50 protein-coding genes (2 of these 50 running past the window's edge) are annotated in these 57,671 nt (G+C 34.6%); 29 read left to right on the top strand and 21 right to left on the bottom strand.

Annotation, left to right across the window (positions count from 1 at the left end; genetic code table 11):
• From MST30_RS06435 to MST30_RS06425, 3 genes are all read left to right on the top strand, one after another.
• A protein-coding gene (locus MST30_RS06435; protein ID WP_243473560.1) for a tetratricopeptide repeat protein crosses the window boundary here: on the top strand, window positions 1–674 show its 3' portion. It extends 901 nt beyond the left edge of the window; the window shows 674 of its 1,575 coding nt (coding positions 902–1,575); its start codon lies off the left edge, out of view; the stop codon is at window positions 672–674.
• 148 nt (window positions 675–822) lie between these two features.
• Window positions 823–3,660 (top strand): TonB-dependent receptor, encoded by a 2,838-nt coding sequence (locus MST30_RS06430; RefSeq protein ID WP_243473559.1) that lies wholly within the window; start codon window positions 823–825, stop codon window positions 3,658–3,660.
• Window positions 3,641–4,678, top strand: a complete 1,038-nt coding sequence (locus MST30_RS06425) for a phytase (RefSeq protein ID WP_243473558.1) — start codon at window positions 3,641–3,643, stop codon at window positions 4,676–4,678. Before MST30_RS06430 ends, MST30_RS06425 begins: the two co-directional genes overlap by 20 nt.
• A 166-nt stretch (window positions 4,679–4,844) precedes the next feature.
• Here MST30_RS06425 and MST30_RS06420 read toward each other — a convergent pair whose 3' ends face one another.
• The 7 genes from MST30_RS06420 to MST30_RS06390 all read right to left on the bottom strand — a co-directional run bounded on the left by MST30_RS06420 (window position 4,845) and on the right by MST30_RS06390 (window position 15,254).
• Window positions 4,845–6,617: a MutS-related protein gene (locus MST30_RS06420; RefSeq protein ID WP_243473557.1), complete on the bottom strand. Its 1,773-nt coding sequence runs from the start codon at window positions 6,615–6,617 to the stop codon at window positions 4,845–4,847.
• Window positions 6,618–6,718: 101 nt separating this feature from the next.
• Window positions 6,719–7,465 carry a succinate dehydrogenase/fumarate reductase iron-sulfur subunit gene (locus tag MST30_RS06415; protein WP_243473556.1) on the bottom strand — a complete coding sequence of 249 codons (747 nt, stop codon included), beginning with the start codon at window positions 7,463–7,465 and terminating at the stop codon, window positions 6,719–6,721.
• A gap of 10 nt (window positions 7,466–7,475) precedes the next feature.
• A complete protein-coding gene (locus MST30_RS06410; protein WP_243473555.1) occupies window positions 7,476–9,473 on the bottom strand; it encodes a fumarate reductase/succinate dehydrogenase flavoprotein subunit in 1,998 nt (665 codons plus the stop codon).
• 12 nt (window positions 9,474–9,485) lie between these two features.
• Window positions 9,486–10,160: a succinate dehydrogenase cytochrome b subunit gene (locus MST30_RS06405; RefSeq protein WP_243473554.1), complete on the bottom strand. Its 675-nt coding sequence runs from the start codon at window positions 10,158–10,160 to the stop codon at window positions 9,486–9,488.
• A gap of 110 nt (window positions 10,161–10,270) precedes the next feature.
• Window positions 10,271–11,494 carry an alpha/beta hydrolase-fold protein gene (locus MST30_RS06400; protein ID WP_243473553.1) on the bottom strand — a complete coding sequence of 408 codons (1,224 nt, stop codon included), beginning with the start codon at window positions 11,492–11,494 and terminating at the stop codon, window positions 10,271–10,273.
• A gap of 74 nt (window positions 11,495–11,568) precedes the next feature.
• Window positions 11,569–12,411, bottom strand: a complete 843-nt coding sequence (locus MST30_RS06395) for a helix-turn-helix domain-containing protein (RefSeq protein ID WP_243473552.1) — start codon at window positions 12,409–12,411, stop codon at window positions 11,569–11,571.
• Window positions 12,411–15,254: a VPS10 domain-containing protein gene (locus tag MST30_RS06390; protein ID WP_243473551.1), complete on the bottom strand. Its 2,844-nt coding sequence runs from the start codon at window positions 15,252–15,254 to the stop codon at window positions 12,411–12,413. The genes MST30_RS06395 and MST30_RS06390 overlap by 1 nt, the downstream gene beginning before the upstream one ends.
• Window positions 15,255–15,601: 347 nt before the next feature.
• Between MST30_RS06390 and MST30_RS06385 the strand changes: the two genes are divergently transcribed.
• Entirely contained in the window at window positions 15,602–16,891 is a 1,290-nt protein-coding gene (locus MST30_RS06385; RefSeq protein WP_243473550.1) for an aminopeptidase P family protein, read from the top strand.
• On the opposite strand, the gene MST30_RS06380 is transcribed toward MST30_RS06385, so the two are convergent.
• Genes MST30_RS06380 through MST30_RS06370 form a run of 3 tightly spaced genes read right to left on the bottom strand, consistent with a single transcriptional unit; the run spans window position 16,892 to window position 19,920 of the window.
• A complete protein-coding gene (locus MST30_RS06380) occupies window positions 16,892–18,256 on the bottom strand; it encodes an McrC family protein (protein ID WP_243473549.1) in 1,365 nt (454 codons plus the stop codon).
• 9 nt (window positions 18,257–18,265) lie between these two features.
• Complete coding sequence (locus MST30_RS06375) at window positions 18,266–19,654, bottom strand: McrB family protein (RefSeq protein WP_243473548.1); 1,389 nt, start codon at window positions 19,652–19,654, stop codon at window positions 18,266–18,268.
• 2 nt (window positions 19,655–19,656) lie between these two features.
• Complete coding sequence (locus MST30_RS06370; protein WP_243473547.1) at window positions 19,657–19,920, bottom strand: helix-turn-helix domain-containing protein; 264 nt, start codon at window positions 19,918–19,920, stop codon at window positions 19,657–19,659.
• Window positions 19,921–19,998: 78 nt separating this feature from the next.
• Here MST30_RS06370 and MST30_RS06365 point away from each other — a divergent pair, with 78 nt between their 5' ends.
• Window positions 19,999–20,313, top strand: coding sequence for a hypothetical protein (locus tag MST30_RS06365; protein WP_243473546.1), 315 nt, complete (start codon window positions 19,999–20,001; stop codon window positions 20,311–20,313).
• Here MST30_RS06365 and MST30_RS06360 read toward each other — a convergent pair.
• From MST30_RS06360 to MST30_RS06345, 4 genes are all read right to left on the bottom strand, one after another.
• Window positions 20,310–21,638 (bottom strand): aspartate kinase, encoded by a 1,329-nt coding sequence (locus tag MST30_RS06360; protein ID WP_243473545.1) that lies wholly within the window; start codon window positions 21,636–21,638, stop codon window positions 20,310–20,312. The two genes, MST30_RS06365 and MST30_RS06360, sit on opposite strands and share 4 nt — an antisense overlap.
• Before the next feature lie 152 nt (window positions 21,639–21,790).
• Window positions 21,791–22,486, bottom strand: a complete 696-nt coding sequence (locus MST30_RS06355) for a DNA adenine methylase (RefSeq protein ID WP_243473544.1) — start codon at window positions 22,484–22,486, stop codon at window positions 21,791–21,793.
• 10 nt (window positions 22,487–22,496) lie between these two features.
• Window positions 22,497–23,771, bottom strand: coding sequence for a branched-chain amino acid transport system II carrier protein (brnQ, locus tag MST30_RS06350; RefSeq protein ID WP_243473543.1), 1,275 nt, complete (start codon window positions 23,769–23,771; stop codon window positions 22,497–22,499).
• A complete protein-coding gene (locus MST30_RS06345) occupies window positions 23,771–25,321 on the bottom strand; it encodes a serine hydrolase (protein WP_243473542.1) in 1,551 nt (516 codons plus the stop codon). The genes brnQ and MST30_RS06345 overlap by 1 nt, the downstream gene beginning before the upstream one ends.
• A gap of 92 nt (window positions 25,322–25,413) precedes the next feature.
• Here MST30_RS06345 and MST30_RS06340 point away from each other — a divergent pair, with 92 nt between their 5' ends.
• The 3 genes from MST30_RS06340 to MST30_RS06330 all read left to right on the top strand — a co-directional run bounded on the left by MST30_RS06340 (window position 25,414) and on the right by MST30_RS06330 (window position 26,827).
• A complete protein-coding gene (locus tag MST30_RS06340; RefSeq protein ID WP_243473541.1) occupies window positions 25,414–26,190 on the top strand; it encodes an alpha/beta fold hydrolase in 777 nt (258 codons plus the stop codon).
• Between the two features lie 76 nt (window positions 26,191–26,266).
• Entirely contained in the window at window positions 26,267–26,509 is a 243-nt protein-coding gene (locus MST30_RS06335; RefSeq protein WP_243473540.1) for a DUF1660 family phage protein, read from the top strand.
• Window positions 26,510–26,596: 87 nt separating this feature from the next.
• The gene (locus tag MST30_RS06330) at window positions 26,597–26,827 is read left to right on the top strand and encodes a DUF1660 family phage protein (RefSeq protein WP_243473539.1); all 231 of its coding nucleotides are present in this window, start codon (window positions 26,597–26,599) and stop codon (window positions 26,825–26,827) included.
• Here MST30_RS06330 and thiL read toward each other — a convergent pair.
• Window positions 26,811–27,863 (bottom strand): thiamine-phosphate kinase, encoded by a 1,053-nt coding sequence (gene thiL / locus MST30_RS06325; protein ID WP_243473538.1) that lies wholly within the window; start codon window positions 27,861–27,863, stop codon window positions 26,811–26,813. The genes MST30_RS06330 and thiL overlap by 17 nt on opposite strands.
• A gap of 108 nt (window positions 27,864–27,971) precedes the next feature.
• On the opposite strand from thiL, the gene MST30_RS06320 reads away from it, so the two are divergent.
• From MST30_RS06320 to sufD, 10 genes are all read left to right on the top strand, one after another.
• Window positions 27,972–29,210, top strand: coding sequence for a choice-of-anchor B family protein (locus MST30_RS06320; RefSeq protein ID WP_243473537.1), 1,239 nt, complete (start codon window positions 27,972–27,974; stop codon window positions 29,208–29,210).
• Between the two features lie 5 nt (window positions 29,211–29,215).
• Complete coding sequence (locus tag MST30_RS06315) at window positions 29,216–30,541, top strand: hypothetical protein (RefSeq protein ID WP_243473536.1); 1,326 nt, start codon at window positions 29,216–29,218, stop codon at window positions 30,539–30,541.
• Window positions 30,542–30,554: 13 nt separating this feature from the next.
• On the top strand, window positions 30,555–31,325 hold the full coding sequence (locus MST30_RS06310) for an MbnP family protein (RefSeq protein WP_243473535.1): 771 nt from the start codon (window positions 30,555–30,557) through the stop codon (window positions 31,323–31,325).
• A 104-nt stretch (window positions 31,326–31,429) separates the two neighbouring features.
• Window positions 31,430–32,482: a cytochrome-c peroxidase gene (locus MST30_RS06305; RefSeq protein ID WP_243473534.1), complete on the top strand. Its 1,053-nt coding sequence runs from the start codon at window positions 31,430–31,432 to the stop codon at window positions 32,480–32,482.
• A 106-nt stretch (window positions 32,483–32,588) separates the two neighbouring features.
• Window positions 32,589–32,825 carry a hypothetical protein gene (locus MST30_RS06300; protein ID WP_243473533.1) on the top strand — a complete coding sequence of 79 codons (237 nt, stop codon included), beginning with the start codon at window positions 32,589–32,591 and terminating at the stop codon, window positions 32,823–32,825.
• Between the two features lie 111 nt (window positions 32,826–32,936).
• The gene (locus MST30_RS06295) at window positions 32,937–33,266 is read left to right on the top strand and encodes a HesB/IscA family protein (protein WP_243473532.1); all 330 of its coding nucleotides are present in this window, start codon (window positions 32,937–32,939) and stop codon (window positions 33,264–33,266) included.
• 9 nt (window positions 33,267–33,275) lie between these two features.
• Window positions 33,276–34,724: a Fe-S cluster assembly protein SufB gene (gene sufB, locus MST30_RS06290; protein WP_243473531.1), complete on the top strand. Its 1,449-nt coding sequence runs from the start codon at window positions 33,276–33,278 to the stop codon at window positions 34,722–34,724.
• A gap of 4 nt (window positions 34,725–34,728) precedes the next feature.
• Entirely contained in the window at window positions 34,729–35,145 is a 417-nt protein-coding gene (locus MST30_RS06285; RefSeq protein WP_243473530.1) for a hypothetical protein, read from the top strand.
• Window positions 35,146–35,149: 4 nt separating this feature from the next.
• The gene (gene sufC / locus MST30_RS06280) at window positions 35,150–35,902 is read left to right on the top strand and encodes a Fe-S cluster assembly ATPase SufC (RefSeq protein ID WP_243473529.1); all 753 of its coding nucleotides are present in this window, start codon (window positions 35,150–35,152) and stop codon (window positions 35,900–35,902) included.
• A 12-nt stretch (window positions 35,903–35,914) separates the two neighbouring features.
• A complete protein-coding gene (sufD, locus tag MST30_RS06275) occupies window positions 35,915–37,228 on the top strand; it encodes a Fe-S cluster assembly protein SufD (RefSeq protein ID WP_243473528.1) in 1,314 nt (437 codons plus the stop codon).
• Between the two features lie 27 nt (window positions 37,229–37,255).
• On the opposite strand, the gene MST30_RS06270 is transcribed toward sufD, so the two are convergent.
• Genes MST30_RS06270 through MST30_RS06255 form a run of 4 tightly spaced genes read right to left on the bottom strand, consistent with a single transcriptional unit; the run spans window position 37,256 to window position 39,854 of the window.
• A complete protein-coding gene (locus MST30_RS06270) occupies window positions 37,256–38,911 on the bottom strand; it encodes a serine hydrolase domain-containing protein (RefSeq protein WP_243473527.1) in 1,656 nt (551 codons plus the stop codon).
• A complete protein-coding gene (locus tag MST30_RS06265) occupies window positions 38,899–39,078 on the bottom strand; it encodes a hypothetical protein (RefSeq protein WP_243473526.1) in 180 nt (59 codons plus the stop codon). Before MST30_RS06265 ends, MST30_RS06270 begins: the two co-directional genes overlap by 13 nt.
• Window positions 39,079–39,089: 11 nt before the next feature.
• Entirely contained in the window at window positions 39,090–39,518 is a 429-nt protein-coding gene (locus MST30_RS06260) for a hypothetical protein (protein WP_243473525.1), read from the bottom strand.
• A 3-nt stretch (window positions 39,519–39,521) separates the two neighbouring features.
• On the bottom strand, window positions 39,522–39,854 hold the full coding sequence (locus tag MST30_RS06255) for a PadR family transcriptional regulator (protein ID WP_243473524.1): 333 nt from the start codon (window positions 39,852–39,854) through the stop codon (window positions 39,522–39,524).
• Between the two features lie 138 nt (window positions 39,855–39,992).
• Here MST30_RS06255 and MST30_RS06250 point away from each other — a divergent pair, with 138 nt between their 5' ends.
• From MST30_RS06250 to MST30_RS06220, 7 genes are all read left to right on the top strand, one after another.
• On the top strand, window positions 39,993–41,207 hold the full coding sequence (locus tag MST30_RS06250) for an aminotransferase class V-fold PLP-dependent enzyme (protein ID WP_243473523.1): 1,215 nt from the start codon (window positions 39,993–39,995) through the stop codon (window positions 41,205–41,207).
• A gap of 89 nt (window positions 41,208–41,296) precedes the next feature.
• Window positions 41,297–42,130, top strand: a complete 834-nt coding sequence (locus MST30_RS06245; RefSeq protein ID WP_243473522.1) for an META domain-containing protein — start codon at window positions 41,297–41,299, stop codon at window positions 42,128–42,130.
• Between the two features lie 34 nt (window positions 42,131–42,164).
• On the top strand, window positions 42,165–42,587 hold the full coding sequence (locus MST30_RS06240) for a SufE family protein (RefSeq protein ID WP_243473521.1): 423 nt from the start codon (window positions 42,165–42,167) through the stop codon (window positions 42,585–42,587).
• 1 nt (window position 42,588) lies between these two features.
• Window positions 42,589–42,915, top strand: a complete 327-nt coding sequence (locus MST30_RS06235; protein WP_243473520.1) for a DUF59 domain-containing protein — start codon at window positions 42,589–42,591, stop codon at window positions 42,913–42,915.
• 11 nt (window positions 42,916–42,926) lie between these two features.
• Window positions 42,927–44,366: a hydroxymethylglutaryl-CoA synthase family protein gene (locus MST30_RS06230; RefSeq protein ID WP_243473519.1), complete on the top strand. Its 1,440-nt coding sequence runs from the start codon at window positions 42,927–42,929 to the stop codon at window positions 44,364–44,366.
• A gap of 3 nt (window positions 44,367–44,369) precedes the next feature.
• Window positions 44,370–44,879: a DUF2480 family protein gene (locus tag MST30_RS06225; protein ID WP_243473518.1), complete on the top strand. Its 510-nt coding sequence runs from the start codon at window positions 44,370–44,372 to the stop codon at window positions 44,877–44,879.
• Window positions 44,880–45,008: 129 nt separating this feature from the next.
• Window positions 45,009–45,920, top strand: coding sequence for a DUF3078 domain-containing protein (locus MST30_RS06220; RefSeq protein ID WP_243473517.1), 912 nt, complete (start codon window positions 45,009–45,011; stop codon window positions 45,918–45,920).
• A 55-nt stretch (window positions 45,921–45,975) separates the two neighbouring features.
• On the opposite strand, the gene MST30_RS06215 is transcribed toward MST30_RS06220, so the two are convergent.
• Window positions 45,976–48,246, bottom strand: coding sequence for a penicillin-binding protein 1A (locus MST30_RS06215; protein WP_243473516.1), 2,271 nt, complete (start codon window positions 48,244–48,246; stop codon window positions 45,976–45,978).
• Window positions 48,247–48,258: 12 nt separating this feature from the next.
• Window positions 48,259–49,470 carry a GTPase HflX gene (gene hflX, locus MST30_RS06210; RefSeq protein ID WP_243473515.1) on the bottom strand — a complete coding sequence of 404 codons (1,212 nt, stop codon included), beginning with the start codon at window positions 49,468–49,470 and terminating at the stop codon, window positions 48,259–48,261.
• A 73-nt stretch (window positions 49,471–49,543) separates the two neighbouring features.
• Between hflX and MST30_RS06205 the strand changes: the two genes are divergently transcribed.
• From MST30_RS06205 to MST30_RS15770, 4 genes are all read left to right on the top strand, one after another.
• Entirely contained in the window at window positions 49,544–50,491 is a 948-nt protein-coding gene (locus MST30_RS06205; protein WP_243473514.1) for an endonuclease/exonuclease/phosphatase family protein, read from the top strand.
• 211 nt (window positions 50,492–50,702) lie between these two features.
• Window positions 50,703–56,120 carry an FIDD domain-containing protein gene (locus tag MST30_RS06200; RefSeq protein ID WP_243473513.1) on the top strand — a complete coding sequence of 1,806 codons (5,418 nt, stop codon included), beginning with the start codon at window positions 50,703–50,705 and terminating at the stop codon, window positions 56,118–56,120.
• A 27-nt stretch (window positions 56,121–56,147) separates the two neighbouring features.
• On the top strand, window positions 56,148–57,059 hold the full coding sequence (locus tag MST30_RS06195) for a PorP/SprF family type IX secretion system membrane protein (RefSeq protein ID WP_243473512.1): 912 nt from the start codon (window positions 56,148–56,150) through the stop codon (window positions 57,057–57,059).
• 19 nt (window positions 57,060–57,078) lie between these two features.
• Window positions 57,079–57,671: the start of an OmpA family protein gene (locus tag MST30_RS15770; protein WP_243473511.1), read on the top strand. 1,324 nt of this gene lie beyond the right edge of the window; the window shows 593 of its 1,917 coding nt (coding positions 1–593); it begins with the start codon at window positions 57,079–57,081; its stop codon lies beyond the right edge, outside the window.

The raw sequence follows: 57,671 nt of genomic DNA, 5'->3' as shown, positions 1-57,671 counted from the left end.
AAGAAAACGAAAACAAAGTACAATTACTAAACAAACAAAACGAAATAAATAAAGTACAGCAAAGCATTGCTCTCATTACTACAAGTACTATATTTTTAGCTCTATTAGCTCTTTTTCTATACTGGAAGAAAAGAAGAAAACACGAAAAGCACATACTAGAGTATAAGCAACAACTACTTCAAGCAGATTTAGATAAAAAGGCAGCTAAAGAAATTGCTTTAAATAGAGAAATAGATATTAAAGTCTCTTCTCTCACCAATTACAGCCTTCATATTGCGCATAAAAACAAAATGCTTTCAGACATTTCTAAAACCCTTTCTAAGTTAAAGAATCGCAATAGTGAGCTTGTCTCAAAAAAACTAAAAGATATTGTTAAAGATATCGAAGCAGATCTAGAAAACAATAATGAGTGGACAGAGCTCATGAGCTACTTTGGACAAATTCACCCAAACTTTTTTTCTACCCTAAAACAAATTGTAAACGATAAGCTGTCCTCATCAGAAATGCGCTTGTGCATGTTATTGAGATTAAATCTCTCTTCAAAGGAGATTGCAGACATTCTTCATATTACTCCAGATAGTGTTCGAATAGCTAGATACAGACTAAGAAAAAAATTGCCTTTAGAGTCAAAAGACGATCTTCAAGACTATTTACTAAATCTTCAACTAGATTAACCAAATTCTTTTCTCAATGTTAAGTTAACGTAAATGTTGCTTTCATTTATACCCATTTTACAAGGTTCTGTTACGTTTTGTTAACGCTCATTTTATCTACAAATGAAGTCTTCAAACTAGTTTTGAGGGAAACAAAAATCAACCTTAAATGAAACATTATTTTACCCTTTTATTTTTAACCCTCTCTTTTTTCGGATTCGCACAGTCTGGAAATTTACAAGGTGTCATTACCGATAAGGATGGTCTTACCATTCCTGGTGCAACAGTTTCTATCACATCACTTAACAAAGGAACTGTAACTGATTTTAACGGAAAATACGTTTTGGTAGATATTCCTGAAGGAAAACATACTATTACTGTAAAATATCTTGGCTACTCAGATGTGACTCAAGATATAGAGATTGTTGCTAGCCAAACTGTAACACTAAACATTATTTTAAACTCTGAAGATACTGCTTTAGAGGAAGTTACCATTAATGGTTATGGCCTTAGCGGACAAGCAAGAGCCTTAAACACGCAAAAGAACAAACAAAATATTACTAACGTTGTGTCTACAGACCAAATCGGTAAGTTTCCAGATGCTAATATTGGTGATGCTGTAAAACGTATTCCTGGAATTACTATGCAGGTAGATCAAGGTGAAGCACGTAACATTATTGTTCGTGGTCTTTCTCCTCAATTAAACTCTGTTACCTTAAACGGAAGCAGAATTCCTTCTGCTGAAGGTGATAACCGTAACGTTCAGATGGATTTAATTCCATCAGATATGATTCAAACGATTGAAGTAAACAAAGCAGTAACTCCAGATATGGATGCTGACGCTCTTGGTGGTTCTGTAAACTTAATTACGCGTACTTCGCCTCAAGGTTTCCGTTTGTCTGCAACGGTTGGTTCTGGTCTTAACTTTATCACAGACAAAAGAATCTTAAACGGATCTTTCTTAGTTGGAGACCGTAGTAAAAACGATAAATTTGGTTGGATGGTTTCTGCATCCATAAACGATAACGACTTTGGTAGTGATAATGTTGAGGCTGAATGGACAGACGAGTTTGAATTTAATGAGTTTGATGATGAAGATAACTTAACTGAATTAGATGTAAATCCTTATGCTAACGTTTTTGAAATTAGAGAATATCTAGTACAACGTGTACGTCGTAGCTTCTCAGCTAACTTAGATTATAAATTCGATGATAACAATTCCGTTTATTTCAAATCTATCTATAACTGGAGAGACGATAGAGAAAACCGTTTTAGATTAGAGCATGAAATCCTTGATGGTGAAGACATTGCTCCTGGTGATTTTTCAGTAGATGGTAATGGTAACCTTACTATGTTTCCTGTGGAAGCAAAACGCCAATCTAAAGGTGGTATTGGAAATGACAGAAATAAAAACAGACGTTTAGAAGACCAACGTATGCAAAACTACAGCCTTGGTGGTGAGCACCTTTTTGGCAATGTACAGTTTGATTGGATGGCATCTTTTGCTAAAGCTTCAGAAGAGCGTTTAAACGAGCGTTATTTAGAGTATGAGAGTGAATACATAATCGACTTTAATAACAATCAAGATAAACCTTTGTACACTCCTACAAATCCTGCTAATGCTAATTTTGCTGATTTTGAATTTGGTGAGCTTACAGAAGAAAACCAATATACAGAAGAAGAAGACATTAATTTTTTTGTGAATGCACAATTACCTTTATCTGTTATTGATGGTAATGATGGCTTTTTAAAGTTTGGTGCTAAAACAAGATTAAAAAATAAAAACAGAACAAACGGTTTTATAGAATACAGTGATGAAACTGGTGCATTAGAATTCTTAGGTATGGTTCCTACAAGAAGCTATTCTGATACAGACTTCTTAGCTGGTAGCCAATACCAAATCGGCACATTTGCTAGTCCAGAATTTTTGGGTGGCTTAAATCTTAACGACACCAACCTTTTTGAAGGTGAAGATTTACCAGAAGAATATGCTACTGCTAACTTTGACGTTAACGAAAACGTATATGCAGGTTACGCTATGCTTAACCAAAATATTACAGACAAGCTAAGTGTTTTAGCTGGTGTAAGATTAGAACATACTTCTATTGAAAGCACAGGTAACGAGCTTGTATTTAACGAAGATGGCGACGTTGATGGTAATGCTGAAGTTAAAGACGAAAACTCATACACCAACATCTTACCTGGTGTTCATTTTAAATATGATGTAACAGACAATACAGTTTTACGTTTCGCTTGGACCAACACTCTAGCAAGACCAAACTATGTAGATTTAGTACCATACAGAGAAATCAATAACGAAGATGAAGAAATCTTCTTAGGAAACTCTGAATTAGACCCGACAACGTCTATGAACTTCGACTTTATGGCAGAGCACTACTTTAAATCTGTTGGTATTGTTTCTGGTGGTTTATTTTACAAGAGCATTTCGGACTTTACTTATGTATTTCAATCAGAAGATGAAAACGGTTACGAAGTATACCAACCTCTAAATGGTGATGATGCTTCAGTATTTGGAGCAGAGGTGTCTTTTCAACGTCGTTTAGATTTCTTACCTGGTTTTGCTAAGAATTTCAGTATTTATCTTAACTATACCTACTTAACGTCTAGTGCAGATGGTATCCGCAACGAAGATGGTGAAGAGCGTACAGATTTAGATTTACCTCAAACATCCCCAAATATGTTTAACGGTTCGTTAGGCTATGCTGGTAAAAAATTCAGCTTACGTTTATCTGCTAACTACTCTGATGCTTATATCGATGAGATTGGTGGAAATGCGTTTGAAGACCGTTATTACGACGAGCAGTTCTTCTTAGACTTTAATGCCAATGTTGCACTAAACAAAAATTTAAGTCTATACTTAAATCTAAACAACATTACCAACCAACCGTTACGTTATTATCAAGGTGTAAGTAGCAGAACAATGCAAATGGAATACTACGATATGCGTTTAACATTCGGACTAAAATATGATTTATTTAAGAAGTAAGATGATGAAAAAAACCTTAATACTAGGTGTTATTTCTGCTGTAGTTTTCTCTTGTGGAAATGGATTACCAGAAATTGCGCCAACACTAAAATCTGAAAAATTACCACACGATAGTGACGATCCTGCTATTTGGATTAATCACAAAAACCCAGAACAGAGTATTGTTTTTGGTACTGATAAAGATGAAATTGATGGTGGTGTGTATGCTTTAGATTTAGACGGAAAAATCATAAAAGAGAAAAGCTTAACAGGTGTTAGCTATCCTAATAATGTGGATGTAGAATACGGTTTTAAACTGAACGACTCTACAAAAACGGATATTATGATATTTTCTGAACGTGAGAAAAATCAAATCAGAGTATACTCAGTACCTGACATGAAACCTTTAGACAATGGTGGTTTTAAAGTCTTTGAAGATGAAACTGATGTAGAAATGAAACGACCAATGGGAGTTTCTATTTACAAGAATCCATCAACTGAAGAGATTTCTGTGTTTGTGAGTAGAAAAGCTGGTCCTACAGAAGGCTATTTATACCAATACGCTTTGGTTAGCGATTCTTTGGGAGTACATTCTAATCTGTTGCGTAAAATGGGAACTTTTAGTGGTCAAAAAGAAATTGAAGCCATTGCTGTAGATGACGAATTGGGTTTTGTGTATTTCTCTGACGAAGGTGTTGGCATTAGAAAATACCACGCAGACCCTAAAAAAGGAAACAAGGAAATTGCTTTATTTGGCACAGACCATTTTAAAGATGATATTGAAGGTATTGCGATTGCAACTTACGCTAATGGTGAAGGTTTCATCATTGTATCCAATCAACAAAACCATAGCTTCAACATCTTTAAACGAAGCGATAATAGCTTTGTAAAGGAAATAAACTTAGGCACAATTGAAACTGACGGTTGCGATGTTATAACGACACCTTTAGGTAAAAAATATCCAAACGGACTGTTTGTCTCAATGAATGACGAGCAAGACTTTTTCTTTCATGCTCTTGATTCATTAAAGTTGAAATAATTTTTTTTAAGTTAATTTTTATAATTGGTTAAGAACCCTTTCCGATTTTGGAAAGGGTTTTTTATTGTCATAAATTTTTGTCATGCTGAATTTATTTCAGCATCTTATTTATTCTATTTGAAGTGAGATTCTGAAACGAGTTCAGAATGACATCTTCTTTTAATTATTAAACTATTTCCATCTTCTTCAAAAGAAAACTTGCATTCATATTTTGGCAAACGCCTTTCTTTAGTTTGTAGTCAAAAAAGAGCTCATCGTTTTTAATTTCAGCATCAAAGTAATGGTTTTTTACAGCTTCTAACTCGGTTTCTATTTCAGTAAGACTTAAATCGTGAGTTGCGATAATTCCTGTGGCTTTTTGGCCTACTAATTTTTCTACAAATTTCCTTGAGCCAATAGCTTTGTCAGTTGAGTTAGTACCTTTTAAGATTTCGTCTAAAATCACAAAATAGTTTTTGTCTTCAGCAATAGTATCTACGATAAATTTCAGTCGTGTTAACTCACTAAAAAAGTACGAACTATCATCGGTTAACGAATCTGTAGTTCGCATACTTGTAATGAGTTTAATCGGCTTGTATTTGCTTGTTTTCGCACAAATAGGCAAACCAACATTTGCCATAACAATGTGCAAGGCAACCGTTCTTAAAAACGTACTCTTACCTGCCATATTAGCACCTGTTACAATAAAGAACTGCTCTTGTAACAATTCTAAATCGCTATCAATTCGCTTTTCAGCATTTAATAAAGGATGCCCTAAATCTTTCGCCTTAATAGTGATATTTTCTGCGGTAATTTCAGGATAGGTAAAGTCTTGATGATTATAAGCATAATTACCCAAAGTATTGTAAGCATCAAAAAACGTCACTACATCAAACCAATCTTCAACCTTGTGTGCATAATTGCTAATCCATTGTTCCACATGATAGGTTTGCCTTATATCCCAAAGCAAATACCCATTTCCGAAAATGGCTGAAATGAAGTTATTTCTGTTATCTAAAGCATCTAAAGCTTTTGAGAATTTTGTAAATATCTGTGAGGCTTTTTCACCTTCGGATTGAATTTTTTGTTGCTGTTGTTGTAATAGTTCCGACTGAAATTGTTTCTGCTCAATTTCTTTCAGTAATAAGGCATATTGCCTAAATGTATCTTTCGCTTTTTCGGTATTTTGAGCAACGTTATTGATTGATTTTAAAAATCTTCCGGTAATTGCTAAACCTAAAAGCAACCAATAACCAGCATATTTTATTGGAATAATTTCAGTAAAACCTAAGACCAAAAGTGCTACTGAAGTCAAGCTAAAACCAATAGTCAGCCAATAATGCGTACTGGTTAAAAAAGGTTTGTAGTCTTTCAACCATGTAATGATTGATTTTGCAGAATGTTCAACCTTTACTCCTTGTGCTACACCAGAATAATATTGTCGCCATTTGGATTCACTAGCAAGTTCTTTTATCGCATTTTGACGGGTTTCAATATTAGTAATATCGTTTGCCAGTAAACAATTGACAAGAGATTGCGTCCCTTCATTTATAGTTGTTCTGTTGATGTATTGAAAGAAAGAGCCTCTTCCAAATAAGTCGATATCTAAACTATAGGCATGAGCAGGATTTTGAAATACTTTTCCATCTGCTCTATCATGAAAATCACCTGAGGCTATTTTAATTTCATCTTCGTTAATTATAGCCAATCGTTTATGTAACTCGCGTTTGGTTTTTAGATCAGTATACCTCGATAATAAAAACAAAAACACAGCAATACCTGCCACTGCAATAACAGTAGCAATTTGCCAATTCTGATACGTTAAATACACACCAAAACCTGCCAGTAAAAATACCGTAAGTCTAAGCACACTATATAAACCCATTTGTTTATAGGTGCTTTTAGATGCTTGTTGATGTAACTCTAACTGTGCTTTGTAAAAAGAATTAGGGTTTTTCATATTTAATTAAAAAATAAAATCCCAAGATAGAACTTTACCTTGGGATTTTTGATTTTTATAAGTTTTCAGACTTCGACAAGCTCAGTCTGAAATCTTTAGTTTTAACCTTTAAAAGCCGCTTTTAAATATTCACGGTTCATACGTGCAATGTTTTCAAGAGAAATGCCTTTTGGACATTCCACTTCACAAGCACCTGTGTTAGTACAGTTACCAAAACCTTCCTCGTCCATTTGCTTCACCATATTCAATACACGGTCAGTCGCTTCAACTTGTCCTTGCGGTAACAAAGCAAATTGAGATACTTTAGCACCAACAAATAGCATTGCAGAAGAGTTTTTACAACTTGCTACACAAGCACCACAACCAATACAAGTTGCAGCAGCAAAGGCATCATCTGCATCATGTTTGTTTATTGGAATAGTATTAGCATCTATAGTATTACCTGATGTATTTACTGAGATAAATCCACCTGCGTGTTGTATTCTATCGAATGAAGATCTGTCAACAACTAAATCTTTTATTACTGGGAATGCTGTTGCTCTAAATGGCTCTATTGTAATTGTATCACCATCCTTAAACATACGCATGTGTAATTGGCATGTTGTTACACCTCTATCTGGTCCGTGAGCTTCACCATTAATATATAGAGAACACATTCCGCAAATACCTTCTCTACAATCGTGGTCAAACGCCACAGGCTCTTCACCTTTATTTATTAATTGTTCGTTTAAAACGTCTAACATTTCAAGGAAAGACATATCAGGAGAGATATCACTTACAGGATAATCTACCATTTTTCCTTTGTCGCTTGCGTTTTTCTGACGCCAAATTTTTAACGTTAAATTCATAGCTTTCCTTTTATTTATAACTTCTTTCTTTTACTTCAATATTTTCGTAAACAAGATCTTCTTTGTGTAATACCGCATCTTTTGGTTCTCCTTTATATTCCCATGCAGAAACATATTGGAATTCCTTTCTACGCATTGCTTCACCTTCAGCAGTTTGATATTCTTCTCTAAAGTGTCCACCAGCAGATTCTTCTCTTAATAAAGCATCCTTAGCAAACAATTCACCTAATTCTAAGAAATCGGCAACTCTAAGCGCTTTCGCTAACTCTTCGTTAAACTCGTCATTAGTACCAGGAACTCTTACATCTTTCCAGAATTCAGCACGTAGTTCAGCAATTTCAGTAATAGCTGATTTTAAATCTGCCTCATTTCTTGCCATACCACACTTATTCCACATGATCTTACCTAGTTTTTTGTGGAAATGATCTACAGAATGAGAACCATTATTATTGATTAAGTGTTCAATATTTTCTCTTACACTTTTCTCTGCAGCTTCAAATTCTGGTGAATCTGTAGAGATAGGTCCTGTTCTAATATCGTGAGATAAATAATCACCAATCGTATATGGCAATACAAAATAACCATCTGCTAAACCTTGCATTAATGCCGAAGCACCCAATCTGTTAGCACCATGGTCTGAGAAGTTAGCTTCACCAATACAGTACAATCCTGGCACTGTAGTTTGAAGATTATAATCTACCCAAACACCACCCATAGTGTAATGCACAGCTGGATAAATCATCATTGGTGTTTCGTATGGATTCTGATCTACGATTTTCTCATACATCTGGAATAAGTTACCATACTTGGTTCTCACCACTTCCTGACCTAATTTTTTAACTAAAGCTTCATCGTTTTCATCTAAACCTTTAACGTGCGCTTGTTCTTTTCCGTAACGCATAAATGCTGAAGCAAAGTCTAAGTAAACCGCTTCACCAGTTGCATTTACACCATAACCAGCATCACAACGTTCCTTAGCTGCGCGCGATGCCACATCACGAGGCACCAAGTTACCAAAGGCTGGGTAACGACGCTCTAAGTAATAATCTCTATCTTCTTCAGCAATTTGAGTTGGCTTTAATTTACCTGCTCTAATCGCTTCTACATCTTCCATTTTCTTTGGTACCCAAATACGACCATCATTACGAAGTGACTCAGACATCAATGTTAATTTAGACTGATGATCTCCCGTAACTGGAATACATGTTGGGTGAATCTGTGTATAACATGGGTTTGCGAAATACGCTCCACGTTTGTGAGCTTTCCAAGCTGCAGTAACATTACTTCCCATGGCATTGGTTGATAAGAAGAATACGTTACCATAACCTCCTGTACCTAAAACAACAGCATGAGCAGAATGACGCTCAATTTCACCAGTAACTAAGTTTCTTGTGATAATTCCTCTTGCTTTTCCATCAACAATAACCACGTCTAACATTTCGTGACGGTTATACATTTTCACCTTACCACGTCCAATCTGGCGGTTAAGCGCTGAATAAGCACCAAGTAATAGTTGCTGACCTGTTTGACCTGCTGCATAGAATGTTCTAGAAACTAATACACCACCAAAAGAACGGTTGTCTAATAGTCCACCATATTCACGAGCAAAAGGCACACCTTGCGCCACACACTGGTCTATAATATTTGCTGAAACCTCAGCAAGACGATATACGTTTGCTTCACGAGAACGGTAATCTCCACCTTTTACAGTATCGTAGAATAATCTGTATGTAGAATCACCATCTCCTTGATAATTTTTTGCTGCATTTATTCCACCTTGAGCCGCAATAGAGTGCGCACGTCTTGGTGAATCTTGAAAACAAAATGCTTTTACATTATAGCCTAGTTCTGCTAAAGTTGCAGCTGCAGAACCTCCTGCTAAACCTGTACCAACAACAATAACATCTATAAGTCTTTTGTTAGCAGGATTAACAAGGTTAATATTATTTTTATGATTTGTCCACTTATCTGCAAGTGGTCCATTAGGTATTTTAGAATCTAAAGCCATATGAGAAATTTTTTAGTGGTTAAAATGATGATATAATGCAATAACAATAAATCCTAAAGGAATCACTATTGCATAAAATTTACCAAACCCTCTTAAACCTTTTGTGTACTTGTTGTTAGCACCAACAGATTGAAAAGCTGAATTAAAACCGTGAAGTAAGTGTAATGCTAAGAACACAAAACCAACACAGTAAAGTGCTACTCTCCAAATCGGTTCAAATTTATGTACTAATTCTTCGTAGTATCTAAACTCACCATTTGGCAATGTACCAGACATATCACCAACGATGTATTTGGTGTTGATTTCTGGAATCCAAAAATCTATAAAGTGAATGATTAAGAACACAAGGATAAAACCTCCACTCCAAATCATGTTTCTACTCATCCATGTAGAATTGGCACCACCATTATTTTTTGCATAACTGATTTGTCTTGCCTTATTGTTTTTGATTTCTAGCACAAATCCCATGATGAAATGGAAAATCACACCAAAAATTAAAACGGGTTGCAACAGATATTGAATAACCCAAAATGTTCCCATAAAATGAGACACTTCATTAAAAGTATCTGGGCTACATACTGAAAGACTGTTAATTGCAAAATGTTGAAGTAAAAAAATCATAAGGAAGAATGCCGAAAGTGCCATGGCAAACTTTCTTCCAATCGACGAATTTAGAATTCCGCTCATTGTAAATCTAATCTTAGTTGTTAGTCTTACAAAGATACAGCGCAAATGGTTTTTAGCCAACTGCGCTGTATTATAATTAATTATTTAGAATGAATTTAATTAGAGTAGTTCTACTTCTTGTTTTTTAGATTTTCTAAATGCTCACTAAACATCGACTTGTAATATTCATAGTTCTCAGGATCGTACTGATCTTTGGTGTTTTCTAGAACGACCATAGCCTTTTTGTAGTAGTTTTTTGCTTGTTTTAAATTATTGCTTTTTTCTAATGCTTCGGCCTTACTATCATAAAGATTAGCATCATTTGGATACAACTCTAATGCCCAATCAAAAACTTTTAAAGCTTCATCTGTTTTCTCGGCATTCAAGCAAAAGTAGCCATAGCCATTAGCTTCATCTACACCTGGCTTTACATCGTAATTCGCCCAAACAGACAACTCTGCGTAAAAATCTTTTAAATCGTCAACAAACAATTTTGATTCATCCTCTAACATCTTTTGCTTTTGGTCTTCAGATATCGTCCAGATTTTTGCAACTTCTTTAAAAGCATTACTAATCGTGTAAATTGGTGTTGTAGAATGATTTTCATCTTCAAAAATTCTAAACGTGTAATTTAAATCTTCTGGATTATGATATTCAATAATGTTATCTAATTTCTGTGCTGATTTTCGGAATCTATTTTCCATATTTCCAATAGTACCAGCTGACATATAAATTAATTTATTCAGGCTTTCTTTAGATTTAAAGTAGTCGTCAAACGCTTTTACCAACTGCTCATAATCGTAAGATAAATTGGGGCTTATTGCGATTATTGCCTGAAAAAAATCAGGTTGCGAGAACACAGTGTTGAGCACAAAAGTTCCACCTAAAGAATGACCTATAGCCAACTTAAACGGCTCTACTCTATAATTCTGTTCCACAAAAAGAAAGACCTCATCTTTTAGATGATTTTCTAAAAGTTCCGACTTACCGATTTCTACATCTTCCCAATCGGTTTTGGTTTTTTCGTTAACGTACATTGGAGTAAACTCTTTTGGTCTATGTTCGGTTTTTATGCCAACAATAATAAACTCATTGAGTTCTCCAATTTGTGCCATATAATCCATTAAACCTGCTGTCATATCAAAAAAAGCATCGAATTGCGCATCAAAAAGATAGATTGTAGGATACTTCTGCGTATCACTTTCGGTGTAAGAAAAAGGCACAAATACTCTTATTTCTCGTTCGGTATCAAAAACCGTAGATGCTATTTTATGAGATTTTGAAATTCCGCTATATTGTTGAGCAGATAGAATTAATGAAAAAAGGATTGATATTATGCTAAATGTTCGTTTCATGATATGATGATTTATTAAAAACATATCGCAAATCTATCAGCCTTGTTTTTATAAAAATTGTAGAAATGGGACAGTTAATTTTTTAAAAGTGTCCAAAACGTGTCTTCTGTACCCAAATGAGAAATCCCAGAAAAGAATTTTTTGGGATTAAAACCTGTTGCTTTTTTGAAGTGTTTTATAAAATCAGATTGGTCATAATATTTATTAGCATACGCCAATTCTGTAAAGTTGGAATTTCCTTTCTGATAAATTTCTATGGCTTTTCTAAACTTCACCAAATTTGAAAATTCTTTTGGTGAACAATTAAGGTGTTTTCTGAATAACCGAAGCACTGTTTTTCTACTCAACTGCAATTTTTCAGACAACTCTTGAATCGTTAAATCTTCTTCAAACAAATAGTTGACGGCTTTAACAATTCTAGCTTCAGCTAAAGGATTGAACTCATTTTTAAAAAAGGCATCTAGCACAGCTACTTTTTCATCCACATCATTGGTGTCGTAAACTTTTTTTAGAGCAACTTCAAAACTATTTCCAAAATAATCAAAGTCCTTAATCGGGTTTTCGGTAACAACGTCACCAAAAGGGACTTTCATGAAATTATTGATTCCCAATGGCTGAAACACAATGCCAATTTTATCAAAAGGTGCTTTTATTTCACCTGTTCGACTTTCATTATGAATGCCTGTGTAAATAATTTCAAACTCTTTGGATGCATCAGGCACCACAATAGAACCCGTTTTTGAAAAACTGATTTTTGAACGCTTGTAAACGGTAATGGCATTCCTAAAATGCGGATAAAAAATGTATCGCTTTTTATAGTCGTCTCGATTAGAAAAATTGAAATAATAATACGCAATATAGTTCTGTAAACTCTTGCTTGAAGGCTTTACAGAAATATAGTGTTCCTGTTCATCCATTACTTTATTTCGAGCGTTGTAGAGCTATCACCTATTTTTACTGTGTAAGTTCCTTTTGGAAGGTAATCTTTCTTATTGCCTGTTTCTTTAAACTCAATATTTTTATCTTCTTTTTTAAGCATTTTTTTTCCTTTTTCCGTCAATGTTAAGTCATAATCCACATAGTTTAATCCTTTAACAACATCAACAGACATGCTGTTTAATTCTGCTCCGTTTTCTGACAAGATTTTTAAGGTTTTTGTATCTGAAGCATTGCTGTAAAACTGAATGGTTGTTTTAGGCTCAAAAGCATCATACCATCTTCCCCAAGAACTTCCCCAACGACCTGAATGACGTACAGACTCCATATCGAAAAACGTTATAGCTTTTGCATCCATTTCTGAATTTACATTCTGTAAGGCCGAAATATTAGTCTTGTAAATACTTCGTCCGTGCGTTCCTAATAATAAATCATTAGCTTCTGCCTGAATTACAATATCATGAACAGCAACATTTGGTAATCCTTCCGAAAATATGTTCCAAGAATTACCCATATTGAAAGACACATAGGCTCCATTATCGGTTCCTAAGTACAAGATATTTTCGTTTTTAGGATCTTCTTTAATCACATTTACTGGAGATACTGGTATGTTTCCGCTGATGTCTTTCCAAGTTTGTCCGTAATCATCACTCATGTAAGCATAGACTTTAAAATCGTCCCAACGGTAACCATTCAAAGTCACATAAACACGTTCTTTTTTATGTTGCGACGCAATCACACGACTTACCCATAAATCTTTTGGAAACGTATTTGAAATGTTTGTCCAACTGCCACCTGCATTTTTAGAAACATAAACCAAACCATCATCACTACCAGTGTAAAGTAAGCCAAACTGAAACGGACTTTCTGAAATAGACGTCAATGTGCCATAAGCCACATTTCCTTTTTTGCCTCCATTGGTTAAATCGTCACTAATGGCTTCCCAATCGTTACCTTGATTCATAGAACGCATTAATTTGTTGCCTCCTAAATACAAAATATCTTGATTATGAGGCGACAATAAAATTGGAGTTTGCCAATTGAAACGGTACGGATTTTCACCTAAAGTATGCTTAGGTTGAATGTATTTCTGATCTTCAGTTTCAAGATTCAATCTGTAATAATTCCCAAATTGATAGCCTGTATAAACGATGTCAGAATTTCTGCTGTCAATTTGAATTTGCATACCATCACCTCCCATTATGGATTTCCATGGGTACTGTCCTTCTTGATGCCAAGCCTTATCTTCACGTGCATTATTAGCTCCTACCCAAACACCATTATCTTGCAAACCTCCATAGACATTGTATGGTTTTTCGTTATCTACATTGATAGCGTAAAATTGTCCTACCGAAGGTGAGTTATTTTTAATCCAGCTTTTGCCATCATCGTAAGAAATATTAATACCTCCATCATTACCATCGATTAAATGATTTGGATTTTTTGGGTTAATCCAAAGCGCATGATGATCGGCATGCACATTTTCTGCACTGATGGATGTCCATGTTTTTCCTCCATCTTTAGATTTTACAATCGGCACACCATAGATGTAAATGTCATTTTCGTTTACTGGTGACACGTGGATATGTCCAAAATAATAGCCGTAACTATAGTAGATATCATCTAAATAATCCTCATGTGTTTTCTTCCAGATTTTGCCACCATCAGTACTTTTGTAAACCTCAGCACCAACTACAGGAGTATCGAACAACATAGAATTGGCATCTTCTAAATACTTTGCTAAATCAATAGGTTTTACATTACCTGAGCGCACCATTTGTTTTACATTTTCTGCTCTGTATTTTTCCTGAAAGCCGTTGGTTCTCAAAAATGCGTTCAGTTTTTTATCCTCCAAAGCCAAAAAATCAGCTGTTGACATGGTTTTGAAATCTTCTTTTGTCAAGTCCGTATTGTCTTCCTTTTTCTTTTCTTCTGGTCGTCTAAACTGACTATCATGAACAGCATATACCACATTATCATTAAACACAGCGATACCAATTCTTCCTACTCCTTCACCTGTTGGAAAACCACTTTTTTCGGTAGACACTTTTGTCCAAGTTTCACCAGCATCTGTACTTTTATAGATAGCTGAATTGTTTCCATTTCCTGTAAAATTCCATGCTTTACGATCTTTAGTCCAAGACGTTGCAAACATCACATTATAATTTTTTGGACTATGTTGCAAATCAATAATACCACTTTCATCATCTACAAAAAGGGTTTGTTTCCAAGTTTTTCCACCATCAGTGGTTTTGTAAACACCACGCTCTTTGTTTGGTGAATATAAATGTCCTGTAGCACCAACGGTTACCACATCTGGATTATCTGGATGAATTAAAATCGGCGCAAAATGATGCGCATCCATCAAACCCAAATTTTCCCATGTCTTTCCATTGTCTGTAGATTTTAACAAACCAACACCAGCATACGACGAACGCGAGGCATTATTTTCACCTGTACCAACATATATCGTTCGGGTTGGCCAATGCACAGCAATATCACCAACGTTTTGAGTTGTCGAATTATCCATAATCGGTGTAAAGGTGGTACCGTTATTTGTGGTATGCCACACACCACCAGACGCATAACCAACATAAAATTCAGATGGCATTTCCGGATTCACATCTACATCTACCACACGACCACTCATTATGGTTGGTCCAATGTTTTTAAAAGGCACATTTTTTACCAAAGAAGTTTCGGTCATCTTTTGCTTTTGAGCCAAGGCTGCTTTCACAGTTTCAGCAGACGTTGCTGGTTGTTGTGCCAAGGCCATTAAAGAACTTACGGCAAATGCAAACGATAGGAATTTAGTTTTAGACATGTTGGTTGGTTTTTAAGATTGCTGAATTTAACCATTAATCCATATATCCTCAAAATTTGATTATAAAGTTTAACAGATTATCACAACTTGCTTGGGCTTGCGTTTTAGTTTGTTTATTTTTGAAAGCCCATAATGGGCACTTGGCAAACAATTACAATCAGCTTCATTATAATTTAACCCTAGTTTGTTAATTTTTAAGCGGAAAAATGACATTGTTTGTCACACTGAGCGCAATCGAAGTGTTTTTTTTGATAGCTCGATTTAGCTTTCGACTGCACTCAAGCAGACACTTAACTAATATTAATTAAGATTCCTGCCTTCGCAGGAATGACAATACATAATAACAAATGAAATACCATCCTATAGACCGTAACCTATTCATAAAAAACCGTAAAAACTTTGCTTCTCAAATGAAGCCAAACAGTTTAGCTGTTTTTAATTCTAACGATATTTATCCTGTAAGTGCAGACAGCACCTTGCCTTTTGCTCAGCATCGCGATATTTTTTACCTCAGTGGTGTAGATCAGGAAGAAAGTATTTTGGTTATTTTTCCAGATTGTCCAAAAGAAAAACATCGTGAAATCTTATTCTTAAAAGAAACCAACGATCATATTGCCGTTTGGGAAGGCGAAAAACTCACTAAGGAAAAAGCCTTTGAAACCTCTGGTGTAAAAACCGTGTATTGGTTACAAGACCTAGAAAAAATAATGTTTGAACTGATGACGCAATGCGACACGGTTTACATTAACACTAACGAACATTACAGAGCCAATGTTGAGACCGAAACACGTGAAGATCGTTTCACTAAATGGTTAAAGAATCTTTATCCTGCACATACTGTGGCAAAAAGCAATCCTATTTTACAGCGTTTACGCTCGGTAAAAGATCCTATAGAAATCGACTTAATGCAAAAGGCTTGTAATATTACTGAAAAATCCTTTCGTAGAGTTTTAGGTTTTGTAAAACCTGGTGTTTGGGAATTTGAAATTGAAGCCGAAATGATGCACGAATTCTTAAGAAATCGTTCTAAAGGTTTTGCTTATACTCCGATTATTGCCTCAGGAAACAATGCCAACGTATTACATTATATTGAAAACAACCAACAGTGTAAAGATGGAGATTTAATTCTGTTTGATACAGCTGCTGAATACGCCAACTACTCTAGTGATTTAAGCCGCACCATTCCTGTAAACGGTAAGTTTTCTGAACGCCAAAAAGCGGTTTACAATGCTGTGTTACGTGTAAAAAATGAAGCGACCAAAATGTTGGTTCCTGGTACACTTTGGGAACAATATCATGTGGAAGTTGGTAAATTGATGACGTCTGAATTATTAGGTCTTGGTTTATTGGATAAAGCTGATGTACAAAACGAAAACCCAGATTGGCCAGCGTATAAAAAGTACTTTATGCATGGTACAAGTCACCATATTGGTTTAGACACGCACGATTATGGTTTACTACACGAGCCAATGCAAGCCAACATGGTCTTTACTGTAGAGCCTGGTATATATATTCCAGATGAAGGTTTTGGTATCCGTTTAGAGGATGATGTTGTGGTACAAGAACAAGGTGAACCATTTAACTTAATGGCCAATATTCCTATTGAAGCTGAAGAGATTGAGGAGTTGATGAATTAGTTAGAATTGATTAAGGTGTAATTTTTCAATTTTATTAATTTCCTTCATCAAAAGAGTTTTAGTTGAATTAATACTTTCTTTTTTTAATGGGATCCCAATGATAATTATTGAATTAGTAACTTCATTTATTTGATTCTTATATTTAATAGTTTTTGACTCTAAAGTCTCTGAAGGATAACAAAGGAGTCCATTCTTGGGACCTGTTTTACTAAACGATGAATACGCCATAATTTGATGTAAATCATGACGATGGTCTTCTTTAAGGTTTTCACTAATGCCATATTTGTTATATAAATTAGATTTGTATTTAGCATCTATAAATACTTGTAAATCTTTTTTTTGATAAATAGCATCTGGTTCGATATGCTTAAGCTCCCATGAGTAAAACTTTTTTGAAACAGCATGAAATTTATAATTGGTATAAATTCGTCCACCAATCTCTTTAGCAACCAGTCTAAAAAGATATTGGACAAATTTTTCAAAAACATCGGAAAAATCTATTTTCCATGCTGTACTATCCTGCAAATTAAAATTTAATATTTTATTTGCTTGCTGTTTACATTTAGTAACTGTAGGATTGTCCGAAAACTTAATGGCTAAATTTGTGGTATACTTTGGTTTATGATAATACAGTTTTTCTTCTATAAAATTAAGTCTACTCCTGAAGGTTGTCTTTATTCTTAGAGGAGTATTTGCTGAAAGTATTTCTTTTTTACATAAATCAAATACAAATCGTATCTCAGAATACTCTGAATGAAATTCACTTAAAACGTTCTTCCTGACAGGGAACTTCAATCGATTTTCAACTTTATATTCAAGCTTAGAATATTTCTGCCAATTTATTTTACCAATAGGTTCTTCTGAAATTTTTTCAATATTGTCAAATTTCCTCCAATTCAAGTTTATCAAACTCTCCAAGGAATTGATATACTTGACAGCTTCAAGGTATAATGGTGGTCTATAATTTTTTCCTGAAACTAGCGGAAGGCTATCTAAAATATGTGGGGTTATTTCTGTGTCAAGTAAATTTAAAATTTCAATATAATCTTCATATCGACTATATCCGGAAAACCTTGGTGTAACTACAAAATCACCAATTTGTTTACCTGTATCAGGAGCTCTTAAAGGTATAGACCCTATAAATCCTGAAGTGCGAAAAGCAATAGAAACATTTTGGTCTGTTCCAACAATAAAGGGTTGAACATCTAGAAAATCAAACTGCTTAGAATTATAATTAATAAATTTTTGAAGATACTGACCAATGACCCGTTTATCTGCAGATTTAAACCACTTTTTTTGTAAAACAATTCCATTAAATTGCTTTGAAAACTCAGTTAAACAAGGTATTTCGCAGAATACATCCATGCTTTTGATTTATTCAAATAAAGATTGGTTTATTCTTGAAGCGAAATAATTATTGAACTCTTCCTTGGCATTCTTTAATAGTCCTTCTTGTAAATACTCCTTTATTAAAGGAAATACTTCATATCTAATTCGGTTTTCCATCTCTTCATTACTTTCAGCAATAAAGTATCCTTGTCCAGGCTGTAAAGAAAGTTCAATACTAGATGCATACCAATCAAATATCTCTTGTATCCTAGCAAAATCTTCTTTAAAAAAGCTTTTTGATTTGATTGGTTTAGGCTTTAATGAATACCAAGCAAACCTTCTTCTAAGTGCGAAGTCAACAACCGCTAAACTTCTATCAGCAGTATTCATTGTGGCAATAACATGAAAATTTTCAGGCAACTTAGTAACTTTAAATTCTGGCGAAATTTCTATTTGAATATCAGATGCCTCCATTTTATGTTCAAATAAATAAAAGACAGGTCCCAACACATTAGAAAGATTTGCTCTATTAATTTCATCTACAATTAAAATCACTTTTTCGTTAACATTGCTCAATGCGTATTTCAATGATTGCGTGAAAATGCCTAAAGTTTCCCCATAACTTAGTTCTTTATTTTTAATATCTGGTCTAATACCATAAATGAAATCAGAATATGTTGTTTCTGCGTGAAATTGAGTAAAAAATGTCCTTGCCCCAATTTCATTAGCAACCTTTTTAGCCATTCTTGTTTTTCCTGTTCCAGGCGGACCTTGTAAAACTAAATATTTTCTATCTTCAATTAGTTTTTTAATCTCTACACTATCATCTATTGATACATCTTTAATAAAGGGCTCTAAAGCATCTGAAATTGCTTTACGATGGCTTTTATTTGTTGGCCAGTCTCTCAATTTAGCATAACCAGCTATAAAAGCTGAAATTACTTTTTTCCCTTCTATACTTTCTGGATTATCAACTATCTGACATGCAGGTAAAACTTTAGTATATGTTTTTATTGTATTCTTTAAGTGTTGTAAATCAGGATTTGTAGTAATACTTTTCGGCAAACTAGTTTCTATGTCAGAAAAGTCAGATTTACAAAATCCTCTCTCATTAGTAAGTTTTGAAAATAGCCTTCTAAGACCTGGAAAGGTAGCAACTTCATAATCATTTTTAAACCCACTAGAACCAATACCTAAACAGACCAACCAAGCTTTATTATTCTCACTAGGAAAAATCGCTATCGAAAAATCATGAAAAGGACCTGAGGCTTCTTCTTCAGAATGAATAAAACCAAAATAAGCACCATTATCTTTTAAAGCTTCCTTGCCTGTATTGTTTCTTTCCACGTAAGGCTTATTGTATTCATTTTCTGGTTTTGCACCAAATTCTATTGCCTTTTCCTTGATAAATTGTCTTATTAATTCTATACTCATTTTTAGTTTTTAAGTTGATAATCCTTGTAGTTAATTTTTGGATTTTGGCTTTTAAAATCAAGCAATTCAGACACATCCATTTCAAAAGCCTTAGCAAAAACCAAAATATTGGTCAACGAAATATTGCGTTCACCACGTTCAATCATTCCGATATAAGTTCTATGAAAACCTGTAACAAAGGAGAGTTCTTCTTGACTAAGATTTTTTTCGTTTCGTAAAAAACGTATTCGATTTCCAAACTCTTTAAGTATGAATTGATTCACCATAAACCAAAACTATACTTATTGTATGCAGCTTTCAACATACAATAAGTATCATTTGTTTATATTTGAAGAAATTTAATTATGAAAAAATATGCACGAAAAAGTGACTTCAATGGCAAAGGCATAAACCAAGGGTATATTTTTAACGATGGTCAATATTATTGTCAAACAGAAAAACAAGCTAAAGAATACGTAGAATCCAAAGGTTTAAATTGGAAAGAAGAAAAACAAAAATTCAACACAAAAAATGAATGGTTTTATTTTACTGAATGGGAAGAAATAGACACTGAAGAGTTTTTTGATATTGAAGGGAATGTATACACTACCTGTGTTGAATGTAATCAACCTGTAAATCTTGAACTTGAAAAGTGTGAAAATTGTTTTACTTCAATCTAAACTCCCACAAAACCACCCTCAAAAACATAACGCTGTAACTTCTGCAAAGTTTCTAACTTATCACTGGTATTTACTAAAAGTGAAATATTGTTGTTGCTACCTCCATAAGCAATCATACGTACATTAACATCTTGTAACACTTGGAAGAGTTCTGGTGTATCAGGATGGTAAATAATATGGTTACCTACCAAACAGACAATACTCATATAATCGTCTATATCTACAGTGGCAAATTGCTCTAATTCTTCGGTTATAGCTTTTAAATGTGTAGTATTATCAATGGTTAAGGACACTGCGATTTCAGACGTGGTTATCATATCTATTGAGGTTTCGTAACGCTCAAAGACTTCAAACACTTTCTTTAAAAAGCCATGCGCTAACAACATACGTACCGACTTAATTTTTATAGCTGTAATACCATCTTTTGCCGCAATAGCTTTGATACCTTCTCCATGAACTTTGTTGGTAATTAACGTGCCATGTGCTTGTGGTGCCATAGTGTTTTTTAGTCGTAATGGAATGTCGATTTGACGCACTGGCATTACAGTTTGCGGATGCAAAATCTTAGCTCCAAAATAAGCCAACTCAGCAGCTTCGTCATACGATAAATGCGATAAGGCTTGTGTATCGTTGACGTAACGTGGATCGTTATTGTGGAAACCATCAATATCGGTCCAAATTTGCACCTCATCGGCTTCGATAGCTGCACCAATTATGGTTGCTGTATAATCGCTTCCACCACGTTGTAGGTTGGTTACTTTGCCTTCAGCATCTAAACAAATAAAGCCTTGTGTGATATAAATATCAGCCGCATCCGAACTTTCTATTAAACGGTTTAAGTTTTGTTTAATATAGAAATTATCGGGTTCGTTATGACTGTCGATACGCATAAAATCTAAAGCTGGTAAAAGCCTTGCCTTAAAACCTTCTTGTTGCAATAAGCGACTAAACATATAGGTAGACAACAATTCTCCATTAGCCACTATTTCGTTATGTAACAGTTGAGAAAATGACGCATCAACAGCATCTGAAAGTATTTCAAATCTGGTATTGACATAATGATGTACATCTTGTCGTAACGATTGGTTTTGCAATAAATCGTTTACAACGCTTGTGTATGTTTCATGCAATGTTTTGATATGCGTTTTGGCAGTATCTACTTCACCAACTTCAATTAATCTCGAAATTTCCACCAAGGCATTTGTGGTACCAGACATGGCTGATAAAACCACTATTTTTTGGTCTTTGGTATTTATGATATCCTTTACATGATTCATATTTACTACCGAACCTACTGAGGTGCCACCAAATTTATATACTAACATATTCAATTTTTTAGAGCGCAAATGTAGCTGTAGCTTTTGCTACTGACCTAAAAATTGAAGAAATAGTACAATTAATTACAATTTGTTATATAATTAACAAAATACTGGTTGGTTTAATAGATTTCTGCCTGCTTAGGAATGCCAATAGTGCTTCATCCCTTATAGACAAACAAACGCTCAATACTTTTTTTAGCAGGTAAATTATCTGCATGCCATGAGAAACTTGTTTTGGCTGGTTTTTCCCAAATACACTTGAAATCTTCTGGCGCGCTGTATTCACTAATAAAAACGTGATGCCCTGCTTTACTTTGCTGTCTGCACCATTCCCAAAATTTGTCATGGTTGAAACTATCTCTGTATTTTGTGGTAGATGCGTATGGCGGATCACAATACACAATACTGTTTTCAGGAATCTCTAATTCGGTATACGATTTACAGGATAAAATCACGCCTTCGAGATTAGGTACTTGTTTGGTAATATTTCGGTAATGTTCCGCCCAATAATCGCGTTTGCCTTGCTTATCGCGTCGGTAACCTGCAAACCATTTACCACCAAACGAATTAAAACCAACATAAGCCACCAAGTGTTTTGGAAAATCATCTTGATTGTATTTTATGGTCTTGTATTCATCCTCACTTACCGATTTTGGCGGATCCCATTTATCATAAATCAGGGCTTGCCACATGGCCATTAATTCTTCATGCTGATCGTTGGCGATACGAATACCATCAACCTTATCTATCATGTTCATACCACCTGCAAACGGCTCAATATATGATTGTTTAGGCTTTCTATCTTTTAGAATAATTGGTAATAAATGTTTGGCAAAACGTGCCTTGCTTCCCATGTATTTCATACTATTTCTTTAAAAGATTTTGTATTAAAACTGTTATGATAAAAGCAAGCAATGCTGGCAACACCCAACCTAAACTGTAATGAGCTAAAGGAATAACATCAACTATAGATTTTAGACTTTCTTTTGGCATAAAATATCCAAGCACATCTGGAATGCTAAACACAAAGGCTGTTATGACCACTGCTCTAAATACTATTGGAGTGGCCCATTTATCTGGTAAAACATTCAGTAAAATTAAAGACACAGAAATAGGATAAATAAAAAGTAATGCTGGGATTGCAATATCTATAATAAAACCAACATCATAACTACCCATAACAACACCAACAACACAACAGATGACAGCTACAATTAAGTATGTCTTTTCGCTTTGATTATACAGTTCTTTAAAGAAATCTGCCAAAGACACCACAATAGCTACAGCTGTGGTAAAACATGCTAAAGACACCAAAACGCTAACAAAAGTACCACCAATATCTCCTATCATTGTTTTAGACAGGCCCAATAAAAGACTTGTTCTGGTCGTTTCTTCTGAAAACGAATTACTATAAAATGCTACCAAAGCAATAAGTCCAGCATATATAATAAATAGTCCGAACATTGCTATAAACCCAGATTTTGCTATTATTTTTTTCTTTTCGCTGTAGCTTTTTAAACCTTCTTTATTAAGCGAAATAATAATTACGCTTCCCATCACTATACCAGCAATGGCATCGTAAGTCTGATACCCTTCCAATAAACCATCAACCAAGGGTGTTTTTAAATTACCTAAGCGCATCAGGTCTGGTGGAGACACAAGTCCTAAAACGACTATGGTTAAGACCATAATCACAATGATTGGAGTTAAATACTTCCCTAGAATAGATAAGGCTTTAGATCGGTTGAGAGCAAAAAGAAGTACTAAAGCAAAATAGATACAACTGGTTAATAAAGGTGATGTACCAAATAGTGGTGCTATCGCCATTTCGTGTGTCACTGCTGCAGTACGTGGAGCAGGCAGAACAATTATGATAAGAAACATAACGACACAATAGATAAGGCTAAATTTCGGAGATACTTTTTTACCAAAATCGAGCATTGTGCCTTGCAGCTTAGCGTGTCCAAAGAGTGACAACAAAGGAATAACGGTTGTTGTTATCATAAAACCGATGGCTACCAACCACCAATCTGGTCCAGAATTGAATCCTAAAAATGGAGGAAGAATTAAATTTCCAGCTCCAAAAAAACCAGCAAATAAGGCAAAGCCAAAAAGAAAAACACGCTTAGTATCGCTCATTAATTTGTCTTTTTAAGTTCTAAATCGTGAAAATCGAAACTAAAATCTGTTATTGGCGCAATGTATTTCATCGTTGCAGAAACGGCTTCCCCTTTTTCATTAAATGTAAATTGCACAAATACATCAGCATCGTAGCTTCTATCGTTCCATTTGGCAACAAATGTTGTAGTGTTGTATGGTAACAATTCGCCAAATAAACGTGGTGAACGCTTGCATTTGATGCTATATTTTTTTCCATCATGTGCAATGGTAATATCTCCAAACCAATCATCTGTATAAGTGCCTACAATTTGCTTTGGACTTGGCATGGTTAATTGGGTTCTAGCGCTTTCAACCTGAGCAAAAACCTCAGCTTTGATACTGTCGTTATACTTTAAAAAGTCGGCATTGTTCTGCCCTAAACGTTGCAACCAATTTCTGTTTTCGTAGCCTAAATAGGAATCTTTGATGGTGTTTGTGATTGTGGTAAATGCAGAACCATTCATTTGATTGGTTAACACAACTATAGCCAAGTCCAAATCAGGTATCATAGTAAACTGCGTCACAGTACCAATCAATCCACCTGTATGATACACTTGTTTGTGACCACCTTTAACATCAGTAACAAACCAACCCAATCCGTAACCTCTAAAATTAGAATCATAAGAATCGTTGGCTCTTACTTTTAATGGTGTTTGCAATTGCCAAAGCTCGTGAAACTGTGCTTCGCTCAATAAACGCTCTCCGTTTTCTGTAACCGCATCATTCATTAAGAATTTTGCCCAAGTCATCATATCGTGTACGTTACTCACAATACCACCTGCTGCATTTGCAGTTTCACTCCAATCGTGAGGAATCTGAATCACCTTCCCTTCAGCTCTAGTATGTGCATCTATGATGTTCGACTTATCCGTTACTCTGTTGTAGGATGCTTTAGAACTTGTCATGCCAACAGGTTTCATAATCTTAGTTTCAATAAAATCCTCCCAAGACAGACCACTTACACGCTTTAAAACTTCACCTGCAATAATGAACATATTGTTATTGTAAGCGAATTTACTTCTGAAGGACGTTTCAGGCTCTAAATACTTCACATTGTCAATAATATCCTGAACCGTAAAATCATTGCCTTCAGGAAAAAACATAAGATCACCAGCACCTAAACCCATTCCACTTCTATGTGTTACCAAATCTCTAACTGTAAAATTCTCGGTAACCCAAGGATCATGCAATTGAAACTCTGGAATGTATTTACGAACTGGATCATCCCAATCTAATTTACCTTCGTCGACGAGCATTGCCAATGCAAAACAAGTAAAACCCTTACTGTTAGAAGCCACACCAACTAAAGTTTCAGAATTCATGTCTTTTTTATTGGTTAAAGAGCGTACTCCATGCCCTTTAGCATAGATTTCTTTGCCATCTTTAAATACACCAACCGAAATACCAGGCACATCAAAGGTGGTGAGCGTTTCCTTTACTAATTTATCAATTTCAGCCTCATTCAATTGGGCAAAAAGGCTAGTACTACTTACTAAAAGAAGGACAATAAACAGGCGTTTTAAAAGCATGATATTTTGTTTTAACATGAAAGACTTCAAATATAATAAATGTTACCGATGAAAAGTTTATTGATCGCATTTCAACATTTATCTTTGCATCCATGACTATAGACTACAAAAACATAAAGATTCATTACACAGTTTCAGGAGAAGGTAAGACCATTTTGTTATTGCATGGTTTTTTAGAAACCTCAGCCATGTGGAAAGATTTGGAACCCGAATTTGCAAGAACACACCAAGTGGTTTGCATAGATTTATTAGGACATGGCGAAACGGACTCTTTAGGATATGTACACACAATGGAAGCCATGGCAAAAGCTGTGTATGCCGTTTTGGAACATTTAAAGATAAAAAACGCCAAAGTGATTGGACATTCTATGGGAGGATATGTGGCTTTAGCATTGGCAGAACAACAACCTCAACTTTTTGAAGGACTTTGTTTAATGAATTCCACATTTGAAGCTGATAGTGAAGAACGCAAAGTCTTAAGAACACGTGCCAACGAGATGGCAAAGACTAATTTTGAAAATTTAGTCCGTATGTCTTTTGCAAATCTTTTTGCTCCTGAAAGTAGAATTAGTTTTAAAACTGAGTATGAACAGGCTTTAAATATTGCTCTTAATACATCGCTTCAAGGTTATATGGCAGCAAATGAAGGCATGAAGCTAAGGCCAAATAGATTTGAAGTTTTTAAATCACTTAAAGCGCACAAGCTCATCATCTTAGGAGAAAAAGATACATTGATAAATAAGGATTTACTGATTGCAAAAATTGTAGACACAGACATAAAATATTCTGAATTATCAGAAGGACACATGAGTCACATTGAAAATTTATCAGAATTAACTTACTTTTTATTACGTTTTATCGAAAAATAATACTTTTTGACGTTTTAGATAATTTATTTATTAAGTTTAACCAACTCAAAATGTTTATCTTAAATCTTAACCTACTATGTCAGCAACCAAACTCTACTGTGATTTCTTCGGTCACAACTACAAGATGACAAAAAAAGTGACAAATCACGTTAAGGAATACACGTGTTCTTGTTGCAAAAAGCAATTGACTACAAACAGCAATGGCCAGCTTACCGAATTAACCCCAAAATATCAAGAGATAAATTCTGCATTAGAGCGTATTTATAACAACAGAATGTTGCGTTCAAAGCGAAAAATACTCAATTCATCGATTTGTTGATTGTTAACAACTTGTGAATAACTCTTTTTCTTATATTTAAATCCCTGTTGAATTTAATCCCTTAACTAAGAAAAATAGTACTCACAAATGAAAAATGTGTTATGCTCTTTAATCGGACATGATTTTGAAGTCTCTAAGGTAGTAACCTATCATGTTAAAGAATATAAATGTAAGCGCTGCAGTTCCGAAATGACTATTGACGGAAACGGAAAATTTATCCCACTAACACCCAAACACAAAGAAATTAATTCGGTATTAAACCGTGTACACAACAAACGCTTAGAAAGAAGTCAAAAACTTCTTATGATTGATTATTAAGGGCATTCCAACCTTTTGCGATAATTGGTATTTTTTGTTCTGCTCTAGTCACTAAATGCATTCCTCTTTCCTCTTCTGTCATGTAACCAATTACGGTTAAATTAGGATTTCCTTTAATCTTTGGATAATCTTCTTGAGAAATTGTCATTAACAACTCATAATCCTCACCTCCGTTTAAAGCTACGGTTGTACTATCTATATTAAATTCTTCACATGTTGAAATCACCTGAGGATCTAATGGAATTTTATTTTCATAAATATCAACACCTACTTTACTCTGTTTGCAGAGATGAATTACTTCAGAAGATAGCCCATCACTAATGTCTATCATACTTGTTGGCTTTACTTCCAATTTTTGAAGAAGCTCAACGATATCTTTTCGCGCTTCGGGTTTTAGCTGTCTTTCAACAATATATGTATACATAGATAAGTCTGGCTGCGAATTTGGATTTACTTTAAAGACTTCCTTTTCGCGCTCTAAAACCTGTAATCCCATGTAAGCTCCACCAATATCACCTGTAACAACTAGTAAATCGTTTGGTTTTGCTCCCGAACGTAACACTTCATTTCCTTTTTCAACCTCACCAATAGCTGTGATAGAAATTATTAAACCCGACGTTGATGACGTAGTATCTCCACCTACAACATCAATATTGTAAAATTCAGCAGCTGTTGTAATACCAGCATATAATTCTTCTAAGGCTTCAAGCGGAAAACGATTAGATACAGCTATAGACACTGTAATTTGAGTCGCTTTCGCGTTCATGGCATAAATGTCGGAAAGGTTAACCATAACAGCTTTATAACCCAAGTGCTTTAAAGGCACATAACTCAAATCAAAGTGTACTCCTTCTACCAACAAATCAGTAGATACAACAATTTGCTTTTTACCATAATTCAAAACAGCAGCATCGTCTCCAATCCCTTTTACAGTAGACTTATGATTTATCTTAAAATGCTTGGTTAAGTGGTCTATAAGTTTAAACTCTCCTAACTCACTTAAAGGTGTACGTTTTGGATTTTTATCTTCTATCATGATGCAAAAATATTATGCTTTTTTGAATAAAAGCGTTTAAACCAACGTTAATTATCTGGTAATTTTAACTAAATGTGAAATTTACTGTAAATTGCTTAAAAAAATTTTATGACTGTTTTTGTCCCAAAAAAATGTTTCTTTCAAGTAATCGCTTGTACTTTTTTATCCATTCTGATATTTGGGTGTTCTAATGACGACAACAATAGTGATGGTTCTAATACAATTTTACCACAATTTCCTTGTGAAAACGGATTTGCTAATGGCCATCCTTGTAACGGGTTTGACCTTATGAGTCATATCCCTAATGATATTTTAGGCGGTGAAGGAGCAGAAGGTAACGATTCTTGGGGCTGGACCGATCCTGAAACCGGAAATGAATACGCTCTAGTTGGCACTACAACCTGCGCTGCTTTTGTTGATATTACGGACCCTTCAAGTCCAATCTTTTTAGGAACTTTACCAACCGCTACGGTAAATAGTCTTTGGAGAGATATTAAAGTATATAATAATCATGCTTTTATAGTGAGCGAAGCACCAGATCATGGCATGCAGGTTTTTGATTTAACCCGCTTAAGAAATGTCGCCAATCCACCCGAAACATTTACAGCAGATGCTAACTATAATGAATTTGGAAAGGCTCATAATATCGTCATTAATGAAGATAGCGGCTTTGCTTATGCCGTGGGTTCAGACACTTTTAACGGAGGTCCTCATTTTATTAATATTCAAAACCCAACCTCACCTGTTGCAGCTGGTGGCTATGCTAATGATGCTTACTCTCACGATGCTCAAGTTGTAACTTATAATGGGCCAGATGCAGATTATACTGGCAGAGAAATTTTAATTGGTAGTAACGCTAATGAAGTGGTGATTATAGATGTTACCGACAAAGCAAACCCTGTTCAAATTTCAACTATAGATTACGGTAATTTAGGCTATGCACATCAAGGTTGGTTTACTGATGATATGGTCTACTTTTTACTTGGTGATGAACTTGACGAAATTAATTTTGGCACTAACTCTAGAACTATAGTTTTTGATTTTAGCGACTTAGATAATCCTATATATCATATGGAATATTTAGCACCAACTTCTGCCATAGACCATAACGGTTATGTAGTAGGCAATACGTTTTATGTTGCTAATTATTCAGCTGGTCTTAGAGCTATTGATATTTCGAGTCTAGATGAAGGTGTAATGATTGAAACTGGTTTTTTAGACACCTATATTCCTAATGACAATACAGCTTTCAATGGTGCATGGAATATCTATCCGTTTTTTGAAAGTGGTAATATCATCGTTAGCGATATTGATGGTGGTTTGTTTATTGTAAGACCTTCAAATTAGCATATATGATCAATAAAGTCAGTACATATTGTTTTATGGTTTTACTACTCTTAAGCTGTAGTAGTGATGACGCTTCTACTTCTAATAATGATGACCAAGTAACATTCGTCAAAACCTATGGAGGTTCCAAAAACGATAGTGCACAATCCGTTACGGCCACTACCGATGGAGGTTATATCATTTTGGGTTATACACAAAGTAATGGCAATGATATTACCGATAAACAAGATGAAAGTTTTGACTATTGGGTATTAAAATTTGATGCGACTGATCAATTACAATGGCAAAAAACCTATGGAGGCAGTTTAGACGATAGAGGTAGTGATATTATTCAAACTTCAGATGGTGGTTATGCTATTTTGGGATATAGTTTTAGTAATGATGGAGATGCTACCGAAAACGCAGGACTTCAAGACTATTGGCTCGTGAAACTAGATGCTAACGGAAATATATCTTGGGAAAAATCCTTTGGTTACCAAGGTGCAGATTCCGGCATTACAATGACTGAAACTAATGACCAAGGATTTTTAGTTACTGGTATTTTAGACGTTACAGCTTCAGGAGGAGAAGGAAATTCATCCCGAAACGCAAACAGGCATGCTGGTGGTGATTATTGGGCTTTAAAACTCGATATTTCTGGTAACTTAGAGTGGAGCCATTACTTTGGTGGCAATTTTACAGATACACCTTATGGAGTTGTCCAAACCAACGATAATGGTTACATAGTAGTAGGAAGTTCAGATAGTGAAGACACTGATATTTCTAGCAATATTGGAACTTATGATTTTTGGGTTATTAAGATTTCTGAGTCTGGCGATTTAGTTTGGGAAAAGTCCTTTGGAGGTTCTCAAATCGATGAAGCTAGAGCCATCGTTAAAACTAATGATGGCAATTACATCATTGCTGGTGATACTCGTAGTAGTGATAATGACGTATCACAAAATAAAGGAGCAGCGGATTTATGGTTTATAAAAATATCACCTTCTGGAAATCTCATCTGGGAAAGGACGATTGGAGGTTCTAGTTTTGATGTGGCCAGAGCTATAAAAAAATCTCAAAACAACGGTTTTTTACTTTCGGGAAGTTCCCGAAGTAGCGACATGGATGTTTCTGAAAACAAAGGTCAAAATGATGCTTGGGTTTTAAAAACAGATAACAATGGTAATTTGCTATGGGAAACCACGGTTGGAGGCTCCAATATTGATTTTTCTTATGATGTCGTCGAATTAATAAATGGTTCGGTCATTGCTGTTGGTGATACCGCTAGTAGTGATGGAGACATCATAGAAAACAAAGGATTTACAGATTTATTAATTATTAAAATAGATTAAAAATATCATTAAAATGAATAAAATCGTTTCACTTTTATGTCTGCTAGTTTTGCTTAGCGCATGCAATTCAAGTGATGATTCAGATAGTACATCTCAGGTTTCAACTACATTCGTGTTTACACATAATTGGGATGGAGCACTTATTAGAGATTATAATTTTGGCCCTATTCAATATGTAAATGCAAACGGTGAATCTATTGGGTTTGAAAGGCTTCGTTATGTAATTTCAGATATCATTTTCACAAAAGCCAATGGAGAAGAAATTGAGCTCGATATTTACAATCTGGTGGACCTCACCAATGGAGTAAATATGGAATATACACCAGAGACTCAGATTCCCGTTGGTAATTACACAAATGTGTCTTTTACGTTTGGTTTAGATAATGAGGATAATGCTGAAAATTACACTGATCTTAACTCAGCTTCATTTAATGTTCCTGAAACAATGGGAGGAGGTTACCACTACATGCAATTTGATGGTAAATTCATTAACTCTAATTCGGAAGAGCAAGGGTTTAACTACCATGCGATAAGAGCTGTTGATAATGTTGGTGCTAATCCAACATTCCCACAAGACACCTTCTTTACAGTAAATCTTGGTGCTTTAGAAATCACCAATGATGTTGAAATTGAAGTAAAAATGAATATCGCAGAATGGTTTAAAAACCCGAATCTCTGGGATTTAAATGTATATAACCAAACGCTGATGCCAAATTCTACAGCTCAGATAATGATGTATGAAAATGGACAAAATGTATTCAGTTTAGGAGACGTGTTTCAATAGTTTGAAAAGATGAAAGCCCATAATGGGCATTTGGCAAGCAAAGACCATCACCCACCAAAATAATTAAATAACTAAACCATAGGTTTTTGCTAAAATTTAAATAGATGAAAAAAGGATTGTTGCTTATTATAATTATGCTTTGCTCTAGTTGTTCTAGTGAAGACTCGGGTTACCAACCTACATCATTACCTCTGGATATTCCTGAAATATTTTCAAACAATATTATAGCACCTATTATACCTACAGACAATCCTCAAACCGTTAAAGGAGTAGCTCTTGGCAAGAAACTATTTTTTGATAGAATTCTATCCGCAGATGGTACACAATCTTGTGCAACTTGTCATTCACCTCAGAGTTCTTTTTCAGAAAACTTACCAACAAGTGTAGGCATAGATGGCATTTCAGGACCAAGAAATGCAATGCCTTTGTTTAATCTGGCATGGAATTATGGAGAGCGTTTTAATTGGGATGGATCTGCATTGAGTCTTGAACGCCAAGCCGAGGAACCTGTTGAAAATCCTATTGAATTACATAGTAATTGGGACAATGTTGTTGACCGACTGCAAAATCATCCTGAATATCCAGAATTATTTCAATTAGCATTTAATACCTCAACGATAACAAAAGAGTTAACCACTAAAGCTATAGCTCAATTTGAACGTACTTTGATTTCTGCAAATTCAAAATTTGACAAATATACACTTGGTCTGGCCACCCTAACACCACAAGAACTGAATGGGCTTGATATTTTCTTAAGAGAGGATAAAGGCGATTGTTTTCATTGCCATGGCAATCCTAACAATCCGCTTTGGACTGATAATGATTTTCACAACAACGGACTAGACGCAACGTTTACAGATTTAGGATTGGGCACTATAACTGGTGACCCAAATGACAACGGAAAATTTCGTTCTCCTTCTTTGAGAAATTTAGCGTATTCAGCACCTTATATGCACGATGGTAGATTCGCTACTTTAGACGAAGTTATAAATCACTACAGCGAAGGGCTTCAAAACTCACCAACAATTGACCCACTGATGAAAAAAATTAATCAAGGAGGAGTACAATTGTCCGCCCAAGATAAAGCGGATTTAAAAGCATTTCTGCTAACACTTTCTGACCCTTCATTTTTAAACAATCCTGATTTTCAAAACTAAAATGTAAGTTTATTCTTGTTATTTGATGTTTTTCATCGAAAAACGACGGATTTAAGCAGTGAATTCTTTTAGGTTTACTTACATTTTCAGTCCCAAACCTTATGAGATGAAACCTACTACAAGCAAAGCATTGCCCTGTGCTGTGTTTGGTCATAATTATGTCAAGTCAAAAACAAATTCTGACCAAACTGCCGAATTAACATGTACACACTGCAACACAGTTGTAAAAACAGATGTAAGCGGAAATTTTGAAGAATTACCTGTAAATAATAAACATATTCAAACTACACTTAGACAATTATTTCATCTCAAACTCCAAACTGCTAAGCCTAAATTTTCTTAACTAATAGGGAAACTCTATTAAATCATATGCTAATATAATGTTAGTAAACATGGTTAAACCTTAGTTAAATCGTATATTTGCGTTCAATTTAGAATTAATCTGCTTTAATATATGATTAAAGTTTCTGAACAAGCAAAGAAAAAAGTCATCGAACTAATGAGTGATGACGGTTACAATCCTGATACTGACTACATTAGAGTTGGTGTTAAAAGTGGTGGATGCTCTGGTTTATCATACGATTTAAAATTTGACAAAGAGCAAGTTGAAGATGATAAAGTTTTTGAAGATAATGGTGTAAAAATCATTGTAGACAAAAAGAGTTTCTTATACCTTATTGGCACTACTTTAGAATATTCAGGAGGATTAAACGGAACCGGATTTGTATTTAACAATCCCAACGCCAACCGTACATGTGGTTGCGGCGAATCATTTTCTTTATAAAAAAACGCAATGAGTAAATATACTGAAGACGATTTAAGAGAAGAATTAAAAACCAAAGAATACGAATATGGTTTTTATACAGATATTGAATCTGAAACTTTTCCTAATGGACTTAACGAAAATATTATAAAAGCTATCTCTAAAAAGAAGGAAGAACCAGAGTGGATGACAGAATGGAGATTAGAAGCTTTTAAGGCATGGCAAGAAATGGAAGAGCCTGATTGGGCTAATGTACATTATGAAAAACCAGACTTTCAAGCTATTTCTTATTATTCTGCACCTAATAGCAAACCTAAATACGATAGCCTAGACGAAGTAGATCCGGAGTTATTAGCCACTTTTGAGAAGCTAGGTATTTCTCTAGACGAGCAAAAGAAATTAGCTGGTGTTGCCATGGATGTGGTAGTAGATTCAGTTTCTGTAGCGACCACTTTTAAAAAGACCCTAGCTGAAAAAGGCATCATTTTTATGAGTATTTCTGAAGCCATTAAAGAGCATCCAGAACTTGTGAAAAAATATATTGGTACTGTTGTTCCGCAAAAAGACAACTTCTATGCGGCTTTAAACTCTGCCGTTTTTAGTGATGGCAGTTTTTGTTATATCCCAAAAGGTGTTCGTTGCCCAATGGAACTTTCAACCTATTTCCGAATTAACCAAGCAGGAACAGGTCAGTTTGAAAGAACACTTGTTATTGCCGACGAAGGTAGTTATGTGTCTTACTTAGAAGGTTGTACTGCACCAAGTAGAGACGAAAACCAATTACACGCAGCTGTTGTTGAGCTAATTGCTTTAGACGATGCTGAAATAAAATATTCTACGGTTCAAAACTGGTATCCAGGAAATGCTGAAGGTAAAGGTGGTGTTTTCAATTTTGTAACCAAACGTGGGCTGTGTGAGAAAAACGCAAAAATTTCTTGGACACAAGTAGAAACAGGTTCTGCTGTAACCTGGAAATATCCAAGTTGTGTACTTAAAGGAGATAACTCAGTCGGTGAATTTTATTCCATAGCTGTTACTAATAATTTCCAGCAAGCCGATACTGGGACAAAAATGATTCACTTAGGAAAAAACACCAAGTCAACCATTATATCTAAAGGTATATCTGCAGGTAAATCTCAAAATTCTTACCGTGGATTGGTTCAAATAAATTCTAGAGCAGAAAATGCTCGTAACTTCTCTCAGTGCGATAGTTTATTAATGGGTAATGAATGTGGAGCGCATACATTCCCATATATTGAAGCTAAAAATAAATCGGCACAAATTGAGCACGAGGCTACAACAAGTAAAATTGGTGAAGACCAGATTTTTTACTGTAACCAACGTGGTATAGATACAGAAAAAGCCATTGCTTTAATAGTTAATGGTTTTAGTAAAGAAGTATTAAACAAACTACCAATGGAGTTTGCTGTTGAAGCTCAAAAATTATTAGAAATCAGTTTAGAAGGTTCAGTAGGATAAGACTATGAAAAAAATTGCAATCATTTTGTTGGCCTTAATAAGTTTTGTAAGCTGTAAAAACGAAACCAAAAAAGAAGCTAATTTAGAAGAAAACAGAGCAAAATCATATGACCAAAACGATGGTTTTATTACCATGAAAGGTGAATTTGTATATGATGCAGACCAAAATGCTGCTGTGTTTGAGTCTCCAAACGGAACTATTTATGCGGTTGTTGTAGATGAGAATATGCACCAGCTAAATGAAAAAGTAAAACCTTTTAAAGAGCACAAATATACCTCTGTACCTGTAACAGTGAGAGTAAAAAAATCTAAAAACACAAACCCAAATATTAAATGGGAAGAAGCCTTAGAAATTAAGGATATATTAAAGGTTGAAAAACCAAATCCAAATAAAGAAGACGTTATAAAATTATCAAACTAAGACAATGTTAAAGATAAACAACTTACACGCAAGCGTAGAAGATAAAGCAATATTAAGAGGTATTAACCTTGAAGTTAAACCTGGAGAAGTACATGCTATAATGGGACCTAATGGTTCTGGTAAAAGTACATTAGCCTCTGTAATTGCTGGAAAAGAAGAGTATGAAGTTGAAGAAGGAGAAATTTTGTTAGAAGGTGAAAACATTGACGAACTTGCAGCAGAAGAACGTGCACACAAAGGTGTTTTCTTATCATTTCAATATCCTGTAGAAATCCCAGGAGTTAGTGTTACTAACTTTATGAAAACAGCCATAAACGAAACTCGTAAGGCTAAAGGTTTAGAAGATATGCCAGCTAACGAAATGCTAAAGATGATTCGTGAAAAATCCGAACTTTTAGAAATAGATCGTAAATTTTTATCACGTTCTTTAAATGAAGGCTTTTCTGGAGGTGAAAAGAAACGTAACGAAATTTTTCAAATGGCAATGTTAGAACCAAAACTAGCAATTCTTGATGAAACAGATTCTGGTTTAGATATCGATGCTTTAAGAATTGTAGCCAATGGTGTTAACAAATTAAAATCTAAAGACAATGCTGTTATTGTGATTACGCACTACCAACGTTTATTAGATTATATCGTACCTGATTATGTGCATGTACTTTACAATGGCCGTATTGTTAAGTCTGGTACAAAAGAATTAGCTCATGAGTTAGAAGCTAAAGGTTACGACTGGATAAAAGAAGAAGTAAACGCTTAATTAATAAGCTAAATGGAATTAAAAGAAAAGTTAGTGTCTTCTTTCATGGCATTCGAAAATATGGTCGATGTAGATTCGCCTGTACATGACATTAGAACAGAAGCTATAAAACATTTTGAAAGTGAAGGTTTCCCGACCAAGCGTCAGGAAGCATGGAAATACACATCTTTAAATTCAATTTTAAAGCATGATTATAGTATGTTTCCTAAACACGAAGAGGCTTTAGAATTTAAAGACGTGAAGAAATATTTCATTCACGATATAGATTCATATAAGATTGTTTTTATTGATGGTAAGTATTCTTCGCATTTGTCTCAAACTACACATGATGGTTTAGACGTTTGCTTAATGTCAGCGGCTTTAACAAAGCCAAAATACAGAATTGTCATTGAAAACTATTTCAATAAAATAGCAACAAAAGATAGTTTATCTGCCTTGAATACTGCATTTTCTGCAGAAGGAGCTTTTATTCATATTCCGAAGAATAAGCTAGTAGACAAACCAATCCAAATCCTTCATTTTTCAACAGGAAATGAAGCGGCTTTAATGTTACAACCTCGTAACTTAGTTATTGTAGATGAAAATTCTCATGTTCAAATTATTGAACGTCATCAGAGTTTAACAGAGAATCCTGTTTTAACTAATTCTGTAACTGAGATTTTTGGTAACAAACGTGCTATTGTAGATTATTATAAAATTCAGAATGATAACCAATCGGCATCATTGATAGACAACACATTCATCAATCAAAAGCAAGAAAGTATTGTAAAAGTGCACACCTTCTCTTTTGGTGGAAAATTGATAAGAAATAACCTCAACTTTTACCAAAATGGTGAGCGTATAGATTCTACAATGAAAGGCATCACTATTATTGGTGATAAACAGCATGTAGATCACAATACACTAGTTCATCATATAGAACCTAACTGCGAAAGTCATCAAGATTACAAAGGTATTTTTGGAGATAATTCTACTGGTGTTTTCAACGGAAAGGTTTTGGTAGAAAAAGAAGCTCAGAAAACAGATGCGTTTCAAGCCAACAATAATATTTTATTAAGTGATAAAGCAAGCATAAACACCAAACCTCAGCTAGAGATTTTTGCTGATGATGTAAAATGTTCTCACGGTTGTACCATTGGGCAATTAGATGAGAGTGCTATGTTTTACTTGCGCTCACGTGGTATACCAGAAAAAGAAGCAAGAGGATTGTTGATGTTTGCTTTTAGTAACAATGTTTTAGATTCAGTTAAAATTCCTGAAATAAAAAATAGGATTACTAAGATTATTGCCAACAAACTAGGTGTTAATATTGGGTTTGATTTATAGAACCCAAATAAAACAGAAAAAGGATTGCTAAATAGTAATCCTTTTCTTTTTAAAAATAATTTCTTTTACAGTACCATCACAAGACAAGAGCATTCCTGTTACCTTGCCATTTCTATCTTTTACAAAATGATATAGCGTTCTGTCACCATTTCCAAATTGATTTAATTGAATAGGTTTTAAAGTAACCTCTTCATTTTCTTTGTAGGTTAGTTTAAGCACATTATCTTTTAAATAAAAACGATAGTTAACATCTAACTCTTCAGAATAAAAATCGCCAATAAAATCTTTCACAGTAACTAAAGTCTCATCAATAAATTTAGCGTGTTTAAAATAAAATGGTGTGCCACCAAATGAAATTACCATATCATGACTAGATGATGGTGTAAAATCGTACTTAACATTTTCACTTTGGGCCCTGTGAAATTTATTTGTAGCGTATTGCACAAGAGCAACAGGTGTTTTACCCATTGAACCCAAAGCTTTTAAAGTATCATTCTCTACAAATAGCTTCATGGTCATGTCACTGTTTATTTCTTTAAATTCTCCTGTAAATTGATTAACATCCTGTTTTTTAAACGATGATTGAATAGTTTTCACCTCTTTCATTTTTTCATCTTTTAGAAGAATATCTAAAACTTGATAAGCTACACGTGTCGCATCAATAGTTTGTGTATTTGTTAAGACAATAATCCCTAATTGCTTTTCCTTAACAGCAATTAAATGAGAGCGAGCTCCAAAACCGTAACCACTATGACCAACCACTTCAAAACCTTTGTAAGTGTCAATCATTACTCCTCTTGCATAATTTGCTTTTTTACCAGAGTTTAAAGTTTCGGTTTGTTTTAAAAATTGTGCTAAAGGTTTAAATTCTGAAATTTGTTCATTGAGCATTTGCGTCCAAATCGCCAAATCATTGACAGAAGAACCCATACTACCTGCACCATAACTTAGTTGACTATTAACTGAGTATTTAAATCCATTACCATCTGGAACATATCCTATTGCTCTGTTTTTTATAGGTTTTCCGTGCTCTACCCTTACAAATGTGGAATTCATCTTTAAAGGTTCTAGTATTTTAAGTTTTAAATAGTCATTGAGATTTAAACCAGACACACGCTCAATAATTAGCGTTAATAAATTATAATTGGTGTTTGAATAGCTTACTTTTTCATTTGGCAAATGATTAAGATTTTTTTGTCTTTTAGCTAATTCTAAAACTGTGTTATTATCGTAATAATTGTTATCATAGTCAAAACCTGACAAATACATTAATGTATGATAATTTCTTATGCCACTGGTATGATTTAATAAATGTTTGATTTTAACGACTTCTCCATAATCTGGAAATTCAGGAAAATAAGTTCTTATATCATCTTCTAAACTCAGTTTATCTTCATTGATTAATGCCCAAATAGCAGCTGCCGTAAATTGCTTTGTAATTGATGCAATATTATGTACCGTGGAATCGGAATTCTTAATGTCATAATCTAAATTAGAAAGTCCTAGACCTTTGGAATAAATAGATTCGCCGTCTCTTATAACCTTAACACTTAATCCTGGCTCGCCATTAGAGTCATAGACTTTTAATAATTCGTCAATACTTTCTGAGATGTTTTCTTGAGCTTTGAGATGGCAGAAAATCAGAAAAACAAAACATGCAACACTATATTTTAGGATCGACATTGCTTATATTTTTGATAAAAATAGGTTGGTATAAGACCAAAATTGAGAAATAAGAACCCAATAAATACAATAACACCTCTGTAAGGCCAGGTTAAAAACTCAAACATGGCACCAATACCAAGAATAAAAAAGGTTATAAAACCAAGGATGTAAAACGATTTTTTCATAACAAGTTTATTTAGGAGTATTTATGAATAGATTTTTTATAATTAGCATATAAATGCGTTGGTAAAATCACTAATACCGAAATTGCTATAGCACCAAGCAACCAAGCATTGGCATAAGGCCAACTCATCATTTGAAAAACCAAACTCACAACCAGTAAAAGAATAACAACAAAGCCTAATGAGAACTTCAGTTTATTTACTGTAATGATTTCTTTAGCTAATTTTTGATGATTTGTTTCTAATTGTAAATTCTGAAAACTAGCATAACCACCAAATTTTTGCAATGCTTGTTGATAGAGTTTATTAAAATCGTCCGTTTCTTGCTCTTCGATATATGTGCAAATGTGATCTAGCAAATCTTCCCTAAGGCTTTCGTCTTTAACACCATACAGAGACAAACTATTATCAATAAATGTGATGTGCTTTTCTGTTAACTCCATTTTTTATATAGGTTTAGTGTTAAAAATTAAGCTTAGGGTATTAATAAAGTCATTAATTTCAATAGTAACACTTTCTACAGTTTTTTTTCCTTCTTTGGTTACCTTGTAATACTTCCTTATGCGCTTACCTATATATACTTTTTCGGTTTCTAATACCTTTTTAGCTTCAAGCTTATGTAAAATAGGATATAGTGCGCCTTCAGAAATATCTATCTTTCCTGCAGTCATCTTTTTTACCTCCTGCGTAATCTCATAACCATACATTCTACCTTTATTATTTATTATGGTTAAAATGATAGGTTGTAATGTTCCTTTTGTTAATTCTTTGCTATACATATTTCAAATATACATTTTATTTAAATGTATTTGTAAAAAATGTTTGTTTTTTTTATTCTAATTTTTAAAAAGCTCTATTCTATAAGTTTTAGTTTGCCACCAATGCTTCGTATTTTTGCATATATTCTTTGAAGACATATGTTTGATATTAATGCAACAAGACAAGACTTCCCCATTCTAAATCGTAAGGTTAATGGTAAGCCTTTAATATATTTTGATAATGCGGCAACATCGCAAACTCCGCAACAGGTTATTGATGTTATTGTAGACTACTACTCTAGCTATAATGCAAATATTCATAGAGGAGTTCATGCCTTAAGCCAAGAAGCAACCGACGCCTATGAGCAGTCGCGTATTAAAATTCAAAAACATTTTAATGCTGCTAAAGCTTACGAGATCATTTTTACATCTGGCACTACACATGGTATTAATTTAGTGGCTAATAGTTTTTCTTCAATTTTAACAAAAGGAGATGAAATCATTGTTTCTGCTTTAGAGCACCACAGCAATATTGTGCCTTGGCAAATGCTTTGTGAAAAAACCGGAGCAGCTCTTAAGGTAATACCAATGGATATGAATGGTGAATTGGTGCTTTCAGAATTTGAAAAACTTCTTAACCAAAACACCAAATTAGTTTTTGTAAACCATGTCTCTAATGCACTTGGTACAATAAATCCCATTGAAACTATAATAGAAAAAGCTCATGACGTTGGCGCTGCTGTTTTGGTTGATGGCGCACAAGCCGCACCGCATATTAAAGCAGATGTACAAGCATTAGACGTAGATTTTTATGTGTGTTCAGCACACAAAATGTGTGGACCAACTGGTGTTGGTGTACTTTACGGAAAAGAATCGTGGTTAAAAAAATTACCTCCTTACCAAGGTGGTGGCGAAATGATTGCAGAAGTAACGTTTGAAAAAACAACTTATGCAGATTTACCTCACAAGTTTGAAGCCGGAACACCTAATATTTGTGGCGGAATTGCTTTTGGTGCGGCTATAGATTACATGAACTCTATTGGTTTTGAAACTATAGCAAAGTACGAAAATGAACTTTTAGTTTATGCCACAGAGCAGCTTCAAAAAATTGAAGGCTTAAATATTTATGGTACTTCAAAAAACAAGACTTCTGTTATTTCTTTTAACGTTGGTAATATTCATCCTTACGATATTGGAACAATCCTAGACAAAATGGGTATTGCAGTGCGTACTGGTCATCATTGCGCTCAGCCAATAATGGATTTTTATAAAATACCAGGTACCATTAGAGCGTCCTTTATGTTCTATAATACCAAAGAAGAAATAGACTCTTTTATTGCTTCGTTAAAGAAAGCTGTAATGATGTTGTCTTAACTTTAAACTACTCATAGAAATACTTAAATCTCAAGTATCGAAAGAGTTTGGCATCAAAAGTGTAACTTAGACTAATAAAACCTTTTTTTATGAAATTTTTACTGAGTCTTTTTACTTTGTTAACACTTACAGGATCTTGTAATTCTGCTAAAGAAACGCTTACGGAACAAAAAAAGAGTATGGAGCAATTTAACCTATCTGGAACTTATGCCATAAATCAATTTGAGTCTAAAGACGTAACTCCTAAAAATCTTACGATAACTTTTAACGATTCTACCAATCAGGTTTCTGGTTTTTCAGGTTGTAACACGTTTTTCGGAAATTATACAGTTAACGAAAACACGCTTAAATTCGGACCAATTGCGAGTTCTAAAAAATACTGTGGAGGAGAACGAAGTAATTTTGAAAAAGCATTTCTGAATGCTATTAGCACAGTTAATTCTTTCGTTGTTAAAAACGACAGCATTACTTTTCTAAATGAAGGTACTGAAGTTTTTACAGCTACAAAAAGCGAAGCCTCAAGACCTGGAAAAAGTGAGGTTGTACAAGATAATTACAAAAAATTTGCAGTTATTTATGAAACCTCAACAAGAGGGGCTTTTGAACATATTGAGGTTTCAAAAGCTGAAATAAAAATTTCAAAAGATAGAAGTTTAAAAAACATAGAGACCTACGAGTGCAATCCGCAAGATTGGAAAGCGCTTAACGAACTATTGAGCAATGCTGTTGTAGAAAATCTAGATTTGCTAAAAGCACCAACAGATAAGCGTCTATATGATGGTGCTGCACACGCAACACTATCTGTAATAAAAGGAGATGTTGTAATGATGACTCCCACCTTTGATCATGGTACACCACCTCAAGAAATAGAATCAATAGTTAATAAGATATTATCAATGGCAGAAATTGCAACTAAACAGTAGCGATTTTGTAACTTTGCTTTAAATGAATTTGATTATGACTATTGAAGAAATTCAGAATGAAATCATAGATGAGTTTTCAATGTTTGATGATTGGGAAGAACGCTATCAATACATGATAGATTTAGGCAAAACACTTCCATTAATTGACGAACAATACAAAACCGATGACCATATCATAAAAGGTTGCCAAAGTAAGGTTTGGGTACATGCTGAAATGAACGATGACAAAGTAGAATTTACAGCAGATAGCGATGCTATTATTACAAAAGGTATTATTGCTATTTTAATACGAGTATTCTCTAACCAACACCCAAAGGATATTATTGAGGCAAATACCGATTTTATTGATAAAATTGGTTTAAAAGAACACTTATCACCTACTAGAGCTAACGGATTGGTTAGTATGATAAAACAATTAAAAATGTATGCCATTGCATACCAAACGCAGCTAAATTAAGATGAGCGAATCAACTATAGATACTAACGTACTTGGAGATAAAATAGTACGTGTTTTAAAGACCATTTACGATCCCGAAATCCCTGTAGATATCTACGAATTAGGATTAATATACGATGTTTTTGTAAACGAAGACTACGAAGTAAAAATCTTAATGACCTTAACAACACCCAACTGCCCAGTAGCAGAAACCTTACCTCTCGAAGTTGAGGAAAAAGTAAAATCCATCAATGAGGTTAAAGATGCTGAAGTAGAAATTACTTTCGATCCGCCTTGGTCTCAAGACCTAATGAGTGAAGAGGCTAAGTTAGAATTAGGAATGCTATAACAAAAAACTTTATGAGCACTACAGGAATCGACGCAATAGCATTTTATGTTCCGCAACTATATGTTTCAATGGATAATCTTGCAGAGGCGAGAGGAATTCCTGCGGAAAAATTAAAAAATGGGTTAGGTCTACAAAAAATGGCAGTTCCAAATGTTGGAGAAGACGCAGCTACTTTTGCTGCAAACGCGCTACTAAACCTAATTACTCAAAACAACATAAACCCAAACGAAATTGGTCGTGTGTATTTAGGCACAGAAAGCGCTGTTGATGGCTCCAAACCCACAGCAACCTATGCTGTAGAAATTGTAGAAAATGAACTTGCAAAAACGTACGGAGGACGAAGCTTTAAACACTGCGATGCGTTAGATATGACTTTTGCCTGTGTGGGAGCTGTAGATGCATTGCACAATAGTATAGATTGGGTAAAACAAGATGTTAATAGAAAAGCCGTTGTTATAGCTTCAGACCTTTCTAAGTACGATATCAATTCTACTGGAGAATACACTCAAGGAGCAGGAGCTGTTGCTGTTTTGATAAGTCATAATCCATCTATATTAGAAATTAATAATGTTTGGGGAGTAGCCTCTAAGAGCGAAGGAGATTTCTTTAAACCAAGGCGAACCTATAAAAAAGCAGAGCTTTTAAAAGCAGTCTTCAAAGAACTTAATTTAGACACTTCTGATGAAAAAATAAATGAATTTATGGCTTCTTCAGACTCTGAATTTTGGTCAGACGGCAGTGATATTGTTGAAGTTTTTAAGGAAGAACCTGTATTTGATGGTCAGTTTTCTAATGCATGTTATAATGACAGAATTACTGAAGCTCTTAATCACTTTAGAGAGCAAAAGTCAATAAATTTCAACAACGAATGGCATAAAATGGTATTTCATTTACCTTATGCTTTTCATGGAAGACGTATAATTTTTGACAATTGGCTTAACTGGATTAAAACATCTGAAATCTATAACGAACTAGAAAATGAGATAGGTCGTTTAGAGGATTCAGACAAAAAAGAATGGTCTAAAAAAGCCTACAAATCCCAGTTATACAGCAATTTTGTAAACACAAAGATTGCTCAGGGAGAAATAGCCTCTTCAGAAATTGGCAACATGTACACTGCTTCAATTTTTATGTCGCTTTTAAGTTTATTGTCTGATAGTTACAATAATAACTTAGACCTATCAGGAAAAACTATTGGTTTCATAGCTTATGGTAGTGGTTCTAAATCCAAGGTTTTTGAAGGTGTTGTGCAAGAAAGTTGGAAGTCTAAAGTAGCATCTATTAAACTATTTGAAACCTTAGATGAAAGATCTTCTATCGATGTAAACACCTACGAGAATATTCACCGTTCTAAAATAGAAACTCCAATACACAACGGAAGTAAAATATCGTTAGATTTTATTGAACGTGAAGAGACCAATTACGGACTACGTCGCTACAGCGTAAAATAGCTTATGGCAGAAGAAATTATAAATAGAGTTGCTAACAGCAAACTAAAAGTCATTGACCTAGAAGATTTCTATCCTAAAGGAAAACGAATTCTATTTGATATTAAGGATTGGCTGCTTGAAGGTTTGGTTCTTAGAGAGAAAGAATTTAGAGCACACGTAGCAGAATACGATTGGTCGCAATACAAAGATTGCTATGTTGCATTGCATTGCTCTACCGATGCCATTGTTCCAGATTGGGCTTATATGCTTATTTCTTTAGAGCTCGAAGAATTTTCAAAAATGACTGTTATTGGCTCTTTAGATCTTTTGGAATCTATAGTATACACTACTATAATTTCAGAATTAGACCTAAGCATCTATCAAGATATGCCTGTTATTATAAAAGGGTGTTCCAACAAACCTGTCCCAGCAAACGCATTGGTTTTATTGTCTCAAAAATTAAAACCAATTGCCAAATCTATTATGTTTGGTGAGGCATGTTCTGCTGTGCCTTTATTCAAAAGAAAAAAATAAATGTGACTTAATGTTTTTTTTTGATGTCTAATCAATATTGATTAGATGAATCAACAAATACCTAAAACACTAATAAACACGTATATTTGTAAATTATTTACATCTTAATTTATTAAAATTTAATTCATTATGAACAGAAAATTACTTTTATCGGCATTCTTAATGTTTGCCATAACTTTCGGATTCTCTCAAACAAAAGAGGAATTAGAAGCTCAGAAAGCAGAGAAACAAGCTGAGGCAGATAAGTTTCAGGCTGAGGCTAATGCCATACAAGCACAAATCGATGCGCTACCAGGTTGGAGAGTAGGGGCTTTTGGTACAATTGGTGGAAGTTTATCTAACTTTAACAATTGGTACGCACAAGGAACACCTAATAATGTTTCAGGTAACATTGGGATAACGGTTAATGCATTTGCGAATAAAATTGAAGATAAATATTTTTGGAGAAATGCTTTAACAACTAATCTTAACTGGGTAAAATTAGACGATAAGGATAATGGTACAGATGCTGACAAAGATTTCAATCCAACAACAGATGTTTTCAACCTTTCTTCTCTTTATGGACAGAGATTAAATCAAAAATGGGCCATTTCTGGTTTAGCTGAGTATAGAACAACATTATTAGACAATTTTAATGACCCAGGATATTTAGATCTTGGTTTTGGTGCTACATGGACTCCTATAGAAAACTTAGTTGTGGTTATACATCCTGCCAACTACAATTTCGTATTCTCTAGTGGAGATACCGTATTTGATTCATCATTTGGAGCAAAAATTGTGGCAGACTACACCAGACAAATTGGTGCTATAAATTTCAAAACTAACTTCTCTACATTCCAAAGTTATAAAGATGGTGATCTTTCTAACTGGACATGGACAAACTCATTTGGTTATACCTTATGGAAAATGATTGGTGTTGGTTTTGATTTTGCTTTAAGAAGCAACAAGCAAGAAGCTGCAAATGCACAAGGTGTTGCTTTAGGTGATGCCGACAATAAATTACAGTCTTATTACACAATTGGTTTAAGCTACAAGTTCTAAAAACTTTTTAGCTATAAAGAAATAAAAAAGCCTGTCTATTGACAGGCTTTTCTTTTTAATCAAACTTTTTCTTTTTATTCTTCCTTTTAAACAATCGCTTAATAAAACCATCACGTTTGGTTGGCTCACAATCCAAATCTTTTATCACGTCTTCAGATGGACTTTCAAACTTGGCGTTTGTTATAGACTTGTAGTCTGAATCTTTATTGAGTTTTTGATAAAACTTCGCAAAAACTGGCAATGCAGAATTTGCACCTTGCCCAATTCCTGTTGATTTAAAACCTATACTATGGTTATCGTTACCTACCCAAGTAATGGTGACTAATTTTGGAGTTAAAGCTACAAACCAACCGTCTTTATTATTTTGTGTTGTACCTGTTTTTCCGGCAATGTCGTTTCGTAATCCGTAGGTGTTTCGCAATCTTGTCGCTGTACCAGAATTTACTGTAGATTTCATCATTTGAAGCATTACTTGCCTAGTATAATCATTGTAAGCTTGCTCTTCAGCAACTTCTGCTTCAAAATTAGCAATGATGTTTCCATTTTTATCTTCAATTTTTGTGATTAAAAATGGTTTTACTGGTTTACTATTATTGACATAACTCGCATAAGCACCTGTGAGTTCTTTCAAATTTATTTCTGAAACACCTAATGCCAAAGATGGTTTGTTAGGCAACTCGTGCGTGATGCCTAATTTTTCGACTTGTTTTATGGTTTTTGGTATACCAACTTCTTCCAACACTTTAACAGCAATGGTATTTACAGAATTACTCAAGGCATTTTCTAAAGTGTAATTAATGTGAGGGTCTTCTTCATCGCTACCAGCATTACTTGGTGTCCAATCGTCATAATTGGTATAGGTCACTTCACTAAGTGCAAAATAAGTACAAGGGTCTAAACCGTTTTCAATTGCTGCTGTATAAACAAAAGGTTTAAAGGTTGAACCAACTTGTCGCTCACTTTGAGAAACGTGGTCGTACTTAAAAAAACGATAATCAATACCACCAATATAAGTTCTAACCGCACCAGTTTTTGGGTCTATGGATAGCATTCCTGTATTTAAAAACTTAAGATAATGCTTCAAACTATCTACTACAGAAATGTTTTTGATGTTATCTCCTTTCCAACCGAATAATTCAACGTTTCGTTTTACATTTAATGAATCTTTAATCTGCGCATCAGACAAACCTGCTTCTTTATACTTTTTGACTATTGCCAATTTTTGAATGGCTGCTTTTAAAACTTTAGAGTTATCATTCCAAGGTGCGTACTTTCCGTAAGAAGCTTCAAAATCACTTTGCAGTTTTGTTAGGTGCGATTTCATTGCATCTTCAGCATATTGCTGCATTTGGTAATCTAACGTTGTATGCACAACCAGGCCATCTTTGTACAAATCGTAGGTTTCTCCATCTGGTGTTTTTAGCGTATCTAATATTTTTGAAAGCTCTTGTTTAACAGCTTCTCTGAAATAAGGTGCTACACCTAAATCGTGATTGTAAGATTTGTAATTGAGTTCTAACGTTTCATTACTATAAAACTCTAAAGAATCTTTTGCCAAGTAGCCATAATTAACCATTTGGTTGAGCACTACATTTCGTCTATCTTCACTACGCTGTTGATGTACTCGTGGATTGTAGTAGGTGTTAGCTTTTAAGGTTCCGACCAAAGTGGCTGCTTCATTTAGCGATAAGTCTTTTACAGATTTGTCGAAAAACTTTAAAGAAGCACTTTCTATACCATATGTATTATCTGGAAACGGAACCGTGTTCAGGTAAAGTGTTAGAATTTCTTCCTTAGAGTAAATGTCTTCAATACGCTTGGCTACAATAGATTCCTTAAATTTATTGATGAGCATACTAAATAGTGCATAATTTTTTCTGCCATATAAATTCTTTGCGAGTTGAAGCGTAATGGTACTTCCTCCACCAGCACTTTTATCTCTGAGTATTAAATTCTTTACAAACACACGCATTAGACTAATATTATCCACACCATCGTGCTCGTAAAAACGGCTGTCCTCAGTTGCAACTAAAGCATCTATTAAATACTTCGGAAAATCTTTGAATTCTACAGGTTGCCTATCATAGATGTAATACTTGCCAATTAACTTACCGTTGTGGTCTAAAAGTTGGGTGGCCTGCTCTTGTTTTATAGAATTCAGCTCTTCAGTGGTTGGTAGTTTTCCAAAGAACCCTAAATATATACTGACATAAAGACCAACCAAAAACAGTAAAATGGCACCTGTACAAACAGAAAGCCATTTCACCCACTTGTTTTTAAAAATTTTTTTTATCCGAATTTTGAATTGGTTGGTGTTTGTCGTCATCTTGAAGATAATTTACTCTATATCTTCAACGTCTGGATATAGGAAATGATTGTATGGAAAACGAGTGACGTGAATTTCTCGCACTTCTTGATAGACACGTTTTCTAAATTCATCCATATTTTCTTTGTTCAATGCCGAAATAAAAAGGGCATTATCTCCAACTCTAGACATCCAGGTTTTTTTCCATTCTTCAATGGTAAAGTTTGCTTTGGTGCGTTCTTCAACTAAATCGTCTTCATCAAAAGGTTCTGGCTCGTATGCATCAATCTTATTAAAAACCATTATTGTCGGTTTGTCTTTGCTTTCAATTTCGTCTAAAATCTGATTTACCGATTCTATATGTTCTTCAAAATTTGAATGCGAAATGTCCACCACATGCAACAACAAATCTGCTTCTCTAACTTCATCTAAAGTACTTTTAAACGATTCTACCAATTGCGTCGGTAACTTTCTGATGAAACCTACCGTATCACTTACCAAAAATGGCAAGTTACCAATCACCACTTTTCTAACGGTTGTGTCTAAGGTTGCAAAGAGCTTGTTTTCGGCAAAGACTTCACTCTTGCTAATCACATTCATCAACGTTGACTTACCAACATTGGTATAACCTACAAGAGCCACACGCACCATTTTACCTCTGTTACCTCGCTGAACAGCCATCTGCTTATCGATGGTTTTTATCTTAGCCTTTAGCAACGCAATTTTGTCGCGTACAATACGTCTATCGGTTTCAATCTCTGTTTCACCAGGACCACGCATACCAATACCACCTTTTTGTCGCTCAAGGTGTGTCCACATCCCTTTTAATCGCGGTAGTAGGTATTCACATTGTGCCAATTCTACCTGAGTTCTGGCATAACTGGTTTGTGCACGTTGGGCAAATATATCTAGGATAAGGTTGGTTCTATCTAAAATTTTACAATTCAGTATTTTACTAATGTTGCGTTCTTGCGCTGGTGAAAGCTCATCATCAAATATTACAGTGCCAACTTCATTGTCTTTTACAAAGTTCATCACTTCTTCCATTTTACCGGTTCCTATAAATGTTTTAGGATTTGGTATTGTCATTTTTTGTGTAAAACGTTTTACAACGTCTCCACCAGCTGTATAGGTTAAAAACTCTAGCTCATCTAAATATTCTTTAGACTTTTCTTCATCTTGTTCTTGAGTTATTATCCCAACAAGTGCAACGCGCTCTAATTCTATGTCTTTTTTCTCTAGCATAAATAAAATAAAGTGCAAAGTTACGGAAATGGTTTTTCCTTAGTATATTTTTAAAAAGCTATATTTTTATGGCATGATTGAAAATTCTGAAACCTATACAATAGCTTTTTATAATATCGAAAATTTATTCGATATAGAAAACGACCCTTTAACCAATGACGATGATTTTTTACCAACGTCTGCAAAACGATGGACTTACAAACGCTATGAGAACAAATTACGAAAGTTAGGTTCGGTCATTTCTCAAATTGGTGAAGAAGACGATAAGTCGCCTGTTATTGTAGGTTTAGCTGAAGTTGAAAACAATAAGGTGTTAACGGATTTAATAAATAGTGAACACTTAGAAGACTTAGGCTATAATTTTGTACACTTTGATTCTTTGGACGAAAGAGGTATTGACGTTGCTCTTATATATAAGGAGGCATTTTTTAAAGTCGAAAATTCAGAAACATTTTCAGTCTATCTTCAAAATGAAGAAGGACTACGAGACTACACAAGAGATGTTCTTTTGGTAGAGGGACAATTAGGAAATGAAAAGTTACATATTATAGTCAATCATTGGTCATCTCGTAGAGAAGGAGAAAAAGAAACCGAATACAAAAGACTTGCAGCAGCTAAAGTTGTAAACAGTGTTATCGCAAGGTTAAAAAACGAACAAAGTAATGCTAAAATTATTGTTATGGGAGACTTTAATGATAATCCTGATAACGATAGCTTAATGTTACTGGAGAAAGAAAGTAATTTATACAATCCTTTTAGCACAGTTCTATCTTATAATAAAGGGAGTCTAAACCATAATTTTCAATGGAACATGTTTGACCAAATATTGTTTACTGATAATTTCTTTGATCCAGATGGCTCAAATTTAAAATTTGTAAAAGCAGATGTTTTCAATTCTAAGTTTGTAACACAATATCATGGCAAATACAAAGGACAACCTTTTAGAACCTATGTCGGCAAAAAATATAAAGGAGGATATAGTGATCATTTTCCTGTATATGTACAATTCAAAACCCTATAAACCTTTTATCGATAAATAAAGTAGTTCATCTATTATAACATTGTTAACATTACGTTAATAGGCATTTTTTATATATTCGAATGGGCATAAAAAGAACGGCTAATCAACGTCCCTATATGCTTACCCAAGCCTCATAAAAATTAAAAAAAATAAATCCTTTATAATCAACGTATTATAAAGGGTTAAATAATTTCTAACAAACCGATTAATAATGAAAAAGATTACTCTATTTTTATTTCTGCTTTCATTTGTTACGATTACAAATGTTCAAGCACAAATAACTACTTTTCCATACACTGAAGACTTTGAGTCTGGTGATGGTGGTTGGGTTGCTGACAACACAACAAATGGTACTTGGGCCTTAGGTACACCAACTGGCGCTATTATTAATAGTGCTGCTTCGGGTACAAACGCTTGGGTAACCAATCTCTCAGGTAATTACAATTCAAGTGAAAGCTCTTGGGTTACAAGTCCTGTATTTGACTTTTCGTCACTTGCCGCACCTTCAATTGAATTAAGTATCTGGTATGATATTGAATTTAGTTGGGATGGAGCTGTACTTCAGTCTTCTATTGATGGAGGTACAACTTGGGTTAATGTTGGTGCTAACGGAGATCCAAACAACTGGTATACAGATGATACCATTGGCGGTAATCCTGGTGGTCAACAAGAAGGTTGGTCAGGTACTGGTGCTGCAGGCACAAATGCTTGGGTTACTGCAAGACATGCTCTTACAGGTTTAGGCGGCCAATCTAATGTAATCTTAAGAATTGCGTTTGGATCTGATACATCTGTTACAGATGAAGGTTTTGGTTTTGATGATATCAATATTTTTGAAGTTACATGCCCTGAACCATCTGATCTTGCTATTGTAAGTACATCTTCGGATGGTGCTACATTAACATGGACAGAAAATGGCACTGCAACTCTTTGGAATATTGAAGTTATACTTGATGGAGGAACTCAGACAGAAACTCCTACTGATGTTGCAACTTCAAATCCTTACACACTTACAGGATTAACACCTGCCTCTAATTATGTTTACTATCTGCAAGCAGATTGCGGTGGAGATGTTAGCTCTTGGGTAGGACCTTTTGCTTTTTCAACAGAATGTGTAACATTTACAGCACCTTATACTGAAGGATTTGAAAATGGTGGTACTATTCCTCTATGCTGGTCTATGGATGGTGGTGAAGACTGGCAGTTTACTGATACAGGTGCAGGTAACCACATTGGTAACAACGGAACCATTACAGGCACTACTGCTACAAATGGTTATTTTGCTTGGGTTGATTCTTCTGGAAATGATGGAATAAGCACCTTAACAAGTCCTCTTGTTGATGTATCTGCTCTAACCACTCCTGCTCTCTCGTTTTACTTATTAAGTGATAATGAAGGTAATGCTAACAGTAATTTAGATGTAGAAGTTTGGGATGGCGCTGCTTGGAATAGCATGGCAACATATAATACCAATACTGGCGGATGGACACTTATCGTTATTGATTTGAGTTCATTAACAATTACAGGAGATGTTCAAGCTCGATTTATATTCTCAGAAATAGAAACTGGAGATTTTTATGATGATATTGCTATCGACGATGTAACATTTGATGAAGCACCTTCTTGCTTTAACCCTACTGCATTAAATGCTGCAGCAATTACTGCTAATGGAGCTGAATTAAGCTGGTCTCAAGATGGTACAGTTGTAGATTGGAATATTGAGATTGTAACCACTGGTACTCCTCCAACAGGAACACCAACTGATAGTGGTGTGTCAAACCCTTATACTGTTGGTGGTTTAACCTCAGTAACAACTTATGATTATTATGTGCAAGCTAATTGTGGTGGTGATTTAAGTGGTTGGACAGGGCCTTTCACATTTACAACAACATGTGATGTTTACATACCTGATTACATTGAGCAATTTGGCACTATAATTCCAGATTGTTGGGACGAGGCAGATAGTGGTGATGCTACTACAGGGCCTGGCGATTTTGGTGCTGGTGCTTGGGGAGCAGATGGTTTCCTTAATAATGGTTTTGACGGAGCATACAAAATTAACTTATGGGTTGCTTCAAAAAGTGATTGGATTCTATCTCCTCAGTTTGATTTAACTGGTGGTCCTTTCCAAGTAGAATTTGATTTTGGAATCATGGAGTTTGGTAGTTCTACTAATGCAGGTACATTAGGATCTGACGATACTGTTCAGTTATTAATTACTAATGATAATGGTGTAACATGGACACCGCTTTTAACTTACGATAGTACTTCTGTTGTTTCTGCAACTGGTGAGCATCCTGTAGTTACACTTGAATCTTATGCTGGTCAAATTGTACAATTTGGAATCTTAGGTTCTGAAGGTACTGTTGATGACCCAGAAGATAATGATATTTTTGTAGATAACTTCCGCGTTAGAGGGATTCCTACATGTCCAGAACCAACAGATCTTACTTCTAATAACTTAAGTTTAACTTCTACAGAAGTAGGTTGGACAGAGACAGGTACTTCAACGACTTGGAATATAGAATATGGTCCTGCAGGTTTTGCTCCTGGAACAGGTACTTTAGTTACTGGTGTTACTGATAATCCATTTGAATTATCTGGTTTAACATCAGATACAGATTACGATTTTTATGTACAAGCAGAATGTGACCCTACGAACTTAAGTTCATTTGCTGGTCCTGCTTCTTTTTATACTGGATACTGCCAGTCTGAGCCAACTAGTAATGATGGTCAAGGTGTGACAAATGTAACTATTGGTTTTACTGACTTCCCTAGTTTAGGTGATGTTACTTATGAAGACCAAACTTCACCAACTGTCAATGTATTCCAAGGTATTAATACAAATGTTGCTGTAACATTCGCAACTGGTTTTACTTATGATACAAATATCTGGATAGATTTTAATGACAATTTAGTATTTGAAGACACAGAGCTTGTTTTCACTGGAGAATCTACTAACGCAAACCCAACAACATTAGATGCTTCTTTTGTAATGCCATTAACGGCACCAATTGGTGTACATAGAATGCGTATTGGTACTGCTGATGGTGGTCAAGATCCACCAAATCCTTGTTATAATGGTGCTTGGGGTGTTACTTTAGACTTTACTGTAAACATTCAAGAATTGACATGTACATTACCTGAAGCTGGGTTTACAGTAAATACTGACTGTGCTACTGACCAATTCTATATTGATGTTGATGTAACTAGTATGGGTGATGCTTCATCTTTAGAAATTTCAAATGATTTTGATGCTTCTACTGTAACGGCGCCAACTACTGGCATGTATCAAGCAGGTCCTTTCCCTTTTGGAAATACAGTTAAGGTTTTTGTTGCTAATAACGATGATAACAACTGTACAATAAGCAGTGAATTTTTTGAAGTATTGGCTTGTCCTCCAAGTAATGATGAATGTATAAATGCAACAGTAGCTGTTGTAAATCCAGGAGAAAGCTGTGAGTCTGTAACTCCAGGAACTATTCTTGCTGCAACACCTTCTGGTGTACCAGGTGGCAGTTGTTTTGGTGATCCTGATGATGATGTATGGTTCCAATTTACAGCAATGGGTGATCAACAGATTATAGATATTCAGAATATAACTGGTGGTACTACCAATATAGACCATGCTTTATATGCTGGAGGTTGCGACAATCTTGTAGAGCTATATTGTTCTGATGATACATATAGTATAACTTCTGCTTTAGTTATTGGCGAAACATACTACGTAAGAGTTTTCTCTGCTGGTAGTTCTGCTGAAACAAGCACATTTGATTTATGTATCAGTACAATAGGTATACCTTCATACTGTTTAGATGCATTACCAATTTGTGCCGATCCTTCAATTCAATACGAAAGTATTGTTGGTGATCAAGTTGCACCTCCATATTTAGATTATGATTGTTTAGGATCACAACCAGATCCTCAGTGGAATACAATTAACTTTGATGAAGCGGGAGATTATGTATTTAGTTTAGACCAAACAAGTAATACAGGTACTCCTTTAGATATTGACTTTTTAGTTTGGGGACCTTTTGTAGATCAGCAAGGAGGTTGTGTAGATTTACTACCTGAAACAATTGCTGACTGTAGTTTCTCTGCTACTGCAAGTGAAACTATTACCCTTACAGGTGTACCTGCAAATTCAGTATATGTTATATTAATCACTAACTACTCTCAACAACCAGGTTTCTATACATTTACTCAAGATTCTGGTCCACCAGACGGAACTAACTGTGATGTAGTTTGTGATGTTACCTTAGCTGTAGAAGGTGGTGATGTTGACGATGATATCGAAGACCCTTTAACACCAGATGAAACTTTTGAATTCTGCGGATATAATAGTGTGGCTTTAACAGCTAGTACATTCTACAGTGTAGATGAATACAGATGGTACCAAGATGGGTTTATAGTACCTGATTCTAACCAACCTAACTTTACTGTAACTGAATCTGGAACGTACCAAGTTCAAGTATTAGGTGGAATTTGTGACCAAAGTGAAACATATTTCTCTGCCTTGATAGATGTAAAATTATATAATGAATCTCCAACTGTAGATCCTCAAAACATTACTGTTTGTGATGGACCTGGTTCTGATGGTGTTGAAGAATTTGATTTAGACGATTTAACAGCTTCATTAGGTTTAGGTGATGATTTTGTTGTAAGTTATTACACTAGCACTGATAATGCTAACCAAGCAATCGATGCAGTAGCGTCACCTTACACTACATCAGGAGAAACATTAATTATGAGAATTGAAGATGTTAATGCTTCAAATGATGGCTTCCTGGGATGTCGTCAATTATCTGAAGTAGAATTAGTTGTTAACCCTAGACCTACTGCTAATCAACCTGCTGATTTTGTAGTTTGTGATGATACAGATGGTGCTGTAGATGGTTCTACTCAATTTGATTTAACTTCAATTGATGATGAAGTAAGTACAAGCACAGATGTTACAATAACGTATCACTCATCTCAAGATGATGCAGACAATAATGCTGCTGCATTAGCTAGTCCATATACTAGTAGCGGTGAAACGGTATATGTAAGAGTTGAGGATAATAATACTGGATGTTATGAAACGACTTCTTTTAATTTAGAAGTTAACTTAATTCCATTAGCAACTTTTGACTCTCAATTTGAATACGAAGTTTGTCCTAATGCAACAGTACCTGTTACTATAGGTATTGTACCAGATAACTTTACAGCCGCTGATGTTTCGGTAACTTGGTTATTAGATGGTGCTGTGATAGCGGGAGCTAGTGGATTAACTCTAGATACTGTTTTAGTTTCTGGAGAATACTCAGCAGAAATGATGTTTAATGCTTCTGGTTGTACAAATACAGTAACCACTACTGTAGTAGAGTTAGAGTCTTGTATTTTCCCTGAAGGTATTTCGCCTAATAATGATGACTTAAACGATAGTTTCGACTTAAGTAGCTTCAATGTTGTAAAACTTGAAATCTTTAATAGAAATGGAACTCTAGTATATTCTAAAAACAACTATGTCGACGAGTGGGAAGGTCAAACTAATGACGGCGAAGAACTGCCTGTAGGAACATATTTCTATACTGTTATCTACGAAGGTGGTGCGAAGCAAAAGAGCGCATGGGTATATATAAACAGATAATCAACAACTGAATCAACTTAATTTATAATGAAAAAACTCACGATAATAGCGGTTTTGCTTCTTGCATTTCAAATGTATGGGCAACAAGATCCACAGTATACGCAGTACATGTATAATATGAATATAATGAATCCAGCTTATGCTGGTTCTAGAGAGAATCTTTCTTTTGGATTATTATACAGAAACCAATGGACTAAAATAGATGGCGGTCCTGAAACAGGAACATTCTTTGGACACTCACCTATTGGTAGTAATCTAGGTTTAGGTGTATCTCTCATTGCAGACCAAATCGGACCTGTAAAAGAGACTAATGCCTATGTTGATTTATCCTATACCTTAAAATTAGGTGGTGAACACCGTTTAGCATTTGGTGTTAAAGCAGGTGCTACATTTCACGATATAAATCTTACTACAAGTAATGTAGATGTTATTGACCAAGGAGATCCATTCTTTGGTATGCAAATCAACGAAACTACACCAAACATTGGTGCTGGATTCTTTTACTATACTAATAAATATTACTTGTCAGTATCAGTTCCAAATATGTTGTCATCAGTACATTTAGATTCTAATGGAAATAAAATTGGTTCTGAAACGCAACACTATTTCTTAACAGGTGGTTATGTTTTTGACTTGTCACCTAATACAGAATTAAAACCTTCATTTATGGTTAAATCGGCATTTGATGCACCAACGTCTTTTGATGTAAACCTTAATGCAAGATTCTTCAAAAAATTTGAAATAGGTGCTTCATATCGATTAGACGATTCGTTTTCTGGGTTAGTTAATTTTGCATTATCACCTTCCTTTAGAGTGGGTTACGCTTATGATGCTGTCTCTTCAGATATTAAGGCTTATGCTCCTGCTTCTCACGAAGTTATGTTGCTGTTTGACCTTAATTTCCCAAAACGTGTTTCTCGTTCACCAAGATACTTTTAATCAGTTAAGCTAAACAATTATGAAAAACTTAAAAACACTATTATTTATCACGTTGATGAGTGGTTTATGCTTAACTGCTCAGAACAAAAACACCAAAAAGGCTGACAAGGAATTCGCAAGGTTCGAATACGTAGATGCCGCTGAAAGTTATAAAAAGCTCATAGATAAAGGAGATGGTTCTTCTTATGTTTATGGCCAATTAGCAGAGTGCTACTACAATATCTTTAATACTGTTGAAGCAGAAAAATGGTACGCTAAAGCTTTAGAATCTGGTGACAATCCTGAGATGATTTATAAATATTCTGAAATGCTAAAGGCTAACGGAAAATATGAAGAATCTAACAAGCAAATGGAAAAATTTGCTTCTATGCGTCCGTCAGATAACAGAGCAACTGCTTTTAGAAAAAACCCTAACTATTTACCAAAGATTTTAGAACAAGGTAAAAAGTTTAATGTTCAGGATGCTGGCTTTAATTCAGCACAATCTGACTTTGGTGGTGTAGAGCACGATGGTAAACTTTATATTACATCTGCAAGAAATGATAACCGCAAAACTTATGGTTGGAACGAAGAGCCTTTCTTAGATATTTATACCTTAACTAAAAATTCTGA

The organism is Winogradskyella sp. MH6 (genome assembly GCF_022810765.1).
In the GTDB taxonomy this organism is placed as follows: Bacteria; Bacteroidota; Bacteroidia; order Flavobacteriales; family Flavobacteriaceae; genus Winogradskyella.
The sequence above is the reverse complement of the archived record's forward strand: the minus strand, read 5'-3'. Positions and strand labels throughout refer to the sequence as shown.

What these genes read in the sequence shown, in the direction of transcription:
- MST30_RS06430 (WP_243473559.1), top strand. Translation starts at nt 823, where the DNA reads ATGAAACATTATTTTACCCTTTTATTTTTAACCCTCTCTTTTTTCGGA.
- MST30_RS06425 (WP_243473558.1), top strand. Translation starts at nt 3,641, where the DNA reads ATGATTTATTTAAGAAGTAAGATGATGAAAAAAACCTTAATACTAGGT.
- MST30_RS06420 (WP_243473557.1), bottom strand. Translation starts at nt 6,617, where the DNA reads ATGAAAAACCCTAATTCTTTTTACAAAGCACAGTTAGAGTTACATCAA.
- MST30_RS06415 (WP_243473556.1), bottom strand. Translation starts at nt 7,465, where the DNA reads ATGAATTTAACGTTAAAAATTTGGCGTCAGAAAAACGCAAGCGACAAA.
- MST30_RS06410 (WP_243473555.1), bottom strand. Translation starts at nt 9,473, where the DNA reads ATGGCTTTAGATTCTAAAATACCTAATGGACCACTTGCAGATAAGTGG.
- MST30_RS06405 (WP_243473554.1), bottom strand. Translation starts at nt 10,160, where the DNA reads ATGAGCGGAATTCTAAATTCGTCGATTGGAAGAAAGTTTGCCATGGCA.
- MST30_RS06400 (WP_243473553.1), bottom strand. Translation starts at nt 11,494, where the DNA reads ATGAAACGAACATTTAGCATAATATCAATCCTTTTTTCATTAATTCTA.
- MST30_RS06395 (WP_243473552.1), bottom strand. Translation starts at nt 12,411, where the DNA reads ATGGATGAACAGGAACACTATATTTCTGTAAAGCCTTCAAGCAAGAGT.
- MST30_RS06390 (WP_243473551.1), bottom strand. Translation starts at nt 15,254, where the DNA reads ATGTCTAAAACTAAATTCCTATCGTTTGCATTTGCCGTAAGTTCTTTA.
- MST30_RS06385 (WP_243473550.1), top strand. Translation starts at nt 15,602, where the DNA reads ATGAAATACCATCCTATAGACCGTAACCTATTCATAAAAAACCGTAAA.
- MST30_RS06380 (WP_243473549.1), bottom strand. Translation starts at nt 18,256, where the DNA reads ATGGATGTATTCTGCGAAATACCTTGTTTAACTGAGTTTTCAAAGCAA.
- MST30_RS06375 (WP_243473548.1), bottom strand. Translation starts at nt 19,654, where the DNA reads ATGAGTATAGAATTAATAAGACAATTTATCAAGGAAAAGGCAATAGAA.
- MST30_RS06370 (WP_243473547.1), bottom strand. Translation starts at nt 19,920, where the DNA reads ATGGTGAATCAATTCATACTTAAAGAGTTTGGAAATCGAATACGTTTT.
- MST30_RS06365 (WP_243473546.1), top strand. Translation starts at nt 19,999, where the DNA reads ATGAAAAAATATGCACGAAAAAGTGACTTCAATGGCAAAGGCATAAAC.
- MST30_RS06360 (WP_243473545.1), bottom strand. Translation starts at nt 21,638, where the DNA reads ATGTTAGTATATAAATTTGGTGGCACCTCAGTAGGTTCGGTAGTAAAT.
- MST30_RS06355 (WP_243473544.1), bottom strand. Translation starts at nt 22,486, where the DNA reads ATGGGAAGCAAGGCACGTTTTGCCAAACATTTATTACCAATTATTCTA.
- brnQ (WP_243473543.1), bottom strand. Translation starts at nt 23,771, where the DNA reads ATGAGCGATACTAAGCGTGTTTTTCTTTTTGGCTTTGCCTTATTTGCT.
- MST30_RS06345 (WP_243473542.1), bottom strand. Translation starts at nt 25,321, where the DNA reads ATGCTTTTAAAACGCCTGTTTATTGTCCTTCTTTTAGTAAGTAGTACT.
- MST30_RS06340 (WP_243473541.1), top strand. Translation starts at nt 25,414, where the DNA reads ATGACTATAGACTACAAAAACATAAAGATTCATTACACAGTTTCAGGA.
- MST30_RS06335 (WP_243473540.1), top strand. Translation starts at nt 26,267, where the DNA reads ATGTCAGCAACCAAACTCTACTGTGATTTCTTCGGTCACAACTACAAG.
- MST30_RS06330 (WP_243473539.1), top strand. Translation starts at nt 26,597, where the DNA reads ATGAAAAATGTGTTATGCTCTTTAATCGGACATGATTTTGAAGTCTCT.
- thiL (WP_243473538.1), bottom strand. Translation starts at nt 27,863, where the DNA reads ATGATAGAAGATAAAAATCCAAAACGTACACCTTTAAGTGAGTTAGGA.
- MST30_RS06320 (WP_243473537.1), top strand. Translation starts at nt 27,972, where the DNA reads ATGACTGTTTTTGTCCCAAAAAAATGTTTCTTTCAAGTAATCGCTTGT.
- MST30_RS06315 (WP_243473536.1), top strand. Translation starts at nt 29,216, where the DNA reads ATGATCAATAAAGTCAGTACATATTGTTTTATGGTTTTACTACTCTTA.
- MST30_RS06310 (WP_243473535.1), top strand. Translation starts at nt 30,555, where the DNA reads ATGAATAAAATCGTTTCACTTTTATGTCTGCTAGTTTTGCTTAGCGCA.
- MST30_RS06305 (WP_243473534.1), top strand. Translation starts at nt 31,430, where the DNA reads ATGAAAAAAGGATTGTTGCTTATTATAATTATGCTTTGCTCTAGTTGT.
- MST30_RS06300 (WP_243473533.1), top strand. Translation starts at nt 32,589, where the DNA reads ATGAAACCTACTACAAGCAAAGCATTGCCCTGTGCTGTGTTTGGTCAT.
- MST30_RS06295 (WP_243473532.1), top strand. Translation starts at nt 32,937, where the DNA reads ATGATTAAAGTTTCTGAACAAGCAAAGAAAAAAGTCATCGAACTAATG.
- sufB (WP_243473531.1), top strand. Translation starts at nt 33,276, where the DNA reads ATGAGTAAATATACTGAAGACGATTTAAGAGAAGAATTAAAAACCAAA.
- MST30_RS06285 (WP_243473530.1), top strand. Translation starts at nt 34,729, where the DNA reads ATGAAAAAAATTGCAATCATTTTGTTGGCCTTAATAAGTTTTGTAAGC.
- sufC (WP_243473529.1), top strand. Translation starts at nt 35,150, where the DNA reads ATGTTAAAGATAAACAACTTACACGCAAGCGTAGAAGATAAAGCAATA.
- sufD (WP_243473528.1), top strand. Translation starts at nt 35,915, where the DNA reads ATGGAATTAAAAGAAAAGTTAGTGTCTTCTTTCATGGCATTCGAAAAT.
- MST30_RS06270 (WP_243473527.1), bottom strand. Translation starts at nt 38,911, where the DNA reads ATGTCGATCCTAAAATATAGTGTTGCATGTTTTGTTTTTCTGATTTTC.
- MST30_RS06265 (WP_243473526.1), bottom strand. Translation starts at nt 39,078, where the DNA reads ATGAAAAAATCGTTTTACATCCTTGGTTTTATAACCTTTTTTATTCTT.
- MST30_RS06260 (WP_243473525.1), bottom strand. Translation starts at nt 39,518, where the DNA reads ATGGAGTTAACAGAAAAGCACATCACATTTATTGATAATAGTTTGTCT.
- MST30_RS06255 (WP_243473524.1), bottom strand. Translation starts at nt 39,854, where the DNA reads ATGTATAGCAAAGAATTAACAAAAGGAACATTACAACCTATCATTTTA.
- MST30_RS06250 (WP_243473523.1), top strand. Translation starts at nt 39,993, where the DNA reads ATGTTTGATATTAATGCAACAAGACAAGACTTCCCCATTCTAAATCGT.
- MST30_RS06245 (WP_243473522.1), top strand. Translation starts at nt 41,297, where the DNA reads ATGAAATTTTTACTGAGTCTTTTTACTTTGTTAACACTTACAGGATCT.
- MST30_RS06240 (WP_243473521.1), top strand. Translation starts at nt 42,165, where the DNA reads ATGACTATTGAAGAAATTCAGAATGAAATCATAGATGAGTTTTCAATG.
- MST30_RS06235 (WP_243473520.1), top strand. Translation starts at nt 42,589, where the DNA reads ATGAGCGAATCAACTATAGATACTAACGTACTTGGAGATAAAATAGTA.
- MST30_RS06230 (WP_243473519.1), top strand. Translation starts at nt 42,927, where the DNA reads ATGAGCACTACAGGAATCGACGCAATAGCATTTTATGTTCCGCAACTA.
- MST30_RS06225 (WP_243473518.1), top strand. Translation starts at nt 44,370, where the DNA reads ATGGCAGAAGAAATTATAAATAGAGTTGCTAACAGCAAACTAAAAGTC.
- MST30_RS06220 (WP_243473517.1), top strand. Translation starts at nt 45,009, where the DNA reads ATGAACAGAAAATTACTTTTATCGGCATTCTTAATGTTTGCCATAACT.
- MST30_RS06215 (WP_243473516.1), bottom strand. Translation starts at nt 48,246, where the DNA reads ATGACGACAAACACCAACCAATTCAAAATTCGGATAAAAAAAATTTTT.
- hflX (WP_243473515.1), bottom strand. Translation starts at nt 49,470, where the DNA reads ATGCTAGAGAAAAAAGACATAGAATTAGAGCGCGTTGCACTTGTTGGG.
- MST30_RS06205 (WP_243473514.1), top strand. Translation starts at nt 49,544, where the DNA reads ATGATTGAAAATTCTGAAACCTATACAATAGCTTTTTATAATATCGAA.
- MST30_RS06200 (WP_243473513.1), top strand. Translation starts at nt 50,703, where the DNA reads ATGAAAAAGATTACTCTATTTTTATTTCTGCTTTCATTTGTTACGATT.
- MST30_RS06195 (WP_243473512.1), top strand. Translation starts at nt 56,148, where the DNA reads ATGAAAAAACTCACGATAATAGCGGTTTTGCTTCTTGCATTTCAAATG.